This is a genomic window from Craterilacuibacter sinensis (assembly GCF_009831765.1).
Lineage (GTDB): Bacteria > Pseudomonadota > Gammaproteobacteria > Burkholderiales > Chromobacteriaceae > Craterilacuibacter > Craterilacuibacter sinensis.
Map to the genome: position 1 here is coordinate 114,907 of NZ_WSSB01000009.1, position 57,671 is coordinate 172,577.

The window sequence follows — 57,671 nt, forward strand, 5'->3', positions numbered from 1 at the left end:
ATAGCTGCCAAAGGCAAACAGCGGCCCGCCCTTGACCCCCCATACGCCCAACAGCGGTTCGGACACCTTGGCATCAAAGCGCACGGTGCGCCAGTGACGGCCACCGTCATCCGTTTTCAGTATCCAGTTGTCGCCACCAACGGCGACACCCTGCTTGTCATCCAGAAAATGCACCGAGGTCAGCGCCGAGCTTTGCGCCTTGTCCAGCGTCTGTGCCTGCCAGCTGGCACCGCCATCGGTGCTGGCGAAAATGGCACCGCGCTCGCCCACGGCAAGCAGCCTGCTGCCAAGCTGCGCCATATCATTGAAACGCATGCGATCGACGCGTACCATCGTCGCCGCCTGTTCCGGCATCGGGCGTGGCGAAAAGGCATAAACCGAAGCGGCGGCCACCACGGCGGATACGGCCAGACCCATTAATGTGCGCATGGCTGTCTCCCGTCATTGTTGTGCTGCATGGCGTGTATCCTCTGTTCTCTTTGTATGCTGATCATTAGCCAAGCAAGGTGCAGCAACATCGTCCAAACAGGGTAACCCCTCTCCGGCATACGAGAAACGCCACAAAGTGGCGTCTGTTTACTGGATATACCCGGGGCGACCCGTCATCATTCAGCTGCCGACCTCGAACAGCGCCGCCGCCCCCATGCCGCCACCTATACACATGGATACCACCACGAAGCGCTCGCCACGGCGGCGCGCTTCCAGAAGTGCAGTGCCGACCAGGCGCGCACCCGACATCCCGAACGGGTGGCCGATGGCAATCGCCCCGCCGTTGACATTGAGGCGCGAATCCGCGATGCCCAGCGTGTCACGACAGTGGATCACCTGACAGGCGAAGGCCTCATTGATCTCCCACAAGCCGATATCGGACACCTTGAGGTTGTGGCGCGCCAATAGTTTGGGGATGGCGTAGACCGGGCCGATGCCCATCTCGTCGGCACGGCAGCCGGCAACCGCCAGGCCACGGTAGATGCCCAGCGCCTCCAGGCCGCGCTCGCGCGCAAGATTCGCCGACATCAGCACCGAAGCGGATGCGCCATCCGACAATTGCGAGGCATTGCCGGCAGTGATGAAGCGGCCCTCGCTCACCCAGCGCCCGTCCTTGAATACCGGCTTGAGCGCCGCCAGGCTCTCGGCACTGGTGTCCGCGCGCGCACCCTCGTCGCGTGCAAGCGTCACCTGCTGCTTGTCGGTCGGATTGCCGTCGCGGTCAAACAGCTGCTTGTCTACCGTGAGCGGCACGATCTCGGCGTCAAGCAGCCCGGCTTCCTGAGCAGCAGCGATGCGCTGCTGGCTTTCGAGCGCGTACTCATCCTGCGCCGCACGGCTGATGCCGTAACGCGCCGCCACCAGTTCGGCGGTCTCTATCATCGGGATATACGCGCTCGGGTAGGCGGCGAGCACCGCCTGCGACTGGGCGCGGTACGCGTTCTTGTATTTGTTCTGCACCAGCGAGATCGACTCGACGCCGCCGGCAACCAGGATCTCGCGCTCGCCGACCATGATGTCCTTGGCGGCGTTGGCAATCGCAATCAACCCGGAGGCGCACATGCGGTCCAGCGCCATGCCCGGCACGGAATCCGGCAGGCCGGCCACATAGCCGGACAGGCGACCGATGGTGTAGCCCTGCGTACCCTGCTGTGCAGCACAGCCCATGATCACGTCGTCGACTTCAGCAGGCGCGACACCGGCGCGCTCGATCGCGGCGCGGATCACATGACCACCGAGCACCGGCGCTTCGGTGTCGTTGAATGCGCCGCGATACGCCTTGCCGATCGCGGTTCTGGCAGTAGAAACGATAACGGCTTCTTGCATATGGCTGTCCTTGCTAGAAAGAATATGGAACGGCTGGGTAGGCGAAAATGGCTACCGAATCCCGGATTCCGTGTTCTAAAAGAAATAACGGCTGATCTTGTCAACCACGCAGGCGGGCTTGTCCGCGCCTTCGATCTCGATGGTGATGCGCACCGTGGCCTGCACCCCGCCACCGGCCTCTTCCACCTTCAGCACCTCGCCGCGCCCGCGCAGGCGCGAGTTCACCGGCACCGGCGCCGGAAAGCGCACGCGGTCGCAGCCGACATTCACTCCCAGCTTCATGTTGCGGATCTCGATCAGCTGCGGCAAAAACAGGCTGGCCAGCGACAGCGTCAGATAGCCGTGCGCGATGGTGCTGCCAAATGGCCCGGTTTTAGCGCGCTCGGGGTCGACGTGTATCCACTGATGGTCGCCAGTGGCCTCGGCAAACAGGTCGATGCGCGTCTGGGTGATCTCGGTCCAGCCGGTGACGCCCAGGTCGGTGCCGCCGGCACAAAGCAGCGCGTCTTTGCCATCAATGGTGATATTGGCCATGTCACGCCCTTTGCGCGCTGACCGATACCACTTCGCCGGTCATATAGGTCGAATAGTCGCTGGCGAGGAACATCATCACATTGGCGACCTCCCACGGCTCGGCGCCGCGACCAAAGGCCTCCTGCGACGCGAGGCTTGCCAGCAGTTCTTCCGAGGCGGATTTTTTCAGGAAGGCATGGATGGCAATCGACGGCGCCACCGCATTGATGCGCACCCCGTATTCGGCCGCTTCCAGCGCCGAACAGCGCGTGAGCGCCATTACGCCGGCCTTGGCCGCTGCGTAGTGCGCCTGCTCCTTCTGCGCGCGCCAGCCCAGCACCGAGGCGTTATTGATGATCACGCCGCAGCCTCTGGGCTGCATCGCCCGCAGCATCGCGCGCGTCATGCGAAAAGTCCCGGTCAGGGTAACAGCCAGTACCTTGTCCCACTCACTGTCTTCCATATCGACCACGCGGCAACTGGTGCCCAGGCCTGCGTTATTGATCAGCACGTCGACGCCACCGAGTTTCTGTTCGGCGGCGGCAACCAGCGCCTGCACCTGGGTCTCGTCGCTGACGTCGCACAGCATGCCGTAAACGGCGGCAAGGCCGGTGTCGCTTTTCAGCGTCTCGACCGCGTCCTGCAGGCGCTTTTCGTGCACATCGGAAATCATCAGCGCGCGGCAGCCTTCCTCGGCGGCGCGGCGTGCGGCGGCAAAGCCGATGCCGGCGCCGGCAGCGGCAGTCACCAGCACCGACTTGCCCTTAAGCAGGCCGCAGGCGGCCGGATAAGCGGGGGCAGCTTTCATGTCACACTCCTTGTTGAGACCTGCCCCTATCGTGACGCTGCTGCAGTACGCCGCCATCGTGCAAACGGACCATAAGCTCACATGAAAAAACCCGCCGGCCGCGATGGCAGGCGGGTTTGCGATGCGTAACGTGTCAGAACGGCCACACCGTCGACTCGGCACCACCGTCGACCTCGATCACCTTGCCGGTGATCCAGCGGCTGGCGGGGCTGGCCAGAAACAACGCGACAGCAGCGATATCTTCAGCCTCACCCAGACAGGCCAGCGGAGTGGCATCTATCATCTTCTGACGGGCGCTGTCGTTCAGGAACTTCTCCAGCGCATCGGTGCGGATAGGCCCGGGGGCAATCGCGTTGACCCGGATGGCCGGGGCGAAATCCTGCGCCAGCAGGCGATTAAGCTGGGTCAGCGCCGCCTTGGCAGCACCATAGACTGTGAAATTTTTCTGCGCATAGCGCGCCGCAGCCGAGGTGATATTGATGATGACGCCGTGGCCTGCTGCCTGCATATGTGGTGCCACCAGCGCCGAGAGGCGAAACGCGGTAGTGACATTGAAGTGCATCGCGTCGTCAAACGCCTTGGCCGTAGTCTTGAGCGCATGATTGGGGCCGGCACCGCCGGCGTTGTTCACCAGCAAGGTGAGCTTGCCCATCGCTTCGCGCGCATCCTCCACCAAGCGCTGCAAGGCCGCGTCGTCGTTGACGTCGCAACTGAGCGCCAGCGCCCGTACGCCAAACGCGCGCGCGGCCTTGGCGGTGTCGTCGATCTCGCTCTGGTTCCTGGCCACACACACCACGTCGGCGCCGGCTTCGGCAAACGCCAGCGCAATGGCGCGGCCTATGCCGCGCCCGGCACCGGTAATGATGGCGACTTCACCCCGCAGGGAAAAGCGTTCTAGAATACGGCTCATCGTACTGTCCTCAATAAAAAATGGGCGCAAAAAACCCGATGCCTGGGCATCGGGTTGCGGCTAGTTAGTGCGGCTTACTTGCCGGCGCGGCGGATCGCGTCCGGAGTAAAATCTTCGGGTTTGAGACCAGCTGCGTTGATCACGTCAGACTTGGGCTGCTCGTTGCTCATGCCATACGCGACGTAAGCACCCGAGTTCAGGTCGTGATAGAAGGTCGTCGAGTTGAACTGGCCACTGAAGTCCGGCGAATAGTAATGATGCGCAATACCGGCACGCCACAGCTTGTTCTGCCCGTCGTACTGATCGGCATACACACCATGCCAGCTATCCTCATCCAGATAGATCACGCGGCGCGGATACAGATGGCGCATGCCCGGCTTGAGCTTGGCCTCCACCACCCACACGCGGTGCAACTCGTAGCGCATCGGTTCGGCGTTCGGATGGTTAGGAGTCAGCAAGTCCTTGTACTTGAGCTTGGGACTGGCAACACGATAGGCGTTGTACGGAATGTACATTTCCTTCTTGCCCAGCAGCTTCCAGTCATAGCGCTCGGGCGAGCCGTTGAAGAAGCGATCCTCGTCAATGGTCATGCCGCCACCGACCCCGCCCACCGGCTGGTCAAAACCGAAGCCCGGCACCTGGCGTACACGACGGGTACCCGGGTCATAGCGCCAGGCCAGACGCGCGGTGGTCGCGAAGTTGTACGGCTCTTGCGATACGGTGATCGCCCCCTTGTCGCGCTCGGGCAGCATGGGTGCGGTAATGTAGTAGGAGTAGATGCCGGATGTGGTTTTGGCACGCACCTTGGGGTCATGCCCCGGCGTCAGGCCGGTCGAGCGCAAGCGCCCCCAGATAATGCCGTTCGAGGTGACCGTCGCATTATCGCGTACCGTCTGCACCGTATACGGGCGGTGCGGCTGCAACATATTCCACAAAGCTTCCTGCCCGGTCTTGGGCACCGGGAACGGAATGGCACCGGCAGTGGCATCCACCCCCATGCCGCCATCTACCACCTTGGCCGACTTGGCATTGTCCAGCGCGGTGTCGCACACCCAGTCCGGGTAGCGGAAGTCGCGGTGGCTGGCGTAAACAGGCATCTTGTAGCTGTTCGGATATTTTTTCAGCAAGGCCTTCTGGCCATCGTTCAGCTTGTCGGCGTACTGCGCCATATTGGCGGCAGTAATCACGAACAGCGGCTTTTCATTGGCATAAACGTCGCTGGCGTGCGAGCCGGCATTCATCTTCCAGCCCGGATTGGCCTGCGCCCCCAGCCATTTGCCGGAGAAAGCCGGAATCGAACCGTCGGCATTGCCGGCCTTCTCGGCACCGACACAGGTCAGATCCTTGCCCAGACGGGCCACTTCGGCAGCAGAAGCCGCGGCTTGCGCACCGTGCGCGGCAAACAGAGCGGAGGCTGCCAGCAGTGCTGCTGCTATCTTTTTCATCTTCATAATAAGGACTCCTCAATCGGGTGATGGGGCTCAGAAGGTGTACTTGGCGTAGGCCGAGACATAATCGCGGTCACCCAGCTTGCGATAGACCGGATCCGGACGGGTAAAACCGACGTAAGTCAGCCCCAGTTCCAGATTGCCCAGATACTTCCACTCGGTCCCTACCGAGTACTGGAAATTGCCGCCGGCATCCGCCAGCGTCGAAATCGGCGTCATGCCCTGAATCCACACACCACGGATAGGTACTTTCAGATCCCAGCCCGGAACAATGCCGGGGTAGGACAGGTCCATGCCCAACGTCAGGCCGTAGGCATTTTTGTCGCGTTCGCCGGTGACTTCACCGTTCTTGCTGGTCGTATAGACGAACTGGTCGCTACTGCCGTACAAGGGGAGGTTATTGGGCGCCTTTAGGCCGGCCAGGTTGGCAGCCCCATACACGTCGTCGACGCTGATGCCGTGTGTCCACACCAATTCGCCCATCAAGGTCGTTGCCGGAGCCCATGGTCTATCACCCAATACCTGAATGAACGATACCTGCGCCTGTGTCGCCTTGCCGCGCGCGGCAGTCACCCCCAGCGGGGTATTCACCAGCATCGGCACGCCATCGCGATAAGTCAGCTCGCCACCAACCTGCATATCGCCAAGGCGGGTCGAAATAGAGGCACCGACAAGCTTGATCTTGTCGAAATAGATCTCGTCGTAGCTTTGCGGGTTAGGCAGCCAAGTTCCGTTGTAAGCGTTAAACAGCGGACTGCCCGGTGCTGCGCTGCATGCGGCCTTAGCACCCCCGAATTTATCCGGATTAGAATAACAACCCGGCATCTTGCCGTAATTGATACGCACATTCGGATTCTTGTCGTGGTATTGCAGGTAATAAGCCGACAACTCGGTGGCATCGGTTACGCCCCAGCGCGCGCCGATACCGAACTGGCCGTCATTGCTTGGCTTTTCCTTTTCGCCAAACGGGATGTAATTGGCACCCAGCTTGCCCTGCACACGCGGGTCAGGCACTGCTACACCGCCAAACGGATCACCGAAACCGTTACGGATAAACTCCGCCCCCGGCCCCAGCAGATCAGTGTTCGACAGATAGGAACCCACCGGCGGCAGTTCGGTACCCTTCCACTGGAACTGGTAGTAGCCCATCAGGCTGAAGTTGGGTGCCAGCTCAAGCAGGCCGGACACTTGCGGTACCGGCAGCAGCATTTCCTTGACCTCGGTGCCGGGCGACAGGCCCTTCACCGCATCAAACGGCACTTGTGCAGCCGAGGCGTTGCCGTAGAACAGGCTCTCGCCCCAGGCCACCACCTGATTGCCCAGTTTGACGGTCAGGCGCTTGTCGCCCCCCACATCCCAGGTGTTGTAGACATAGGCATCCAGAAACTTGGCGCGGCCACCGGAATAGAACTGGGTTCCATCGGTGAACTGGTCGTTGGCGCCGAACTTGTTGACAGTTTTTGGCGAATTATTGGCATTGCTCTTGTGGTAGACATCATCGTAGAACGCAGTACCTCGCAGCATCAGCCCCATATCCCCGCGGCTGAGGTTCATCTCGGCATTCAGCCCGAGACGATTGGAGGTCAGATCCCCTTTGCCGAAGTTGTGGTTGCCGTCGTCCAGATTGATCGCCAGCGGATTGCGACCTACTGTAGTCGAGCCTACCTTGGGGCCGTCAGTCAGCTTGTCCGATGGATCCTTGACCCGCACGCCTACGCCGTAGGATACGGTCGCCTGATAATCGAGCTTGACGCCATTTTCAAACTCAATCGCCTCCGCGGCATACGCCTGGCTGCCAATCAGCGCCAGCGACAGCGGCAGCACCCTGGGCAGGGCTATCCATCCCGTTTTACTTCTGTTTTTTTGTTTCATGCGATTGCCTCACCTCCATTGTCCGGGTCTTTTTAAAGAGCGCCCTGTTCTGCAGCAGGCTTTGCTCCTTGTGCTGCAATGTGGACGCCAGAACCATGTCCTACATCGTCCAAAAAGACTAAACAGAGCGAATGCTCTATGCGGCAAGCAGTGATAGTCTGTTCGCATGATGTGGGGCAAAGGGTGTGCCGGATAATGGCTCGCAATAGCTTGAGCATGATCCTGCAACAGGAGAGCAAACGTGACTAAGAGCAGCACATTCAGACTATCGGCACGGGAATGGCTGGAAGCCAACTGCCCGCCGGCCATGCGCACCCCGCCACCGGAAGGCGGCATCGTCTGGGCCGGCAGCCGCGTGCATTTCGATAGCACCGAGCAGCAGCAGTGGTTCGAGCGCATGCGAGACAAGGGCTGGTTTGCCCCCGATTGGCCCGTCGAATACGGTGGCGGCGGACTCGATGCCAGTGACACCCGCATCCTGGAAGAAGAACTGTCGCGCCTGCGCTGCCGCGCACCGATGATCAATCTCGGCGTGTGGATGATAGGGCCGGTACTGCTCGCCTCCGGCAGCGCCGAACAAAAAGCGCGCCACCTGCCAGGCATGGCGCGTGGGGAAGTGGCGTGGTGTCAGGGTTTTTCCGAACCGGGTGCCGGCTCGGATCTGGCCAGCCTCAGCTGCCGCGCCGAGCGAGATGGCGACAGCTATGTCGTCAACGGCTCCAAGATCTGGACTTCCTACGCCGACCGTAGCGACTGGATGTATGCGCTGGTGCGCACCGACCCCGCCGCCGGCAAGCATGCCGGCATCAGCATGCTGCTGATCGACATGACCACCCCCGGGGTGACGGTCAAGCCGATCGACCTGATCAGCGGCAAGTCGCACTTCTGCCAGGTGTTTTTCGACAATGTGCGCGTACCGGCTGAAAACCGCGTCGGTGCCGAGGGCGAGGGCTGGCAACTGGCACGCGACCTGCTCGGCCACGAACGCCGCGCCATGAGCAAGTTCGGCGACAACAATGTCCCCGGCGTCGATTTTCTGGCACTGGCGCGCCAGCTGTTGCCACTGGCCGATACGGCCAGCCGGCCACTACTGGCCGAACGCGTCGCGCGCGCTGCGATGGATGAACACGCCTACAAGCTGACCCTGCAACGCGCACACGAAGCCGGCCGCGCCGGGCAGGATGTTTCCGGCCTTGTCGCCAGCTTCAAGTACCTGCATAGCGAGCAAAACCGCGAACGCCACGAACTATTGATGGCGCTTGCCGGCAACGAGGCGCTGGGCTGGGAGGGTGATCCTTTCGACGAGACCCTGCTCAAGCTGACGCGGCAATGGCTCAACTCCTACACCTACACCATCGCCGGCGGCACGTCGGAGATCCAGCTCAATATCCTGGCCCGCCGCGTGCTGGGCCTGGCAGCAAGCGGAGGCTGATATGACCCTGATTCTTGGCGAAGAGCAGCGCATGCTGCAGGACAGTGCCGCCGATTTTTTTGCCTCGCGCCTGCCGCTAGCCGCCAACCGTGCGCTACGCGACCTCGGGCTGACGCATGACACCCAGGCCTGGCACGAGATGGACGAACTGGGCTGGAGCGGCATCGCCCTGCCCGAAGAGCTGGGCGGCCTGGCTTTTCCGCTCTCCGGCATCGCGCTGATCCAGGCGCAGGCCGGACGCACGCTGGCCGCCACGCCGCTGTTGTCATCCAATATCCTGTGCGCCGGCACGCTGGCGCTGTGTGCCAGCGATGCGCAACAGCGCGACTGGCTGCCGGGCCTGGCTAGCGGCAAGCTGCGCGCAGCACTGGCGCTGGACGAAGGCCCGCGCCACGACCCGGTGCGCATCACCCTCGCCGCCCACCGTGTGGGCGACAACTGGCTGCTGGATGGTGCCAAGGCCATGGTAATGGATGGCACGTTGGCCGACACCCTGCTCGTTGCCGCTACGCTGGATGGCGAGACAGCGCTCTTCATACTGCCGGCCGACAGCGCAGGCATCACGCGTACGCCGCTGGCGCTGATCGACAGCCGCGATGCCGCCCGCTTCGCGTTTGAGCAGGTAGCCGTTGCGGCAGACGGACTGTTGGCACGTGGCAATGCGGCCGAGCAGGTACTCGCGACCGTACTTAACCGGGCGCGCATCTGCCTGGCGGCAGAAATGCAGGCCATCAGCCGCGTGCTGTTCGATACCACGCTTGACTACCTGAAACAGCGCCAGCAATACGGCGTCTTGCTGGGCAGCTTCCAGGCGCTGCAACACCGTATGGCGCGACTGTTTACCGAGCTGGAACTCGCCGAAAGCTGCGTCGCGGCGGCACTGTCTGCACTCGATGGCGATGGTGATCTGGCGCTGTTGGCCGCACTGGCCAAGGGCAAGACGGGCGAAGTCGCACTCAAAATCGCCAACGAGGCGGTGCAACTGCACGGCGGCATCGGCGTCACCGACGAGCTGGATATCGGCCTTTACCTCAAGCGCATCCGCGTCGCCGAAGCGCAGTGCGGCGACCATATCTTCCAGCGCACCCGCTACGCACACCTGATCCAGCTGGCGGAGGCGCTATGAGTGCACTCGCTTCCTGGCACCAGCAGATGGCGACGCTCACCGCTGCCGGCGCACCGTTTGCCATCACCGAACTGAATGGCCAGCCCGCCTTTGCCCATGCTCCGGCCACGCTGAACACGGCGCTGGAACAGGGCCGCGTTCATGGCGCGCAGGACTTTATCGTCTGCCACGATCAGCGCCTGTCGTTTGACACCTACTACGCCGAAGTCGAACGCGTGGCCGCAGCCCTGCTCTCCCGTGGTCTGGCACAGGGCGAGCGCGTCGCCATCGCCATGCGCAACCGTCCCGAGTGGCTGATCGCCTTTCACGCCATCATCAAGGCTGGCGGCGTCGCCTGCGCACTTAATAGCTGGTGGCAGGGCGACGAACTCGCTGCTGCGCTGGCGGACTGTGGAGCCAGCTGGCTGATCGCCGACGCCGAGCGTCTGGCACGGCTCGATGGCCGGCTGGAGCATCTTGCCGTGATCGGCGTCGACGGCGCCGCCGCTAACGATTTTGCCGCACTCTCAGGCCCCACACCGGCACGCTGGCCACTGCCCGCGCCTGAGGATGCGGCCGCCATCCTGTTTACTTCCGGCACCGGGGCACGCGCCAAGGCGGCCTTGCTGTCGCAGCGCGCGCTGGCGCAAGCCGTATTCTCGCTCGACTTTTTTGCCGCTGTCGGTGCCATGGTGCAGCCGGAGCTGATCGCCCGCACCAGGGGCGTGCGGATGAAAAGCCTGCTGGCCGTGCCGCTGTTTCATGTCAGCGGCCTGATCGCGCAATTCTTTTCTGCGCTGCGCGGCGGGCGCTGCCTGATCATGATGAAAAAATGGGATGCAGCCGAGGCGCTGCGCCTGATCGAGACCGAAGCCATCACCCAGTTCAACGGCTCGCCGGCGATGCAGGTCGACCTGATCAACCACCCGGGCTTTTCGTCCGAGAAGCTATCCAGCCTGATCGGCCTGGGTTATGGCGGCGCCGGCGTGCCGCGCACCCTGTCCGGCGACATCGCGGCCCAGTTGCCGCAGGTGATTCAGGGTAGCGGCTACGGCATGACCGAAAGCAGCGGCATAGGCTGCGTCAGCAGCGGCGTGCTGTTTGCCGAACACCCCGACGCGACGGGCCTGCCCTCGCCGGTGGTGCGCCTGCGCGTGGTTGATGCCGCAGGCAACACCCTGCCGGCAGGAGAGGAAGGCGAAATCCAGCTATCGGGCCCGGTGCTGATGGACGGCTACTGGCTGCACGGCCAGCTTGAACGCAGCACTTTTGATGGCGGATGGTTCGCCAGCGGCGACATCGGCCGCATCGACGAGACCGGCCTCGTCTATCTCACCGGACGCAACAAGGAAGTAATCAACCGCGGCGGCGAGAAGATCGCGCTGGTCGAGGTGGAAAACTGCCTGATTGCCCACCCCGACGTGCTGGAAGTCGCCGCCTTTGCGGTGCCTGACACGCGCCTGGGCGAACGACTGGAAGCGCAGGTGGTGATGAAACCGGGCAAGATTTTCGACGCCGGGGCCATCCGCGGCTTCGCCCTGGCGCGCCTGGCCGCCTACAAGGTACCCACTACCATCCATCTGCGCATGGATGCCTTGCCGCGCAATGCCTCGGGCAAGCTGCTGCGCCGCCAACTGGGCAACGCGGTAAGGAACTAGACGATCTCGTCCGCATGGGGGATGGCGCAAGGGACGCCACAGGACAAGATGAAAACAACAACAGGAGAGACGCGCATGGGTCTGCAAGGACAAGCCGCCATCGTCGGCGTGGCGCAATACCAGCCGGAAAAATATTCGACCGCACCCAGGATGTTCCATCTGGAACAGGTGGCTGACCTGGCGCGCCAGGCACTGGCCGATGCCGGGCTTGCGGCATCCGACATCGACGGGCTGTGCGTCAACGGCCCGCATTTTCACGAGGCAAGCAGTTTCGTGCCGGCCATGGTCGGCGAGTATCTGGGCGCCCAGCTTAATTTCGGCGAAGTGGTCGATCTGGGCGGCGCCTCAGCGGTAGCCATGGCATGGCGCGCGGCAGCGGCGATCGAGCTTGGACTGTGCCAGGCCGTGCTGTGCGTGATTCCGCAGCGCATGGCGCCGATGGGGCCGGACGAAGACCCGATGGCGATGGCGCGGGCGATGCGCTACGGCGGGCACAGCACCGCCTTTGGTGCCCCCGAGGCTGAATTCGACCTGCCCTACGGCCATATGGCGCAAAACACCGGCTACGCGATGATCGCCCAGCGCTACAAGGCGCGTTACGGCTACGACGAGGCGGCAATGGCCAAGATCGTCGTCGACCAGCGCAGCAATGCCTGCGCCAACCCCAAAGCCATGTTCTACGGCAAGCCGCTCTCCATCGACGATGTCCTCGCCAGCCGCATGGTGGCCGACCCCCTGCATGTACTGGAAATCGTGATGCCGGTCGCCGGCGGTGCCGCCTTTATCGTGACCAATGCCGCGCTGGCCGCGCGCAGCCGCCACCGCCCGGCATGGATCAAGGGCTTTGGCGAACACATCATCAGCAAGTCGCCGACCTACGCGCCCGAAATGCTGGACACACCAATCGGCCCGGCCGCCAAACGTGCCTTCGCCATGGCCGGCATCACGCCGGCCGACATTGATGTCGCCCAAATCTACGACTGCTACACCATCACCGTGCTGCTGACGCTGGAAGACGCCGGCTTCGCCAAAAAGGGCGAAGGCATGGCCTTCGTGCGCGAGCATGATCTGACCTACAAGGGCGACTTCCCGCTCAACACCCACGGCGGCCAGCTTGGCTTCGGCCAGGCCGGCTCCGCCGGCGGCATGAGCCAGCTGATCGAGGCGGTGGAACAGATCCGCGGCACTTGCGGCGAACGCCAGGTCGCACACTGCGACAAGGCCTTTGTCTCCGGCACAGGTGGCGTGATGAGCGAACAGACCGCGCTGATTTTGATGGGGGAATGAAGATGAGCAATAAACCGCAACCGGCCATCACCGATATTTCGCGCCCCTACTGGGACGCACTTAAGCAGCACCAGATCAAGCTGCAGCAATGCAACGCCTGTGCTCTCTGGGTATTTTTCCCGCGCAGCCACTGCCCGCACTGCCTGTCCGATGCGCTGCAATGGCGCGAGGTATCAGGCCAGGGCAAGCTTTTGACCTATACCGTCGCCCGCATCCCCACCCTGCCCGACTTCGCCGACGAGGCGCCACAGAAGCTGGCTGTGGTGGAACTGGCCGAAGGCGTGCACCTGAACACCACCCTGATCGGCCTTGATGAAGACGAAATTTGCATCGGCATGGCGGTGAAACCGGTGTTCGACGCGCGCGGCGAGACCACCTTGCTACGCTTCACCGGGATAGACAAGACGCTGTCAGTCATCGAAGGCCAGACGGACGAAGCGGCAGCAGAAACCGGACAGATGCAGGCGAAGCGGCAGATCCACTTCAAGGATTTCGCCTCGCTCAAGGCGCTGATCAGCGACGAATTCTCGCCGTGGAGCAACCGTTACTCGGTGACACAGGACATCATCAACCAGTTTGCCGCGCTCTCCGGTGACGACTACTGGATCCATACCGATCCGGAGCGGGCGAAAAAGCACAGCCCGTTTGGCGGCACCATCGCTCACGGCATGCTGATCCAGGTACTGCTGTCGCGCCTCACCATACCGCTAGGCTGGGAGCTGACCGGCTTTGGCAATATGGCCAACTACGGCAGCAACAAGCTGCGCTTCCCCTCGCCGGTGCCTGCCGGCAGCCAGATCCACGGCCGCGCGCGCATCAAGGCGGTGGACGAAGTCAAGGCCGGCACCCAGCTGACGCTGGAGATGTGCGTACATGTGGTCGGTCAGGAACGCCCCGCGCTGATCAACGAGCTGATCGTGTTGTATATGCCCTGAATGTGTGTACCCTCGATGTGGTGCTTGGCCCCGTTAATCGACGGGGCCTTTTTTGCGCCCTTCCCAAACATGGCATAGCAAAACCTGCCAAACCGGCAAGCGGCCAGGCAAACAGCCACATAAGCTGAAGCAACAGGCATTTAGAGTTCCTATCGGGTGAAATGCCCATGCAAAACGGCAAGTGCCAGATACTGGCCACTTGCCGTTTTTTACCGCGCAGCCGGTTTAACGGCTCTGGCTGTGCTCCAGCGAGCTGGCGGGTTTTGCTGCCTTTCTCGCCACCAGCGCCTGTGCCGCGAAAATGAAGGCTGACCAGAATACGATACCGACGGCCAAGGCGACATAATGCGCGGCAAAAGCCTGCGCGCCAACGATCATCGGGATGCAGCCCACGGTCAGAAAGAGAAAGGTCGCGCCGTTAATCAGCGTAGTCAGCCGCCCCATCACCTGCAGCAACACCAGCACGAAGATCAGCGCCATAAACAGGCCAAAACCCATGCTTTGCCCCAGCAGAGCCGGCAGCCAGGCCAAGAGGCCCGAGATGCCGAAGCCTAACAATGCACCACAGGCGGCGGGCAGACATTCGGCCGGCGCCGCTTGCTTGACCGAGGCGTAGTACCACAAGAATAAAAAGGTAATCCAGCTATCCTTGACCCCAACGGCAAACAGGAACAGCAGATAAAGCGAGATCACCACCACGATAACGCAATTGATCAACAGCGCCTTGCCCAGGCCGGGTTTTTCCTGTTGTTGCATATCAGCTTCCTTGCAAGAGAGAGACAGGCTGCGTTGCCGCCTGCCAGTAGATGATGCCGTCAGCACCCGGATAGCAGGCAGCCTGACGGCAAAGCTGCAGATGGCGCAAGTGCGCGAGGGTTTCCGAGACAGCCATCAATTCGGCCACCGGATTTGAAAGGCGCGTAAACAAGGACTGTGACAAGCCATATGCGCTTGCCGGTGCCACCGTCAATGCCCGGGCAAGGCTGGCCAGTTGCCGGTGATGATAGGCCGCAATGCGTGCGGCGCGCTGTCTGGCGCCGATAAAGGGCAACTGGTGCGAAGGCAACACCAGCGTGGCTGCAGGCAGATTTTGCAATACCTGCATCGCCGCCATCCAGCAAGCCAGGGGGTCGCCCAGACGGTTGGACAGATTGAGTCCGACGCTGGGGGTAATACGCGGCAGCAGTTGATCGCCGGCAATCAGCACGCCCAACTCGGCGCAATACAATAGCGCATGCTCGGGCGAGTGGCCCCCACTGGTCATGACCCGCCAGCGATGGCAGCCTATGGCCAGCTCGTCGCCATCCGACAATGGGGTAAACGTGGCAGGTGGCGGGCTGACAAAATTGCCGTCGCGAAAGCTGGCCACGGCCAGGGAGAGCGTGGCGGGCGGCAGCCCGGCCGCGGTAAAGAAGTCGCGCTCGTCGTTGCGATGGATGCCCGCCAGGGTGCGCGCCCAAGTGTCCTGCAGCGCGTGATACTCGGCTTCGGGCATAGCCAACCCCACCCCCTGTCCCGCACACAGCCAGCCGGCCAGACCGGCGTGATCATGGTGAAAATGGGTACAGATCAGGCGGGTCAGCCGGTAACGGCGCAGCAGTGACTGCCACAGCTCGCGCGTGACATCGGTCGCGAGGCCGGTATCGACCAGCGCCCAGCCTTCGCCATCAGCGATCAGCCACAGATTGATGTGGCCGGGCGGAAACGGCATTGGCATCCGCAGCCACAATACGCCGGGGGCAACTTCAATTGTGCTAGCTGCAGCGGGTGGATCGGCAAACGGGTAATGCAATTCGGTGTCGGACATAAAACCCTCGTTAGCCGGCTATCCGGGAGCCGCGACAGGATGGGAAACTGAAAAAGTGGGGCGGCCTCCGCCCCACTCGCGCTACCTAGCCGGCAAATGGCGGCAGGCCGGCCCTCTCTAGCGCCGCTGGCGAATATGGCACATAGGCCTGCGCCGCCTCATCACACACATACAGCGGGTCATCAAAGCGCGCCGGATCGTAGCCTGCGCGCATCAGCTCGGTCTTTTTCAGCTTGAAGGTGGTGGTCATGTCGGCTTGCGGTGCGACGCGCACGAACTGCGGGATGGCGTAGCGCGGCAGTCTGGCCTGCACCAGCCGGTAGAACGCAACAGGGTCGAAACTGTGACCTGTCTGCATCACCACCGCCGCCATGCCGCAGCGCCCCTCGAAACCCGGCACCTGAACGCCGTAGATCGCCACCGACTCCAGAGCCGCAAAATCCGACAAGGCCTCGGCCACCTCGGTGGTCGACACGTTTTCACTCTTCCAGCGGAAAGTGTCGCCGATACGGTCGACAAACCAGCAGTAGCCGTCCTCGTCGTAGCGCAGCAAATCACCCGAACGCCACCAGGCATCCCCCGGCGCGAACACGTCGCGCAAGATCTTCTGCGCCGTCGCCTCGGCCGAGGTATAGCCCTCGAAGCGCCCGCCACCGCTCTCGTCGCTGTTGATGATGTAGCCGATCACCTCGCCGGCTTCGCCGGGGCCTACCTGCCGGCAAAAGCCGCTGTCTTCGTCGCGCACATGGCTGTCGCTCTCGACGTCGTAGGCAATCATGCGCACATTGGTCTTGTCCCAGTACGGGATGCGCCCGCAACTGCCCGGAACATTGTCGACATTGATGATGTTGCAGTTGGACTCGGTCGCCCCCCAGCCCTCGTAGATATCCATAGGCCCGAAGCGCGCGGTGAAACGCGTCCACACATCGGCAGACAGACCTGCGCCCATCATCTTGTTCAGCGAGTGCGAGCGCTCATCGTCACGTTCGGGCTGATTGAGCAGGTAACGGCAGATCTCGCCTATGTACTGGCAGACAGTGATGCGGTAGCGCCGGATATCGACCCAGAACTCGCGTACCGAAAACTTGCGCCGCACCACAATGGCACCACCGCAGCGCAGCGCGGTCGAACCCAGCGACATCGCCGCCGCGCCGTGGTACAGCGGCAAGAAGCAATAGAACACATCGTCAGCCGTGGCCGACAGCGTCACCTGCATGATGTCGCCGACGTTGAGCCAGCGCATATGGCTGGTTCTGGCCGCCTTGGGCAGGCCGGTGGTGCCCGAGGTACAGATGTAAAGCGCCGTATCATCGCCGGTCAGCCCCTCGCGCAAAACCGGGTCCGGATTGCTGTCCGGGCTCTGGCGCGCCAGACGCGACAGATCCAGTGCCGACAGCGCCAGCACCTCGCTATCCGGCGTATGCGCAGGATCGCTTACCCGCCATAACGGCACATGGCCGGTGTCTATCCCGCCAAAATTGGCCAGACACTCGTCACCGGCGATCACCGCCCGCGCCTCGGTCGCCGCCAGCGCATGACGTAGCGGCGTGCCGGTCAGATGGGTATTGATGAAGCCGCACACGGCACCGAGCTTGTTCAGCGCAAACCAGACGATAAAGTATTCGGGCCGGTTTTCCATCACCAGCGCCACCGCATCGCCCTTGCGTATTCCCAGCGTATAGAGCGCATGCGCATACTGGTTGACCCAGGCGTTGACGCGCGCGTAGCTCAGGGTCTCGTCGCCATACAGCAAGAAGGGCCGTGTAGCGTGTACCTGCGCCTGCTGCTCCAGCCGGTCACCCAGGGTATACGCGTCCTTGGGGCGCACGGCATTGGCTACCGCGCTTCTGGCATCCAGCTTCGCCTGTGTTGCCTCGCGCGAAACGGCAGGACTGATGGCATCGCGTTTCATCTGATCACCCTCGGCAGGCCCAGGCCGAACTGGGCGATGATTTCGCGCTGGATCTCGTTGGTGCCGCCACCGAAGCTGGTAATGGTGACATGGCGCACCGTCTCCTCGATCAGGCCGTTCAATACCGCTGCCTTGCTGCCGGCACGGATCAGGCCGGCCGAACCGACCACTTCGGCCAGCTTGCGCGCTACCGTCTGCTCGGCCTCGGTGCCGTAGACCTTGGCGGCGGATGCCAGCGCCGGTGACAGTCTGTCCTCGGCCAGATCCGCCGCCAGCCGGTAGTTGAGCACCTTCATCGCTTCCAGCTCGCACCAGGCTTCGGCCAGCCGCGTCGCCACCCACGGGGTGTCGACCGGGCGCATACCCGAGCCATCCTGCGTCTGCGCCCAGTCATAGACCTCGCGGTAGATGCCGACCATCTTCATTGAGTGCGCACCCAGGCCGATGCGCTCGTGATTAAGCTGCGAGGTAATCAGCTTCCAGCCGCCATTGACCTCGCCCACCACCATGGATGCCGGGACCCGCACATTGTCGTAGTAGGTGGCGTTGGTGCGATGTCCCACCGTATAAATAGGGGCTACCGAGACGCCCGGCGCTTTCGCGTCGACGATCAGGATGGTGATGCCCTTGTGCTTGGGCGCTGCCGGATCGGTGCGCACAGCCAGCCAGATGTAGTCGGCGTACTGCGCGTGACTGGTCCAGATCTTGCTGCCATTGACGATAAAATCATCGCCGTCGCGCACCGCGCTGCACTTGAGCGCGGCCAGATCGGTGCCAGCATCCGGCTCGGAGTAGCCAATGGCAAAATGGATGTCGCCGCGGGCAATGCCCGGCAAAAACTTCGCCTTGTGTTCGCTGCTGCCATGCGCCATCAGCGCCGGGCCCACGGTATTGACCGTCACAAACGGGAACGGCGCACCGGATTGCACCACGGTCTCGAAATAGACCAGCTGTTCGATAGGCCCCATGCCGGCGCCGCCGTATTCCTTGGGCCAGCCCAGCGCCAGATAACCATCGCGCCCGGCCTGTGCGATCAGTTCGCGGTAGATGGCGTCGGTTTCTTCGGGTTCGGCTAGGCGCGCGCGCGCCTCGGGCGTCATCAGCCGGGCGAAATAACCTGCCAGCTCTTTTTTCAGCGCCTGCTGCGCTGCTGTCAGCTCTACATGCATGGCAGCTCTCCTAGTCCTGGCCCACGATCAGGCCGCTGGTCGGCACGCCGGTACCGGCCGTGACCAATGCGTTTTTCACGCCCTTGACCTGATTGACCGCATCGCCGCGCACCTGCCGCACCGCCTCGGCCACGCCGTTCATGCCGTGAATGTAGGCTTCGCCCAGCTGACCGCCATGGGTATTGATAGGCAGATCGCCGCCGCGCGCATGCCGGCCTTCGCGGATGAAGTACTTGGCCTCGCCGCGACCGGCAAAGCCGTACTCCTCCAGCTGCGGCAAGACAAAAGGCGTGAAATGGTCGTAAATCACCGCCGTCTGCACATCCTTGGGCGAGAGGCCGCTCATCTGCCACAGCTGGCGCGCCACCAGTCCGGCTTCGGGCAGGCCGGTGATGCTGCCCCGGTAGTAGCTGGTCATCATCTGCTGGTCTTCATAGGTGCCCTGTGCCGCCGCCTTGAGGAACACCGGTGTCTGCTTGAGTTTTTTGGCGTATTCGCGCGATACCAGCACCATGGCCACCGCGCCGTCGCTCTCCTGACAGCAATCCAGAAGGCGCAAGGGCTCGGCAATCCAGCGCGAATTCTGGTGGTCTTCCAGCGTAATCGGCTTGCCGTAGAAGAAGGCCTTGGGATTGGTCGCGGCAAAATCGCGTGCTGCCACTGCAATACGGCCCAAATCCTCGCTGGTGGCGCCGAATTCATGCATATAGCGCTGCGCGCTCATCGCCACCCAGCTGGCCGGGCTGACCAAACCATGCGGAATGTAGTAACCGAAATTGGTGGTCTCGAAAAACGGGTCCGCTTCCTTGCCCTGCATGCCGGCACCGAAGCGATACCACGAGCGCTCGTTCATCGCCCGATACACCACCACCACATTGGCCACGCCGGTCGCGATGGCCATCATGCCGTGCAGGAAAGGCGCGCACGCGGCGCCGCCGCCTTCGGGGGTGCGGGCAAAGAACTTCAGCTCCTTGCCGCCGATCTGGCGGAATACCTCGCGCTCGGGGTTGTTGTCGACGCTATAGGTGCACAGGCCGTCGACTTCGGCAGGATCGATGCCGGCGTCCGCCAGCGCCGCCAGTACCGCTTCGGTGGCAAGACGGATTTCGGTACGTCCTGAATCCTTGGAAAACTCGGTAGCGCCAAGGCCTACGATGGCGACCTGACTGGATAAGCTGTTCATGCCAATGCCCCCTGTGCAAACAGCAGCTTGACCGTGCCGCTGACGTGATCGCCCATGCTGTTGACGCCGCGCATCGCCACGCTCAGCGTCTGCGCTGCCTCATCCTTCTCGCTGACTTCGCCGTGCATGGTCATGGTGTCGCCCGGATAGTTGGGCGCGCCCAGACGGATCTTGACGCTGCCTATCAGCGCCTCGGGACCGGCCCAGGCACCGACATAGCGCTCGACCAGGCCATTGGTGGTGAGGATGTTCATGAAAATGTGCTGCGAGCCCAGCTTCTGCGCTGCGGCCAGGTCATGGTGACCGGGAAAGAAGTCACGGGTGGCGATGGCACCCGCCACCACCAGCTCTACCGTCACCGGAATCACCAGCGGCGGCAGCGCATCGCCGACCTTCACTTCATCAAAACGGATGCCCTGTACGCTCATGCTGCGTCTCCCCACAATGTGTTGTCGCTGACTCTTGCGGCCAGTGCTTCGATCTGCGCCGCCGCGCCGCCCAGTTCGATCTCGAGCACGCGCGCGGCCAGATAGAAACGGTGTACCGGATAGCTGGTATCCGAGCCGGTGCCGCCATGCAGATGCTGCGCGCTGTGCGCGATACGGTTACCCGCCTCGCACGCCCAGTACTTGGTCACCGCCACCGCCGAGCCGGCATCGATGCCGGCGTCCAGCCGCCACACAAGTTGCAGCAGCACCGAGCGCAGCGCCTCCAGTGCGATAAAACCGTCAGCCATGCGTTGCGCCACCGCCTGAAAACTGCCCAGCTTGCGACCGAACTGCTCGCGCTCGGACAGGTGGCTGACAGTAATGGCCTGAGCACCCTCGGCCACCCCCAGTTGCAGGGCTGCGATGCACGCGACCGCGCGCGGAGTGAGCCAGTCGTGCGCCTCCGCCGGCAACAGCTGCGCCAGCGGCACGGCAAAGCCATCCGCAGTGAGCACCAGTGCACGCTCGCCCTGCATCAGGGTGCCGGCCTCTTTTTCAAACAAGGCAAGTTCCGCCAGCACCAGTGCCGCGTGTCCGTCAACTTGCAGCGCCAATAGCGCATGTGTTGACTTTGGCGTGACGGCCAGTACCGGCACCGAACCGGACAGCCATAGCTGCTGCCCCTCGATGCGCCCCTTCAGGCGGGTTTCGAGGCTCAGTGCCAGCGGCGCGCTGCTATCGAGGGCATCCAGCTGTGCCGGCGCGTAGCGCGCTAGCGCCGCTGCAGCCAGCGCATGGCGCCACAAGGGGGCTGCAGCCAGAAAACGGCCTTGTTCTTGCAGCACCAGCGCAAGCTCGGTGACGCCAAGTTCGGCGCCGCCGACTTCAGCCGGCAGCATCAAGGCCGTCAGGCCGGTTTCCTGCAGCTGCGCCCATAGCGCACCATCCCAGCCATGGGCAGCCAGCTCGGCTGCGCGCGTCTCGTGCGAGAAGTCGGCGAACAGGCCGGCGGCAAGCTCGCGTATCTGCAACTGTTCATCGGACAGGGTGAAATTCATGCTGCGCCCCCCAGCGGACGGAACACCGGCAACACCAGATCGTTTGCGCAGTCGAGAAACTCGAGCGCGACCGGCGCGCCGATCCTGATATTGTCGGTAGCAACGCCAACCAGCCCCGCCACCAGACGTACGCCCTCTTCCAGCTCGATCAGGCCGACCGGATTGGGTTGCGGCAAGCCCGGCAAGGCCGGGTGGTGCACCACGGAATAGGAGTAGATCGTGCCCTTGCCCGAGGCCTCGACATGGTCGGAGGCCATGGAATGGCAGGACGGGCATGCCGGTCCCGGCGGGTTGCGCAAGGTACCGCAGGCGCTGCAGCGCTGGATCAGCAGCTTCTTCGCCTTGAGACCATCCCAGAAGAAGCGGTTTTCATCGCTGATGCCAGGCTGCGGGCGCGCCGGCAGTGCCGGCTTTTCCCTGACCGCAGCCGGGCGAAACTTGAACAGGCGAAAGCGCATCTGGCCGACCTTGTTGTCGTCCTGATCGAAGAAATTCAACAGCTGGGTAACGAAAAACCCGGTACCCAGACCGGTGGTTTTCTCTTCGCTGACCGATTCGATCTGCGAGGTAAAACTCAGGCGGTCGCCTTCACGCAGATAGCGGAAGTATTCCTGCTCGGAATTGACCGCCACCACCGAGGCGTAACCGTTGCGCTCGATAATCTGCAGCACCTGATACGGGTTGTCGGTGGCTGAACCTGCCGGAAACTCGCCTTTGATGCCGGCAAGCACCCAGGCTTGCAGCATGGTCGGCGGCGCCACATGGGCACCGAAGCGCGCACGGGCACGCTCGCCATCCAGATACAGCGGATTGCTCACGCCCAGCGCCTCGCACCACTGGCGGATCATCGGCTGGTTGACCGCGTCCCACGCATAAATGCGTCCGTATTCGTGACCAATCAGCGCACGCGCTTCGGCCATCCAGTCAGAGTGTTGTTCGCTCACTGTCGTCCTCCTTGTTATTGCGCTGCAGCAGCCATAAACGCCGGCGCTTCGCCGCCGCCGTGCAGCAAGAGATGGGTACCGCTGGCATAGCTCGCCAGATCGGATGCCAGAAACAGGCAGGCATTGCCGATATCGGCAGGCACGGCCATGCGTCCGGCCGGAATGGTGGCTTCCACGCGCGCAATGCCGGCTTCGTCGCCGTAGTGCAGATGCGATTGTTCGGTCTTGACCAGGCCCGGGCTGAGGGCCATCACCCGCACCTTCGGCGCCCACTCGATGGCAAGCGAAGACACCAGACTCAGCACGCCGGCCTTGGCCGCGCCATAGGCGGCGGTACCGGGGCTGGGCCTATGCGCGCCGACGCTGGCGATAAAGAGCTGCACAGCGCCGCCATCTTGTTGCTGCATCAGGCGGTTGGCCCCCTGCGCGACAATCAGCGGAGCGATCAGGTTGAGGCGGATGATGCCTTCCGAGAAACGTGGCGATGCGGTAGCGGCATCGGCGTTCGGACTGCCGCCAGCGTTATTGACCAGCACGTCGAGGCGGCCAAAACGCGTAGCAATGCCGTCCATCAGTGCGGCGACCGAATCGGGGTCGCACACATCGCAGGCCATAAAATGGCAGCGTTCGGGCAACAATTCGGGCGCATTGCGCCCGCACACCACCACGGTCGCGCCGGCATCAAGAAAACGCGCTGCGATGCCGCGCCCGATGCCGCGGGTACCGCCGGTGACCAGCACCACCTTGCCGCTGTAGTCGATTGCCACAGACATGAAAGCCTCCTGAGCCTTGTTCACGCTTTGCAATTTACGGCGGCAGGGCAAGGCCATCGTCGTCTGTTCGGACGATGAATGGGGTTGGGGTGGCAGGGAGAATCGGCGCTAATGAGAAACGGAGCCTTGATGATGAGCGAACACGACATCCTGCTGATCAGCCGCCCAAGCCAAGGCGTGGCACTGCTGACACTGAACCGGCCGCAAGCGACCAATGCGCTAAGCCTGGAATTACAGACGCGGCTGGCACAGGCATTTGCCGAACTGGCCTGCGACGACAGCGTGCGCGCCATCGTGCTTACCGGAGGAGAAACCGTATTTGCCGCCGGCGGCGATATCAAATCCATGGCCGGCTGCGGGCCGGTCGATATTCTCAAGCGTCACACCGAGCGGCTGTGGGCGCCGATCCAGCACTGCCCCAAGCCGGTGATCGCCGCCATCTGCGGCTATGCCTACGGCGGCGGCTGCGAGCTGGCCATGCACTGCGACATCCTGATTGCAGGCGAGAATGCCAGCTTTTCGCAACCCGAAATCCGCATCGGCATCATGCCCGGCATCGGCGGCACCCAGCGCCTTACGCGTGCGGTGGGCAAGAGCAACGCAATGAAAATACTGCTGACCGGCAAGCCGGTCAGCGCGCACGAAGCACAGCGCATGGGTCTGGTGTCCGATGTCGTCGCCGACGGCGAAGTGATCCCTTACGCGCTGGCAATGGCCGCCACCATCGCGGCCATGCCTCCCCTGGCAGCGACCGAGATCAAGGAGTGTGTGCTTCTTGGACTGGATGCGCCGCTGGAAACCGCGCTGGCGCTGGAGCGCAAGGCCAACCACACCCTGTTTGCCTCGCTCGATCAAAAAGAAGGCATGCAGGCTTTTATCGACAAGCGCCGGCCAGAGTTCGGCGGCCACTAGGCAAACCGGAAGGACACACCATGCCCGACATCAATCCGCAGGAATTCCGCCGCGCGCTGGGCGCCTTCACCACCGGCGTCACCATCGTCACCAGTTGCGACGCTGACGGTACACCGGTCGGCGTCACCGCCAACAGTTTCAACTCGGTGTCGCTGGACCCGCCCCTGGTGCTATGGAGCCTGGCCAAGAGCGCCAAGAGCCTCGCTGCGTTTTCGGACAGCGGCCACTGGACGGTCCATGTGCTGTCGGCCGAACAGGAGGCGCTGTCCGACCGTTTCGCCCGCCGCGGCGAAGACAAGTTTTCCGGGCTTGAAACCGAAGCCGGCATCAACGGCTGCCCGCTATTAACCGGCTGCGCCGCGCGCTTTCAGTGCCGTACCAGCTTCCAGTACGACGGCGGAGACCACCTGATCCTGGTCGGCGAAGTCGTCGGTTTTGACAGCGCCGACAAGGCGCCCTTGGTGTTTCATGGCGGGCGTTATGCGCTGGCGACCAAAAAGACCGGTGCGCTGAATCTGGAAGCGGCCGACGAGCCGCACAGCTTTTCCGAGGATTTTCTGGGCTATCTGGTCGGACGCGCGCACTACCAGTTCCTCGATGGCATCCGCGCCGAGCTGGCTGCGCAGGGTCTGTCCGACCCCGAGTTCTACACCCTGTCCACCTTGCTGCAGCGCGGCGCACAAAGCCGGGCGGCGCTGGACCAGATGCTGCAGCACAGCGGCTTTGCCGGACTGATGTTGCCACTGGAGCGGCTGCTGGCCCGCGAAATGGTGCGCGAAACGCAGCAGGGCGATGCTACCCGCTACGGCCTGTCCGCCAGCGGCCGGCGCGCGGTGCTGTTCGTGATCGCGGCGGCCAAGGCGCGCGAAGCGGACCTGCTGGAAAAGCTGGGCGACTGGGACGCACGCGTACTGAAAAACCTGCTCAAGCAGATGATCGCGCTGACCGACGCAGGTTCGGTCGAAGTGTGGCGTGCCGCGCAAGGCAGCACTGCCTGAACACCAGCACTGCCCGGCGACAACAAAAAATGAATTAAAAAAACCAGCGCATCACGCCTGCAACAAACAAGGGGACAGCATGCAACAGCATATGAAAACCATCGCCGGCCTGCTGGCCAGTGCACTGGCTGCCACACCGGCTGTGGCCGCACAGAAAGCACAGCCCAATATCCTGGTGATCATGGCCGATGATGTCGGCGTCAGCAATATCGGCGCCTACAGCCACGGCATGATGGTGCCGACACCGAATATCGACCGCCTCGCGCGCGAAGGCATGCTGTTTACCGACCACTACGCCGAGCCTTCGAGTACCCCCGGGCGGGCGGCCTTTATTACCGGCCAGTTGCCGATACGCACCGGCCTGACCACCGTTGGCCTGCCTGGCGCCAAACAGGGGCTGGATGCGCGTGACCCGACCCTGGCCGAGGTGTTGAAGACGCAGGGCTACCGCACTGGCCAGTTCGGCAAAAACCATCTGGGCGACCGCAACGAGCACCTGCCCACCGTGCACGGTTTCGACGAGTTTTACGGCAACCTCTACCACCTCAATACCGAGGAAGATCCGTTCCGCCCCGACTGGCCGCAGGACCCGGGCTATGATGCGCGCTACAAGCCGCGCGGCGTGCTCGACTGCAAGGCAACGAGCGTCGACGACACGACCGAGGACGGGCGCTTCGGCAAGGTGGGCAAGCAGGCCTGCCGCGACACCGGCGCGCTGAACCCGAAGCGGATGGAGACGGTGGACGATGAATTTGAGGCGCGTGCCGTCAACTTCATGCAGCGCGCGGTCAAGGCGGACACTCCGTTTTTTGTCTGGCACAACCCGACGCGCATGCACATCTACACCCATGTGCGTGACGAGCACAAGGCACTGGCCAAGCCCTACTCGTCGGAAATGGATATTTACGGCAGCGGGCTGATCGAACTGGACCGCTCGGTCGGACGCATGCTGAAGAAGCTTGACGATATGGGCGTCGCCGACAACACCATCGTGGTGTTCACTTCCGACAACGGCCCGATGTCGCAGTGGTGGCCGGACGGCGGCACCAGCCCTTTTCGCGGAGAAAAGGCCACCACATGGGAAGGCGGCGTGCGCGTACCGATGCTGATCCGCTGGCCGGCGAAAATCGCCGCGCAATCGGTGAGCAACGGCATCCAGGACAATACCGACCTCTTCACCACGCTCGCTGCGGCCGCCGGCAAACCCGACGTCGCCGCCGAACTCAAACAAAGCCACAAGGTGTATATCGACGGGGTCAACAACCTCGCGCACTGGCAGGGCAAGGCCGCATCGGCGCGCAACTTCCATCTCTATTACAACGAGCGCGAACTCTCTGCGGTACGCATCGGCAACTGGAAAAGCCACATGAAGACGCGCGAGGGCTTCTTTGACGAAAACAAGCCGGCGGCGCTGATCTTCAACCTCAGGATGGACCCGTACGAGCGCCAGGGCGGCTGGAAATCGCAAGAGATCGCGATGAAGCTGGGCATGGCCTGGGGTGGTCAGGTGCGCGACATCATCGGCGCGCATCGTGCCTCGCTTGCCCAGTTCCCGCCGCGCCAGACAGGCGGCAGCCTGCGCGTGGAGTAAGGCCGATGCCCACCCTGCCCCCGCTGCCCGTTAACGGCCGCCGCCGCTTCCATATGATGGTCAAGCCGGCAGGCGCCTTGTGCAATCTTGATTGCAGCTACTGCTTTTACCTGCACAAGGAAACCCTGCTGGATCAACCCCAAAAGCCGCAGATGAGCGACGCGCTACTGGAAGAACACATCCGCCAGTACATCGAAGGCCAGAGCGGCGACACGGTGGTGTTTTCCTGGCAAGGCGGCGAGCCCACCGTGCTGGGCCTGCCCTATTTCGAAAAGATCGTCGCGCTGCAGGCCAAGTACAAGAAACCCGGCCAGGCAATAGAGAACGATTTGCAGACCAACGGCGTGCTGCTGGACGAGAACTGGGTGCACTTTCTCAAGCGCCACCGCTTTTTAGTCGGGCTGTCGGTCGACGGCCCGGCACAGTTGCACGACAAGCACCGCCCAAGCAAGGGCGGCAAGCCTACCCACGCGGCGGTGCTGCGCGCGGCACGGCTGCTGAATGCATATGAAGTGCCGTTTGCCGCGCTGTGCGTCGTCAACCGCGACAACGCGCGCGCGCCGCGCGAGGTGTACCGCTTTCTGGCCGACGAGCTGGGTACCTACCGGGTGCAGTTCACCCCCTGCGTCGAGGCGCGAGCCTTTCGCGACACCGCGCCGGGTATGTGGCCGGACAGCGCGCGCGTGACGCCTGACTCGGAACGCGCCCGCCCCGGCCACCCGCTGTCCATCGTCACCGACTGGAGCGTGGATGCAGACGACTGGGGGCGCTTCCTGATCGCGGTATGGGACGAGTGGCTGGCGCGCGACTTCGGCCGCGTGCACGTCAATTTGTTCGAAACGGCCGTGGCGCAAAGCCTGGGCCTGCCGGCGCAGACCTGCACCCAGTCCGAATTTTGCGGCAAAGGCCTTGCGCTCGAACACGACGGCAGCGTCTACAGCTGCGACCACTTTGTCTACCCCGAATACCGGCTGGGCAATATCGCCAGCAGCCATCAGGCCGCGCTGGCACTGTCGCCGCGCCAGCAAGCCTTCGGCTTTGCCAAGCGCGACACGTTGCCGTCCGATTGCAGAAGCTGCCCGCACCTGAAACTGTGCTGGGGCGAGTGTCCGAAAAACCGCCTGCTCAAGACCGCGTCCGGCGAGGCCGGCCTCAACTACCTGTGCCGGGGATGGCAGGCCTTTTACGGCCATATCGCGCGCGACATGCCGGGTATTGTGGCCGGACTGCCACGTCACTGAACACCGTAATGCCACGCGGAAAATAATAAAGGAGACAAGGATGCTTACGCTGGGACTGAAGGGAAAGATCATACTGTCGCTGATCGTAGTCAATATGCTGACCGCGGCCAGTTTTGTTGCATTTAGCCACTGGCACGAGCGACAGAATGCGCTGGCCGGGATAGATGCCCGGCTGCAGGCAATGACAAAAGCCTACAAAGAACTGGTGCCAACTGTTGCCAGCGGCCGGCTGATGGATTCGATCACCCAGCCGACAGGACATCAGGACTATGCGCTGGCTCTGGACGAGTTTGCCCGCAACAATGGCGTGCACAGCATGTTTTCCCTGTTCGAGCAAGACGGACGCTGGATCTATCTGCTCTCGGCTGCCGACGAGAAGGCGCTGCAATCGGGCAACTACCTGCGCCCCGGCACGCCTTACCCGGGCGCTGTTGCGCCGCTGCAGCAAGCGCTGCAACGGGGGCAACTCACGCAGGAGAGCGCCGGTATGCGCATATCCCTGACCAAGGCGACCCTGCCATCGGGCAAGGCCTATCTGGTCGGCGTCAGCACCCCGCTGGCTCCGGTCGAGACGGGCATCAGGCACGCCCTCATCCAGTCGCTGGTGATGGCGGCCGCCATGGTCACGCTCGGGGTATTGACAGCCTGGCTGCTGGGCACACGCCTGAGCCGGCAGTTGATCCGCATGCAGATGCAACTTGAAAGCATCGCCACGGCGCGGGATCTGAGCCAGCCCCTTCCCGAAGGACAGGACGAGCTGGGTGCCATTGGCCGCTCCATCAACAGCCTGCTTGATGCCTTGAAGTCCTCGCTGGGCAGTGCCGGCACGACTGCCCGCGATGCCGTCGAGCGCAGCATGCGTTTTCATGCGGATGCGACACGCACCAGTACAGCGCTGCGCGCCTCGGGAGAACAGCTGGACGCCATCAGTCAGGAGACGGAAGCGATACGCCGCTCGGCTCAGGCTGCCGCCAGCCAGTCAGCGACCGCTCATGATGCCATCGAAAACACCCACCGCCAGCTCAGCGATAGCGCAGGCCAGCTCAAAAGGCTGTCACAAAGCATGCACGACAGCCGTACGAATACACTGCGGCTGTCACAGAAGCTGGCTGCAGTTGACGATCAGGTCAGCGGCATTCGCGAAATACTGTCTGCCATTCAGGCCATCGCCAACCAGACCAACCTGCTGGCACTCAACGCAGCCATCGAAGCGGCCCGTGCCGGCGAGGCCGGCCGCGGCTTTGCCGTAGTTGCCGACGAGGTGCGCAAACTATCGCACCAGACCGAACAGGCACTGGACAGCAATCGCAGCCGGATCGATGCCATCCTTGCGCAGATTGCCGAACTGGACGAAGTCATGCAGTACACACTGGCAGAAAGCCTGCGCATGACCGATGAAACAGCCCAGGTGGCGGGCAGCATTGAACAGAATACAGCCGTGCTGGGCATCTCGACGGCTGATGTCGCGTATGCGCGCACTTATGCGCACGAGATCGAAACCGCCATCTCGATGACAGCCTCAACCCTCGCCTCGGTCAGCCGCGAGCTCTCGGGCTCGGTCAGTCTGGCCGGCGAAATCGCCAACGACAGCAACGCGTTGAAGACTGCATCACAAGCACTGGCCGCTCAGGTCGGACAATTCCGCGTCTGAGAGCGTGTTCACGATCTCGCGAGCGAGGGCGAGACAAGGCGCAAACGGCTGAGAAAGCGGAATGTACAGGCGGTACATGAGCATTTCGAAACCGTTTTCAACGCCGTATCGCTGATGCGCAGCAGATCGTGAACAGGTTCTGAGCGCCATCCGCCGGGCAGTGCCATACGTACAACTACGAGCAACAATCGCAAGCAAAGGAACCACGGCCATGACTGAAACCCTCCGCCCCGGCTGGCGCAGCCACTATGCGCTGGCACTGGTCGCACTGGCCTATGTGTTCAATTACGTCGACCGGCTGTTGATGTCCATCCTGATCGAACCGGTCAAGCTCGAGTTCGGCGTCTCCGACACCGAGATCGGCCTGCTCTCCGGCCTGGTGTTCGGCCTGTGCTACTCGGTCGCCGGCCTGCCGCTGGGACGGCTGGCCGACCGCATCGGCGCGGTGCCGGTCATCGCCTGCTGCGCGATTGCGTTCAGCGTCTTCACCATGTTGTGCGGCCTCGCCGGCAGCTTTGCGGTCCTGCTGCTGTGCCGCATCGGCGTCGCCTTTGCCGAGGCCGGCGGCATGGCGCCCTCGGTGGCGCTGGTGTCGCAGCTTTACCCACCGCGACAGCGCTCGCGTGCACTGGCGGCTTTCATGATGGGGCCTAGCCTCGGCACCCTCGTCGGCCTCGCTGCCGGCGGCTGGATTGCACACCACTATGGCTGGCGCATGGCCTTTATCGCCATCGGCCTGCCCGGCGCGCTGATCGGCATACTGATCTGGCTGACGGTGCGCAATGTGCGTGTACCACGGGACACCGCCGCAAGTGCCGGCTCGGGCTGGTGGCCCTCGACGCAGGCCATTCTCGCGACCCCCGGTTATATCTGGCTACTGGCCAGCGCCTCGCTTGCCGCCATCTGCGGCTATGCGGTCGGCACCTGGAACCCGAGTTTCCTGATCCGCTCGCACAATCTGACCATGCAGCAAGCCGGCCTGCTCGCCGGCGTCGGCGGCGGCGTGATGTCTTTTGCCGGCACGCTCGCCTGCGGCTGGGCCACCGACCGTCTGGTGCAAAAAGACGCCGGCTGGCAGGTCGGCACCGCGCTGGCTGGAACCCTGCTGAGCATCCCGTTTGCGCTGGGCTACTATCTGTGGCCAGCAGGCAGCGCGCTGGTGCTTATGGGCATCGCCATCCCCGAGGCCTTCCTGCTCTATCTGGGCTTCGCCTTTTTCGGCGTCTGGTGGTCGATACCGTGCCTGGGCGCAATCAGCCACCTGTTTCCCGCCGGGCGCATCGCACAGGCAACCAGTGTCTTTGTCGCAGCCATGACGCTGTTTGGCATCGGCGCAGGGCCGCTGGTGGCCGGTACCCTGTCCGATCTGTTCACCCCAAGCTACGGCGATGAGGCGCTACGTTACGCGCTGGCCGCATCGGTGTCCCTGCTGGCACTGGCCTCGGTCACGCTGGCTCTGGCGCTACCCAGCTACCGCCGCGCCCGGCAAATACCCGCGCTTGCCATCGCCCATGGAGGCTGACATGCATTTTTCCCTGAGCGATGAACAAAAAATGATACGCGACAGCGTAAACGCGCTCCTGGCCGCGCAATCGGACAGCGCCGCCGTGCGCGGCGCCATGGCAAGCGACAGCGGCATCGATCACGCACTGTGGTCGGCGCTCTCGCAAGAGATGTGCTGCTGCGCCATCGCCATACCCGAGGCTTACGGCGGCCTGGGACTGGGACAGGTCGAGCTGGCCATCGTCGAGGAAGAGATCGGCCGCCACGTAGCCTGCGTGCCGTTTCACGCTACCGCGTCGCTCGCGGTCAACGCCTTGCTGCTGGCCGGCTCCGACACGCAAAAGCAGCGCTGGCTGCCCGGCATTGCCGGCGGCGACACTATCGCCACGCTGGCCGGCGCGCACTTTGCCAGGCAGCACGGCACGGGCAGTGCCCGCTGGCAGCGAGATGGCGACGGCTACCGGCTGGATGGCCACTTCCCGCTGGTCAGCCATGCCCACATTGCCGATCTGATCATCGTCGCGGCTGGCAGCGAAACCGGCACTGCGCTTTTCGCAGTACCGGCGGGAACCGCTGGGCTCTCTGCACAAAAACGCGCAACGATGGACCAGACCCGCGCGCAAGGCGCGCTGACGCTTAACGCAGTGTGGCTGCCCGAGTCCGCGAGGCTAGCGCAAGGCACGGCGGATGTGCTGGAGAACATCCTGTCGCGCGCGGTGATTGCCCTGGCCGCCGAAGAGCTGGGCGTAGCCGAAGCGGCGCTGCAGATGGCCGTCGCCTACACCGGCGAGCGGCGCCAGTTCGGGCGCGAGATCGCCAGCTTCCAAGCGATCAAGCACCGCGCCGCCGACATGATGCTCAAGTGCGAGCTGGCCCGCTCCGCCGTCTATTACGCCGCCTGCGTGGCCGACGCATCAAACGTGGATGATAGAAACAGCGCCGGCGCACTGCATGACGCCGCCAGCCTGGCCAAGGCCTATGTCTCGGAGGCGGCATTTTTCAATGCAGGCTCGGCGATACAGCTCATGGGCGGCGTCGGTTTCACCTGGGAATACGACGCCCACCTTTATTTCAAACGCGCCCAAAGCGGCAGCGCCCTATTGGGCAGCCCGGCACTGCACCGCGCACGCATCGCGAACAGCCTGCTGGGCGCCGAGGAGTTTGCCGCATGAACATCCACTTCAGCCCCGAAGACGAAGCCTTCCGCCGCGAAGCGGCACAGTGGCTAACCGACAACCTGGGCGGGCGCTTTGCCGCGCTCAGGTTCCGTGGCGGGCCGGGCGACGAACACCGATTTATCGACGAGCGCAAGGCGTGGGAGTGCCATCTCGCCAGCGGCGGCTGGACCTGCATAGGCTGGGCGCCCGAGCACGGCGGGCGCGGCGCCAGCATCGCGCAGCAGGTGATCTTCGCCGAGGAATACGCGCGCGCCGGTGGACCCGGGCGCATCGGCCATATCGGCGAGGGGCTGGCCGGGCCGACCATCGCCGCCTTCGGCAGCCCCGCGCAAAAGGCGCGCTACCTGCCGGGCATCGTCAGCGGGAAGGAGCTGTGGTGCCAGGGTTACTCCGAACCGGGAGCCGGCTCGGATCTGGCAGCGGTCAAGACCCGCGCCACGCAGGATGCGGACGGACACTGGCGCATTAGCGGCCAGAAGGTATGGACCTCGCTTGCGCATATCGCCAACTGGTGTTTCGTGCTGGCACGCACCGACCCGACAAGCCATGGCCACCACGGTCTGGGCTTTTTCCTGGTACCGATGGCGCAAGATAGCGTCACTGTGCGCCCTATCCGCCAGATTACCGGCAGCAGCGAATTCAACGAGGTGTTTTTCGATGACGCGCGCGCCAGCGACCTGCTGGGTGCCCCCGGCGACGGCTGGAAGATCGCGCTGGCGCTGCTGGGCTTCGAGCGCGGCGTCTCCACCCTGGGCCAGCAGATGCTGTTTCGCACCGAGCTTGACGAAATCATCCGCATCGCCCGCGACAATGGCGCGGCGCGGCAAGCGGACATCCGCAGCCGTATCGCCGAGGCGTGGATGGGGCTGACCGTGATGCGCGCCAATGCGCTCAGGATGCTGAGCGAAGACGCCGGCGCCGACGAACAAAGGGCTGCGCTGGTTTACAAGCTGCACTGGGCCAGCTGGCACCGCAATCTGGGCAAGCTGGCGATGGATGTGCTGGGCGAAGCGGCCGAGCTGTGCCCAGGCGAAGAAAACGCACCCTATGCGCTGACGCGCCTGCAATCGCTGTTTTTGTTCAGCCGCGCCGACACCATTTATGGTGGCAGCAACCAGATCCAGCGCAACCTGATCGCCGAGCGCGGCCTGGGGATGCCAAAGGAAGCGCGCGGGCGCTGACTATCTGCCTGCAGCAGAAACGGCCTTGGCCGCGAGCTTGATAGTGCTCGCGGCCAAGGCCGCTCCTACAAAACCCGCCCTCTAAGCCCCCGCTATGTCAGCTCAGGGTCGGGTAGTCGTTATACCCCTTGCTGCCAGCGGTATAGAGCGTATTGCGGTCGAAGCGCGCCAGTGGCAGGCCAAGCTGCAGGCGGCGCACCAGATCCGGGTTGGCGACATAGTGGCGTGCGAACGACACCGCGTCGCCAATGCCGGCATCAATCGCCATATCGGCATCCGAACCGGCAAAACCGTCGTTGAGGATGATGCCGCCACCCTTGAAGTTGTCACGTGCCAGCGCGAATGCGTCGATATCGGCAAGCGGCGCGCGCATCACATGCAGATAGGCGAGATTCAACGGCGAGACGGCGCGCAGCAGTGCGATATGTGTTGCCGCCGGGTCGGCATCGGAGGTGTCGTTGTAGCTGTTGCCGGGGTTGACGCGCAGCCCGACCCGGCCGGCACCGATGGCATCGGCCATCGCGCCGAGACACTCGGCGGCAAAGCGCACGCGGTTTTCCACCGCGCCGCCGTATTCGTCGCTGCGGGTGTTGGTGCCTGAACACATAAAGCTCATCGGCAGATAGCCGCTGGTGCAATGCAGCTCGACACCATCAAAACCGGCTTCGCGTGCCAGACGCGCGGCGCGTGCATGCTCGGCCACCACTTCGCGCACTTCATCCGTACTGAGCGCCTCGGGGGTGTCAAACGGCTGCATGCCGGCGGCGTCGGTATAGATCTCGCCGCGTGCGGCAATGGCCGACGGCGCGACGGTACGCACGCCCTCGTCCTTGATATGGCGGCTGCCGATGCGCCCGCCGTGCATGATCTGCAGCACGATAGTACCGCCGGCCTCGTGCACCGCATCGGTGATGCCGCGCCAGGCGCGCACCTGTTCCGCCGTGGCGATGCCGGGCTGGCGACAATAGGCCTGGCCCTCGGGCGATGGCCATGTCCCTTCGGCCACGATCAGGCCGGCGCTGGCGCGCTGCGCATAATAGTCGAGCATTTCCGGGGTCGGCACACCGTGTGCGTCGGCGCGGTTGCGCGTCATCGGCGCCATCACGACGCGATTTTTCAGTTTGAGCTCACCCAGGGTGAGCGGGTCAAATAGCGTGGGCATGGTGGGTCCTGTGTGTGAAATGGCGGGGGTGGGCGCGGGGTGCAATCGGGCAGACGCAGAGGCAGCTTGTGCGGTGTGAGGATAGCGTTACGTGAGTTGCGGATGGTGGGTTACGCAGCTTGCGCTGCTAACCCACCCTACACACCATGCCCGGCCAGATCAGCCGCCCCGCACCTGCCGCGACTTAGCGCACCCGTATCTTCGGTGGCTGCGCATCGCGGCGCATCGCCTTGAGAAAGCCTTCCAGCGGCGCCGGTGCCGCCACCTCGGGCAGGCTGTCCTTGTCCGGACGCTGTGCCCAGAACGCCTGCCACGACGGAAAAATCTCGTGGAAGGTGCCGTGATAGGGCTCGCGCCCCGGCCAGCGCATTTTCATGTCGCCGACCGGCTGCTGGTTCAGGTCGCTGGCGTACCAGTAGCACGGCAGGCGGCGGCGGAAAAACCAGCGCCCGTCTATACGCTCATAGTCATCCCAGTACAGCATCTGCATCAGCACCCATTCGCGCCCGCACTCGTGCTCGTTCTTCGAGTACACCACGCCGATGGCGTGGTCTGGATCGGCAAACTCGATGATGTGCTGGCCCAGATGGTGCGAGGTGCCGGTAAACTGGTGGCGCAGGGTGTCGTCCACCCAGGCCTTCAGGTGCGCGCGCCCCACCTTGTCGCGGCCGACGCGGATGTCGGGCGCAAACAAGTTCACATGCGCATCCAGGTCGCGCATGTCCAGCGACAGCGAATATTTGCCGGCCAGCTGGCGGATGTCCTCGATGGACTCCAGCCGGTCTATGCGTTCATCCAGCGTTTCCCTTGGCATGGTTTACTCCAGCGCGGTGATCAGATCGGCCGCACGGCCGCCATCCACCGACAGGCAGGCGCCGGTGATGTAGCTGGCTTCGTCCGAAGCCAGGAACAGGATGGCGTTGGCCAGCTCTTCGGGCGTGCCGACGCGGCGCATCGGGATCAGCTTCTCGGTGCCGGCGCGGGTCTTGTCATCGGACAGCATGCCGGCGGTGGCCGGGGTTTCCACCACCCCGGGGATCACCACATTGGCGCGTATCCCCGCGGCCGCTCCTTCGCTGGCGGTAGCGCGGGTAAAGTTGATCACCGCGGCCTTGGCTGCCGAATAGCCGGCCATCCACGCGGTGCCGAACAGGCCGCAAATGGAGGCGAGATTGACGATGGCACCGCCACTGCCCTGCGCTGAAAAAATCTGCAGCGCGGTGCGCGTCCCCCAGAAAGTGCCGTCAACGGTGGTAGAAAAATTGCTGCGCCATGCCTCGGTATCGGTGTCGGCGATACTGCCCCATGAATAGGCCATCGCATTGTTGACCAGAATATCGAGCCGGCCGCCGCGCCGCGCCGCCTCGCGGATCGCGCCGCTGAAAGCCGCCTCGTCGCTGACATCGGCCACCACATAGCCGGCCTTGCCGCCATGCGCGCGTATCGCCTCCACCACCGCCGCCAGCGGCTCTTCGCGCCGGCCGCAGATAAACACCTCGGCGCCCTCTTCGGCAAAGCGCAGCGCGGTCGCCGCACCGATGCCGGAGCCGCCGCCGCTGATAAAAGCCACCTTGTCTTGCAGTCTGTTGCCCATGATCGCCCCCTTACTTGAAGTAGCTGCCGCCATTGGCGACGATATCGGCACCGGTGACCATGGCCGCATCGTCGGAAGCGACAAAGGCGACCGTGCGGGCGATGTCTTCCGGCTCGGCCATGCGCCCCAGCGGAATGGCGGCGATCATGCTGTTGATCCAGTCCTGGCCGACCGACTGCATCATCGGGGTGTTGGTCGGGCCCGGCACCACGTTGTTGACGCGGATGCCGCGCGGCCCCAGTTCGCGGGCCAGCGCGCGGGTCATGCCGTGCAGCGCGGCCTTGGAGGCCACATAGTGCAAGCCGCCTTCGCCGGATAGGGCCGCCGTTGACGAAATATTGACGATGCTGCCCTTGATGCCGTGCCTGACCATCAGGCGCACCGCTTCACGCGTGCAGTAGAAGCTGCCATTGAGGTTGACGTTCATCACCCCCTGCCAGCCTTCGTCTTCCATATCGACAATCAGATCGGGGTAGACGGTGACGGTCTCGCCACGGGCCTGCTGCTCGCCACGCAAGGCAAGACGGGTCATCAGCTTGTCAAAACCATCGTTCTTGCTGCTGCCGATGCCGGCATTATTGATAAGCACATCGAAGCGGCCATAGCGGCTGTCCACCTCGGCAAACAGGGCGGCGACCGCCGCGCTGTCGGCGATATTGACGCTACGCGCGATGCTGTTTTCCAGACCGGCTACCGTTTCTTCGACGGCAGCCAGATTGATGTCGACCGCGACCACGGCCGCGCCTTCGCTTGCCAGTTGCCGCGCAATGGCGCGTCCCATGCCCTGCCCTGCGCCGGTGACCAGCGCTACCTTGCCTGCAAACCGCATCGCTCTTCTCCTGAAGACGGACACCCTGTCCGGTATGGCGCCATGGTCGGCCGGCGCACACGAAGGGTCATCGTCCGCGAAGACTAGGGCACATGCTGTATGGCAGCAATGCAACACCCCGCCACACGCCCATCAATGACATTTGAAAGGGTCGCCAGCAGACCTTACGCTGGGCCTGAACACGACTCGTCCGATCAGACGATGAGCGAAGTGCCGCCGCGCCTTAGCGTGAGCGCAGCACAATAAGAGGAAGAGACAGATGAATGCACATGTCGGCCAGTTGGCCAGCCTTGCCGCCGCCGAAGTGCTGGATCGCCAGCGCCAGGCTTTTATCGCCGAAGGCCATGTATCGGCCGCCGTGCGCCAGGACAGACTCGCGCGGCTGGAGGCGATGCTGAAAAAGCACGCCGAAGCACTGGCATTGGCACAGGACGCCGATTTCGGTGGGCGCCATCCCGGTTTTTCCATGATGAACGACGTGCTGGCGCCGCTGGCCTCGGTCAAGCACTGCCACAAAATGGCCGGCAAGTGGATGAAAACCGAGCGCCGTGCCGGCCTGATTCCGTTTTCGCTATTCGGCCAGAAAACCGAGTTGCGCTACCAGCCCAAGGGCGTGGTCGGCATCATCGGCACCTGGAACGCGCCGGTCTTCACCCTGATCAGCCCGCTGGCCTATGTGCTGGCTGCCGGCAACCGCGCCATCCTCAAGCCGTCGGAAATCGTGCCGGCCACCGCGCATGCGCTGGCCGTGGGCATCGCCGAATTTTTCAAGCCCGAAGAAATCACCGTGGTCGAAGGCGGCCCGGAAGTGGCCGACGCCATCACCCGCCTGCCGCTTGATCACCTGGTGTTCACCGGCTCGACCGCCATCGGCAAGAAAGTGATGCAGAACGCCAGCGCCAACCTCACGCCGGTGACACTGGAGCTGGGCGGCAAATCGCCGGTGATTATCGGCAAGAGTGCCGACCTTGAGCGCGCAGCGCGCCATATCGCGCTGGGCAAGGGCAATAATTCGGGCCAGATCTGCGTGTCGCCCGACACCCTGTATGTGCATGAAAGCCGGCTCGATAGCCTGGTAGCCGCGCTCAAGGCCGAATTTATCGCCCAGTTTCCAAAAATCAGCCACAACGCCGATGTGACCGCGGTGGTCAACGAACGTCACTACCAGCGCGTCAAAGGCTATGTCGACGAGGCGCGCGCCGCCGGCACCCGTATCGAAACCGCAGGCGAGTTACCCGGCGACGGCAGCCGCCGCCTGCCGATGGCTATCGTGGTCAATCCGGCAGACAGCTTGCACATTTCACAGGAAGAAATCTTCGGACCGGCACTGATCGTGCGCAGCTACCGCGATGTCGAATCGGTGGTGGCCTCGATCAATGCCGGTGCCCACCCGCTAGCGCTGTATTACTTCGGCAAGGATGCCACCGAGGAGCGCTATATTCTCGACCATACGCTATCGGGCGGCGTCGCCATCAACGAAGTGATGATGCACGCCGCGCTGCAGGACGCGCCGTTCGGCGGGGTCGGTGCTTCGGGCATGGGCAGCTACCACGGCCGCGAGGGCTTCCAGCAGTTTTCGCATTTGCGCAGCGTCTACCGTGCCGGCTGGTATGACCCGAGAAAGGCCATGGGCGTATTGCCGCCCTACAACGACAAATTTATGGCCACCATCAAAAAATGGGTGGGCGCATGAATACGGCCAAGCCCGTGGTGCTGATTACCGGCGCCAGCCGCGGCATCGGCAAGGCCACCGCGCTCAAGTTCGCACGCGAAGGCTGGCATGTCGCCATCACCGCCCGCACCCAGACCGAAGGCCAGCAGCACGACTATCAGGTGCCAACCCGCGACGGCAAGACCCTGCCCGGCAGTCTGGCCAGCACGCTGGCCGAACTGCAGCGCTGGGACAGCGAGGCGCTGGCCATCCCCATGGACCTGTTGGACCCCGCTTCGGTTGACGCGGCGCTGGACGCGGTACTGGCGCGCTTCGGCCGCATCGATGCGCTGGTCAACAACGCCGTCTACCAGAGCAGGCAACTGAATGCGCCGTTTATGGAACTGGATAGCCAGGAGTGGGCGCGCGTGTTGCAAGCCTATGTGGTCGCACCACACCAGCTGACGCGGCGCGCACTCAGGGTGATGCTGGAGCAAGGCAGCGGCGCCATCATCAATGTCAGCTCCGGCGCAGGCGAAGCCGATCCGCCACTGCCTGCAGCCGAGGGCGGCTGGGGTGTGGCCTATGGTGCCGGCAAGGCAGCGTTTTCGCGCATGGCCGGCGTGATCGCGACCGAGCTTGGCGACGCAGGCATTCGCGCCTACTCCGTCAACCCCGGCGTGGTTGCCACCGAAGCCCTGAAAGCGACGATCGGCGACGATGGCGAGCTGGCACGGCGCCTGGGCGCCAACGCCCCCGAGCTGCCGGCTGCCGTCATCTACTGGCTGGCCAGCAGCACCGACACCCAATCATGGCAAAAATGCACCGTCCAGGTGCCGGAATTTGCACTGGACGGCGACACGCTACGCACACCGACAAAGGACGCATCATGAATACACCCCGTACCCTGCTGGCACTGGCTGTCAGCCTGGCACTGCCGGCAATGGCGGCACCAAGTCCGCGCCCTCCGGCCAACCCCTATTTGTCGGCACCGGTCTATGGCGTCACCCATATGGACCCCAGCCAGAGCGACGCGATTCCGTATCCGGTCAAGCGCGGCACTTTCAAGGTCAATCTCGCCACCATGCCCCAGGTCGAGGCCGGCGTATTCAACAACTTCAACCTGCAGGCCGCGGTGCCGGGCTTTATGTGGGCGATCAGTACCGACCGCGTCAGCTACGTCGATGCACGCAATGGCGGCTGGAAACGGCTCGCCTACTTTAGCTACCCGGGGCTGGAGCCAATCAAGCCGGAGCAGCACCGCACCTTGCTGACCGGCAACTACAAGAGCGTCGCCGAAGTCGATGCCGCCACACGCAAGGCTTATGGTGCCGTGCCGGCCGCGTGGATGCGTAACGGCATCTACAGCGTGGCCGACAAGGACAACACCGTGTATGTCAGCGCCGGTTACACCATCATGGCACTGGGGCTGAAAAATCCGGACAAGCCCGAAGAAGGTATCGAACTCAAGCGCAGCATCAATATCAAGGAACATGTGCGCAAGGGCACCACCCTGGTCGGGCTGGGCATCGACTGGAACGGGCGCCTGGTATTCGCCTCGGAAAGCCTGATGGGTACGCTGGATCGCGAGTTCAAGGAAAAGCCGCAGGTTTTCGAATACGGCGATGGCGAGATCAACTCCAACTCTTTTGCGCTGGATGAAAACAACGCCGTCTATATCGCAACCGACCATTACCTGCGCAAGATCGTGTTCAACGGCAAGGAATTGTCGGACAAGGAAGAAGACGGCGGCTGGCGCAGCCGCTACGACACCGGCGACGTTCCCCCCACCATCAAATGGGGCACCGGCACCGGCTCGACCCCGACGCTGATGGGCTTTGGCCAGGACCCGGACAAGCTGGTGGTAATCACCGACGGCAGCAACAACATGAATCTGGTGGCATTCTGGCGCGACCAGATCCCGGCCGGCTTCCAGCAAAAGCCAGGCACCAAAAGCCGGCGCATTGCCGACCAGATCAAGATCACGGCCGGCTACAAGCAGCCACCAGCCTTCCTGCAAAGCGAACAGTCGGTCAGCGTCAACGGCTACGGCGCTTTTGTCGTCAACAATATCGCCGAAGTCCCGATCAAGGACAAAATCATCGATGTGGTCGCCATCGGCCCGGTAACCCCGACCCCCAAAGGGGCGGAGCGCCTGCAATGGGATACGGAAAATGACCGCTGGCAGCGCGTCTGGAGCCGTCCGGACCTGGTGTCGACCAGCATGGTGCCGGCCGTCAGCACCCCGTCCGGCATCGTCTTCGTCAACGGCTACACCGCCAAGGATGGCTGGGAAGTGACCGGGCTGGACTGGAACAGCGGCAAGACCGTCCACCGCACCCTGTTCGGCCACGATAACTATGGTAACGGTGCCTACTCCATCTTCCAGTTCCACGCCAATGGCGACCTGATGTTCAACTCCATCGCCGGGCCTTTCCGCGTCAAGCTTTGAGCATGCAACCAGTCAGCAAAACGCCGGCATGAAGCCGGCGTTTTGTTTGGTAAGGTCCAAATGGAGTCTGCTAAGCAGACCTTTTTAGCTTGCCGCTTCCGCGCGGCTAACGGGCAAGAAACTTGTAGCGACAAGCCCCTTGCGACCCAAGCGTCCCCGAATTCTCGCGAAACCCCTGTGCAAAATGGTCTGCCGAGGCGCTGGCCAACTCGCGATTCGCTACCGTCGTATCGCTCGAACAAAGGCTAGCTTAAGACCTCGCCAGCCCCTTTTTTACCGGCACGAGCCTGACGGGGATGGGCTGATGGCGTATAGAATGGCGACATGGGTAACACTTTGCGCACCAGAAAATTAGGAGTATGGCGAGTAATTTACCCATACGCAGCAAATTATTATCTGCCACTATTTTAGTGGCTGTGTAAATTGGTTTAGAATAAACGGCTCTAGCTTTTCCATCAAAAGGCCGGCGAGCTTATTTACATGCTCAGGCGTTAGCATCTCACCTTCTTTCGCACCACATTTTTCAAATGCATTCATTACAGCTTCATTTAGAACGCGATCTTTTTCTTTTTCAAACGAAACATTCATACCTACAGAAATTACCTTTCCAAATGCGGACTCAATAGAGCCATCCGGAATTTTTTTGTAAGCATAAGCATCTCGCACCTCCTCGACTGAAAGGTTTAGCTCTACCACAAGACTTAACTCTTCACCAGTAATTGGATTTATAGCGTAAGTATTTGATATGTTTTCACCTTCGTAGGAGTCGGCCAAACAAAGAACGATTCGTTGAACACCAAAATATTCCACATACCCAATTATTTGATTAGTCTTACTGCATCCTTTAATTGACACACAATGAAGAGGAATACCTTCAGGGCGATTTTTTATTAAATCATACTCATAAAAATAACCAAAACATGCTTCGGCTTCTTCATTAATTAGATAATTTTTTGCTCTAATGCATGCTTCTACTGGAATACCAGAAGATACCGCCAATGCTAATGCAGACTTTACAATGGAACGACCTGCCTCATGACCACCAAATGAAAAATTGAATTCAAACATATCTGGGCAATAATATGACTCTGATTTTGCGTTACTCAAGAGTTCATTAAGGTCAATTTGTGGATATTTTCTTTTTACGCCTTGAAGCATTCTCTTTACTTCAGGTATAGAGCGAGCTCGGATCTGGATTCTTACACCAACCCCAGACTCTAATGGCCTTTCTAAATACAAGGGCTTTTCTATCTCCATACTTCCATCCACATGAAGCTTTAGCTTATCTCCACCAGTTGTTTCAAACAGTTGAGATGGTGCCTCTCCACGTTCACGACTAATCCCAAAGAATAGACTTAAGGGGTTGAGTTGTTTCGCTAGCTCTGATTCCCAACCATCTCCAGCCGTATTGTTACAACTTTCACAAATAAAACCTTTTACCTTCTTTCTTCCACCAATTGCATTAGGAATAATGTGTTCTTTGGTGTCATTTTCTTCAGTTATCTCCACGTCACACATTGCACATTTTTTCAAGATATTTTCCTAACTATAGAATGAAACATCTTAACAACTTATAACTTACAGCAGACATAGAATAGGCATGACAATCTGGTGTAAAATGCCGCCTTATCTTGATATGTAACTCAAGTTATTGGATGTCACTGGACGTGCTATTCATGGTCACTCCATCCATGCAACTATAAAAGGCACACTCCAATTTTTCAAAAAATCTCGACCAATGTTATTGCAATATATGTTCGTATATTTAAACAGTAAATGCAACATTGAATAGCTAATTTGGCTAAATAACTTATCGTTTTTGAAGACAGCTTCCGGCTTTTGCCAGCCCACTCATTTACGTGACCGAGTTTTTAATTTGCGCTTCATTTCATCCATCAGCCTTCTGACTTACTTGAATGAATCCTGTTTTTCCCTGCGGGGAGTGTTGCCACACCAGACGATTCAAACTTCCGTTACAAGCACGCTGCCACCAGCTATATGAATCGACAAAATAGCAATCCGCCTTTCAAATAACTGTGTATGCATGCGCCTGACAGCAAACCGGGCGGGACTGCACCGCTGCACGCAAGACACTACAAGCTAATTGACGAATGGTAACATGCAAAATGGTTGCCGGTTTGCCGCACCCACCCTCTGCACCAGATCAGGCGGCTGGGTTTACCGCGTTCCTCCCCGTCTGGTCGCCTTCCATGCACAACAAAACGCCGGCACTAGGCCGGCGTCTTTTTCTGGAAAATCAGCCCCTCAATCAGGAAAAGCCACCACCACCGATGCGCTCATGGGCACGGCCTGGCAGGCCAGCGTCCAGCCGTCGGCTAAGTCCGCCTCGTCCAGTGCCGTATTGGCCAGCAACTTCACCTCGCCCTCGGTCACGCGGCACATGCACGAGGCGCAGCCGCCGACGCGGCACGAATGCGGCGCGCGCATGCCGGCCTTGTCCATGGCATCGAGCAGGGTTTCGCCGCCGTGGGTCGCCATGCGCCAGGTTTCGCCATCCAGCGTCACGCTCAGGCTCACTTCGGCCGGGCCGCTCCCCGCCTCTATCACCGCCGCCTCGTTTTCACCCGGCAGCGACACAAAGCGCTCTATATGCACACGCCCTCTGGCCAAACCCAGCCCCGCCAGTGCGGCCTCAGCCGCATCCATAAACGGCGCGGGGCCGCAAATAAAGGCTTCGGCCTCGGGCAGGTGGCGCGCCAGCGCACCCAGCTGTTCGGCCGATGGCACGCCCTGCACGCTATCGAGCCAGTGGATCACGCTCAGGCGCGCCGGATAGTCGCCGGAGAGCCGGCGCAATTCGTCGTGAAAAATCACCGAACGCTCGTCGCGGTTGGCGTACACCAGCAGCACCCGCCCCTTGCCATGCAAGAGCGCGCTTTTGGCAATGGAAAACACCGGCGTGATGCCGCTGCCGCCGGCAAACAGCAACAGGTCCTGCTGCGGGTGCTTGCAGGTAAACACCCCGGCCGGCGCCATCACCTGCAGCGTGTCGCCGGCCTTGATCTCATCGCACAGCCAGTTGGAAGCCCGCCCGTCACGCACGCGTTTGACAGTCACCTTGAGCGCGTCGTCTATGCCCGGGCAGCTGGACAGCGAATAGCAGCGCGGCAAGACACCATCGGGGTGCGGAATGCGCAGGGTCAGGAACTGGCCGCTGGCATAGCGAAAAGTTTCGCCAAGTGCCGGCGGCACCTTGAACACGATGGACTTGCTGTCGTGCGTCTCGTCAATCACGCGCTCGACGCTCAGGGTGTGGTAATGCGACATGGTGCGTCCTTTATTGTTATCGGCCGTGCTTACAAGCTCATCACCAGTTGGCCGCTATCAACGCGCATTTCGCTGCCGTTGACCGCGCGCGATTCGTCCGAAGCCAGAAACAGCACCATATTGGCAACATCGCGCGGCAGGCACATGCGCGCCATCGGGTCGTAATCGATGGTGAGTTTGCTGACATCCATGCCCTTCGGGTACATGCCCGCCGTGAGCGGCGTCAGGATACCGTCCGGATGAACCGAGTTGCAGCGGATGCGGTAGCGCTGCTTGCGGCAATGTACGGCGACCGAGCGCGTCAGCGCCGTCACCGCCCCTTTGCTGGCGCCATAGGCGGCAAAGGACTCCATCCCGCCCAGCGCCGTGACCGACGACATATTGATGATGCTGCCGCCGCGTTCCTTCATCGCGGCGACACCGGCCTTGCAGCCGAGAAAATAGCCGTCGCCATTGATCCGCATCACCTGCTGCCACGCTTCCAGCGTGCAGTCTTCGATGCTGGCCATCGGGCAGATGGCGGCATTGTTGACCAGCACGTCAAGCTGGCCGAAATGCGACAGCGTCGTCGCCAACACCGCATCCCAGCTGCTGGCATCGGCAATGTCGTGGCGGACAAAGATGGCGGCATCGCCGATCTCGCGGGCCAGCTCAAAGCCGGCGTCGGCATTCACATCGCTAATCACGACCCGCGCGCCTTCGGCGGCAAACAACAGTGCGTCTTCGCGCCCGACGCCGCTGGCGGCACCGGTAATCAGGGCGACCTTGCCGGCCAGACGGCCAGCCTTGCTTGTTGCATTCATGGCGTCAACTCCTTGCTTGCGACTTTGTCGGAAATTTCAAGCGCGGCGTGGCGGGCGGCACGGCGGCCCGAGAACACGCAATCAGCCAGCGACAGGCCCGAAATATACATATTGGACGGAATGCCGGTCGCACAGCGACCGACAGCATACAGCCCGCGTATGGCCTGGCCATTCCCCAAAAGTACCTCGCCCGTCTCCTCGCTGACAACGAGGCCGCCCAGGGTAATGGACGACAAGGGGAAAAACTTGAATGCAGGCGACAGATCCAGCGCATACCAGGGGCCGCGTGTGAGTTCGCGCCGCATGGCAGGCGATTTGCCGACCACATCATCACACTCGCCACGCGCGGCACGATTATTGGCGGTGATGGCGGCACGCAGCGCAGCCGGCTCCATGCCCAGCTTGCGGGCCAGACGCTCGGGGGTGAAGGCACGGGTCACGCCCAGCAGCATGCCGGCCAGCGCCGGCCACTTCTGGAAGCCCCACAGCTCCTTGCCGAAACACTCGCGTATCGCCTGCCAGCGCAGGCGCGCATCCAGAATCAGCCAGGCACGGCCATTCTGGTGTTCGATAATCTCGTTGCCCAGCGTCGAGCCGTATACCTCTTCGTTGCAAAAACGCTCGCCACGGGCATTGACCGCAATGCCCTTGGGCCAGGCATAGGGCGGCGAAATAAAGCGCCATGCCGACACCCTGTTCATATGCGCACCGCGCCCGCCCGCCGACAGCCCGAGGCAGATACCCGAGCCGTCACAGCCGGTGCTACCGTTACGCCAGTTGGACAGGTAACGCGGCGCATGGGCCTGCAGCATCTCGCGGTTGAACATGAAGCCGCCGCTGGCCAGCACCACGCCATGGTGCGCCCGCACCAGTATCGGCCTGGCGTGCGCAAGCTCAATCTCCAGCGTCTCGCGCCTGAGGCTTTCGGCGCGGTTGGGGTTGAACGGATAGCAGGCGTTGGCTTCGCGGTGTGCCGCCTTGTGGCGCACGGCCGCCTGTGAGCCTGGCGGAATCTGCCACACTTCGGCGCCGATCACGCGCCCGCTTGCATCCACCACCAGGCGCCGCACCACGCTTTGCATTTGCACCGTCGCGCCGCTGGCGCGGGTCGCCTTTTTCAGCGCGCCATACAGGGTAGCGCCGGACTGACCTGCCGACACGGTGCGGTGGCCACGCATCGCAGGCGGGTGCTGGCCGGCCATCGCCGGCACCGTCTCGTTGCCCGAGTAATAGAGGAACACCCCGTCCGGCGGATACGAGGTTTTCTGTTTGGGCGTGGTGCTGGCAAAGCGCGCGCCATGCTTTTCCAGCCATTCGAGATTGGCGACGCTGTCGCGGCAGAAGCGCAATAGCGTGGCATCGGATACCACACCAGCCGTTTCCTGCTTAAGGTATTCGAACATCGCCTCAGGCGAATCGCTAATGCCGGCCTCGCGCTGCTGGCGGGTACCGCCACCGGCGTACACCACCCCGCCCGAGAGCTGGCTGGCGCCGCCGCCTTCGAAGCGGTCGACCACCAGCACCTCGCGCCCGGATTCGCGCGCCTGCAAGGCAGCCGCAGCACCGGCCGCACCAAAGCCCACCACCAGCACATCCGTCTGTTGCACCCATGCAATTTCGGTCGCGTCACCCACCCGTAGCGGCGGCAGCACTTCGCTGCTGCTGACTTGCGGTTTGACTGTCCAGCGCGCGCTTAACATATTGCATACTCCTGAGAGGGGGTGACTGATGGCAGCGGCGCGCGCGCAATATGCAGTGCGGCGCGATAGCCGAAGGTCAGCGCCGGGCCCAGCGTCGAGCCGGCACCGGGGTAGGATGGCCCCATCACCGAGGCCGAGGTATTGCCGATCGCATACAGCCCGGCAATCGGCGCGCCACTCTGGTGCAGGACCTGCGCGTCTTCATTGGTCAGCAGTCCGCCCTTGGTGCCGATATCACCGGCATCCAGCTTCATCGCGTAGAACGGCCCCTTGGCAACAGGTGCCAGGCACGGATTGGGTTTCACATTCACATCGCCGTAATAGCGGTCGAACACATTGCTGCCCTTGCCGTAGTCACGATCCACGCCGCTGGCTGCGTCTTCGTTGACCTGGGCAACGGTTGCGGTCAGTCCCTTGGCGTCGACACCGATCTGCGCCGCCAGGCTCTCCAGCGTGTCGGCCTTCCAGTACACGATATTCAGCCAGCTCTTGCGCAAGCGGCTATCCGGCGCGACCTGGCCCGGCATTAAGGGACCCATCGGGTATTTGTGACGGAAATCGGCGTCGAAAATCAGCCATGCCGGCACGCAGCGCCCGTTTTCACGGTGGCGCGCATACATGGCGGTGACAAATTCAAGATAGGGCTTGGCTTCATCGACAAAGCGCTGTCCTGTGCCATCGACAGCGATGCAGCCGGGCAAGGAGCGCTCGGCAAACAGGCCGCGCTGGCTGTCTTCCTTGGGCACAGCCACCGTCGGCACCCACCATGCCCAGCCCATCAGGTCGGTCTGCGCACCCAGCGCCTGCGCCGCCACGAGCGTGTCGCCGGTGTTGTTGGGCGGGGTCACGCCCCACTGGGCGCTGTTGGGTTGCGGCAGATATTGGTCGCGCAGCGCTTGGTTGCGCTCGAAGCCGCCGGCGGCTAATACCACGGCGCGGCGCGCAGCAAACTCAACCAGCTTGCCGTCCTGCCCGGCGACGACACCCGTCACACGCTGACCGTCATAAACCAGCGACTGCAATGCCGTATTCAGGCACAGCGGAATATTGCGCGTCATCAGCCCGTGCCTGAGGCCGGCCACCAGCGCGTTGCCCAGCGCCAGACGGCGGTCGGTGCGGCGGCCGGTTTTCTTGCGCCAGCGCCAGTCGAGCATGAAGCGCAGCATCAGCTTGGCGAAAATCAGCTTCCAGCCCTTTTCCTTGGCCAGCATCTTGTGCGCGTCGCGCGCAGTCATGCTGACCTTGCCCATCAATAGCGTGGCCGGCGACGGCGTGCGCAAACGCGCAAGCTCGTCTCCCAGCAGCGCGCCATCAAACAGCTCCGGATCCATGGTGCGCCCGCCGTCGCGCGCGCCGGGCAGCGCCGGATAATAGTCGGGATAGCGGTGACAGGCGGCGTAGCGCACGCGGGTGGCGCTCGTCATGTAGCGCACCATCTCGGCTGCAGTATCGACATAGGCGACCAGACGCTTGTCGTCGACCTGACCCTGTGCTGCCGCGCGCATATAAGTGAGTGCTGCTTCGCGATCATCGTTGACCTGGTCGTTGAGCGGAATCCAGATGCCGCCACCCGAAATGGCCGAAGTGCCGCCGTACTGTTCGCTTTTTTCCAGCACCACGACACTCAGACCTTCGTCGTGCGCCTTGATCGCAGTGAGCATCGCGCCGGCGCCGGAGCCCACCACCACCACATCAAATTCCTGTTTCATCAGTCCATTCCTTTGCTAGGCATCCGCCGCCCGCAGCGAATGCCGCGGGCACTTGAGTCAGGCTTACAGGAAGGGGTCCAGCGTCTGTTCATTCTTGAGCAAGGTGGCCGCCAGGCCGCGGCCGAACATATCGGTGTTGTTGGCGATATGCGCGCGCCCGGTCATCAGGTCGAGGAAGATGCGGGTCAGCGGATTCTTGCGGTAAGTGCCGGCGCCACCGCAGCAGCGCAACAACTGGTTGACCAGCTCGCCGCTCTGGTAGGCAACGCGGGTGAGCTGATAGCGCCAGGCCATGCGCGTATTCGGGTCGACGGCTTCGCCACTTTCGGCCGCCGCGTAAACGCGCCGGTAGTGTTCCAGACGCAGCGTCCTCATTTCTTCGTAAGCGGCAATCGCCTGCGCATAGGCCAGCTGCGCATTGGGGTCTTCGATGGCGCGGTTGCCCATGTTCTTGCCGACCAGCGGCGTGGCGAAGTCACGGAAGGCTTCGGTCGCGCCCTTGAGTGCGCCGATGCAGGAATTGGATACCGCCGGGATAAACATCTGGGCAAACGGGATGCGATATAGCGCCGAGGTATTGAGTTCGCGCCCCGGGTGCGCCGCTTCCACATGCTGGTTGGTCGCGTGGGTGCGGTGCACCGGCACGAAAGCATCTTCGACCACGATATCGTGGCTGCCGGTGCCCCTGAGGCCGATCACATCCCAGTTACGCTCGATACGGTAGTCGGACTTGGGTAACAGGAAGGTGCGGTAGGTGTCGCCGCCCTTGCCTTCTGTGGGCTTGAGGTTGCCGCCGAGGAAGACCCAGTCGCAACGCTCGCAACCGGTGGAAAAACTCCAGCGCCCGCTGATACGGTAGCCGCCGTCCACTTCGGTGACCTTGGCCACCGGCATATAGGTCGACGCGATCAGCGTGCTGTTATCCTCGCCCCACACCTCCTGCTGCGCCTGATCGGGAAACAGCCCCAGTTGCCATGGATGCACACCGACCACCCCATACATCCACGCGGTGGACATGCAGCCTTCAGCCAGCGCGAACTGCACCTCGGCAAATACCGCCGGATGCATCTCGTAACCGCCAAAGCGCTTGGGCTGCAAGATGCGGAACAGACCGGCCTCCTGCATGTCGGCAATGGTTTCGGCCGGAATGGTCTGTTCGCGCTCGGCGCGCTCGGCACGTTCTTTCAGTGCCGGTATCAGTGCGCGGGCGCGGGCAATCAGTTGTTCGGCGGTGGCTTGGGTCATGGCATCTCTCCTGGCTTGTCTAAGCCCTGTAGGCTGATGCAGATACTTCCACCTTGACGCCAGTACGGAATCGTCTGATTGGATTAGGGGCTTTGCTGCACAAGAAACTGCAGCCCACAAAACCCATATCTCCACGCTAAATTAGGCCAAAGCCACCGTCTCGGGCCCTCCGGCGCGTGAAATTCTGCTGGAACTAAGGCAGCGCGGCATGGTTGGCGGGCAGGAAGACAACCCTACTCAATATGGCGCGGCAACAAATGACTGCCGCGTTGGTCGCTTCTTGATTGGCGACGTCCAAACCATGAGTACCCGGTAAAGATCGCTAAAACCGGACACGATTTTTAAACCGCCCAGCAAGGCCCGGCACATGACCGGGCTTTTTATATTGATAAAACGCGGTTTTTATAAAAATACCGGCGAATAACCTTACTCATAATAATGTAATTAAATTTCTATGGCATAATTGATGCAATGCAAAATTCACTCTAGGAGATCTCATGATGATGATGCATAGCAACCCCTTTGCGCGTGTACTGATCCTGATTGGTGCGCTATCGGCACTGCTGCTGGCCTGTTTCATAGGCTTGATGAAAGCCAACAACAACCTTGAACAGGCCTACCAGGCGCAATATCACTCCTACCTGCTCGCGGATGAGTTTCGCCAGTCTTCGGATGATTTAACCCGCACCGCGCGTACCTTTGTTGTGACCGGTGATCCACGCTTTCAGCGCGAATACCAGACTATTGCCGACATACTTGACGGCAAAGCCGCACGCCCGCAGGAAGCCGAACGCATTTACTGGCCTTTCATTGAAGCTGGCGGCAGCAAGCCGCGTCCGGATGGCGAAAAGGTCGCCCTGCTTGAATTGATGAAGCAAGCCGGCTTCACCCCGGCGGAGCTAGCCAAGCTGGATGAGGCAAAGCAGGCATCCGATGCGCTGATCAAACTGGAAGAAGATGCGATGAAACTGGCAAGCGGCACAGCGGAAGATCAGGCGCGTGCACGCGAATTGGTACACGGCCCGCGCTATCACGCCCAAATCGCCCAGATCATGCAGCCAGTCGATACCTTCTTTGGCTTGCTAAAAACCCGTTCGGCACAGGCCGTTTCCCAGGCAGAGCAGATCAAAACCGGCATTTCAATTTTACTGGCATGTCTGATGGTCGCCATATTTACCGCGCTGTGGCTGGCTAACCGCACCTTGCGCACCCAGCTTGGCGGCTCGGTCGACAGCGCCCATCGCAGTATTACCACCTTTGCCGCTGGCGATTTTTCGCAAGCAGTGAGCTACACCGGCCGTGAAAGCATACTCGGCCAGCTTGAAACCATGCGCCAGTCGCTGCAAGGTACGCTGGCCAGCGTGCGCGAACAAAGCCGTGAGGTCGCGATTTCGGCAGGAGAAATGGACCATGCCGCCAGCGAGGTTTCCAAAAGCTCCAGCCATCAAGCAGAGGCCGCCAGCGGCATGGAAGCCGGAATGCAGCAAGTGTCGGCCAGCATGGATGGGGTGGCACACTCCGCCAGCCGGGTCGATGCACAAAGCCGGGATACCCGCGAAGTAGCCGAGCGCGGCGCAGGCATTATCACCGCCACAGTGCGCGAGATCGAGGGCATTGCTACAGCCGTTGAAGCCGCCGCCGGCTCGGTAAGCGAACTTGGCCGCAAGGGAAGCGAAATTGGCAGCATCGTACAAGTGATCAAGGATGTCGCCGACCAGACCAACCTGCTGGCACTGAATGCAGCCATCGAGGCCGCGCGGGCCGGCGAGCAGGGGCGTGGTTTCGCGGTGGTGGCAGACGAGGTCAGAAAGCTGGCCGAGCGCAGCGCACGGGCCGCTGCCGATATTTCGGAGCGCATAGGCGACATCGGTCACGGCACCGCACAGTCGGTCGAGCGCATGCAGGTCGTCAGCGACAAAGTCGAGTCCGGCGTCAAACTGGCGCAGGATGCAGGCTGCGCCATGCAAGCCATCCATAAACGGACGATGGAACTGGAGCGCGAGACCGCCGAGATTGCGCGTGCGATCGAAGAACATGTCAGTGCCAACAGCCACATCAATGCCCATGTCGAGAATATCGGTGTGATCGCCGAGCAGAATCAGCGTGTCGCTGACAATGCAGCCTCTGCCGCGCAGCAAATGACGGCACTAAGCGAAGCGATGCAGGCTCAGGTCGAGCACTTCCGCGTCTGAGTAAAGCGGGGTGCCATTGTCTGGATACTGAATAGAAAAAACAAAAGCCCGACACCACAAGGTGTCGGGCTTTCAAGCTGTGATGACGGAGTTACTGCTGTACTGCCATTCCCTTCACGCGAATGATGACACGGCGGTCAGGCTGCAAGCACTTGATCAGTTCGGCGCGTGGTTTCACATTGTCGCACTTGTTGCCGGTCACAGGATCAGCCTTGCCAAAGCCTTCGGCGGTGATGATGCCGGCCGGAATGCCCTGTTGAACAAGGAAGTCCGCAACCGTCGCAGCACGCTCCTTGGAGAGCTTCATATTGTAGGCATCCGAACCGATGCGGTCGGTGTAACCGGCAATATTAATGGCGGCTTCTTGTGGGCGTGCCTGCTTGATCTGCTGGACGATGGTAGACAGTTCAGCCACGCCGGCATCATTGAGGTTCGCCTTATTGAAGGCAAACAGGGTGTCACCCTTCAGGGCAAACTCCATCAATTGCACCGGAGCAGGTGCCGGTGGTGGTGTCACCACGGCAACCGGCACAGGGGCAGGCGCACCGCCGAAGTGGTAGGCTACGCCGAGTGACAATAAGCCGTTGTCGGCACGAATACTGGTTTTGTCGACTTTACCCAGATGGTGGGTGTATTGATACTCGAAGCGAGTCGACCAGTTCTTGTCGATGGCGTAATCCAGACCCAGTGCAGCCAGCGGGGCTGCGCCATTATGGTGATCGCCATCGCCGCTGACGCGATAGCCCATTACCCCGAGTCGGGCATAAGCATCCAGCGCCTCGGTCAATGGCGCGCTGAATTTACCCGACAACTGCACCCCCTGGAATCGAGCTTTACCCATTTCAAGTCCAGACGCATTATCTACCTTCAACTTGCCAAGGTAGTCATAGCCCCCTTCCAGCGCAAACCAGTCGTTGAACTGGTAGCCGCCATACACGCCACCGCCAACCTTGTCGTTATTGCTGTTGTGTCCATCCTGCAGGCCACTCGCAAATTCTTTGTTGTAAAAATCAGACCAACCCACCTTGGCCCCAAAATAGCCGGGCTCATCAACATTGGCGGCATGCGCCAGAGGCAGTGTGGCCAGGCCGGCAAGTGACAACAAAACGCGCAAAGATTTTTTCATGAACCGCTCCTAATCCGGATGATGGCAACACAAGCTGTGCGCAACGCCCATTACGCCCAACTCACGATTCCAGTATGGGTAGACGAAAACGCAAAATGCCATGTTTTGTTGCGTTAAAACCCAGAGATAAGTGCGTAGCGCGTAGCTGAAATACAACACAAAGCACTGTTCCATGCTCAAGCCAGACCGCAGATACGTCCATCCTCCACATCGATGTGGTAAGCCTGCGGAGAGCGCGGCAGGCCGGGCATGCGCAGCACCTTGCCCGCTAGCGCCACGATAAAACCGGCACCGGTATTGGGCAGCAATCTGACAACCGGCAACACGAAGCCATCCGGCGCACCACGCAGCGCAGGATCATGGCTAAACGAGTACGGCGTTTTAGCCACACACACCGGCAAGCGATCCAGACCCCATACCTGCAAGTGCGCCAGATCATCCTCCGCCTCGGGCGACAGGGCGACGCCCGCGCCGCCATAAAGCTGACGGCTTAGCGTATCCAGTTTTTCACTTAATGTCGCATCCGCCGGATAGCTAAAGCGCACCGCCGGCGCCGGCTCCTGCCCTGCCGCCATCACGGCGCGAGCCAGATCCAGCGCGCCTTCACCGCCTCTGGCAAAACCGTCACAGATGGCAAAGCCCGCAGCACCGGCCTCGCGACTCGCTTGCGCGACCACGGCAATTTCATCATCGCTATCGCCAGCAAAACGGTTGAGCGCGACCACCACGCGCTGGCCAAAGCCAGCCAGATTGGCCAGATGGCGGCGCAAATTGGGCAGACCGGTCGTGAGTGCGGCCAGGCTGGCTTGCGAACAGGCCGCCAGCTCTACCCCGCCATGCCACTTCAGCGCCTTGAGCGAGGTCACCAGCACGGTCACGGCCGGTGCCAGCCCGCTTTGCCGGCATTTGATATTGAAGAATTTTTCCGCGCCAAGGTCGGCACCAAAACCGGCTTCGGTAATCGCCCAATCCGCACAGGACAGGGCGGCACGGGTCGCGCGCACCGAGTTGCAGCCATGGGCAATATTGGCAAACGGTCCACCATGAACAAAAGCCGCATTACCTTCCAGTGACTGCACCAGATTCGGTTTGAATGCGTCCAGCAGCAAAGCCATCAGGGCACCCGTGATACCCAGTTCGCGCGCATAAAATGGGGTACCGTCACTACGCAGCCCCAGCAACAAACCATCCAGTCGCCGGCGCAAATCAGCTTCGTCTTCGGCCAGACACAGCACCGCCATGATTTCCGAGGCCGCGGTAATATCGAAACCGGTATCGGCCGGAATGCCGTGCGTCGGTCCGCCAAGGCCGGTCACCATATGGCGCAGCGAGCGGTCATTGACATCCAGCACCCGGCGCCAGTAAACGGCTTCAAGATCAGCCAGTGCATGGTGGCGCACATTGTCCAGCATGGCGGCGATCAGATTATTGGCGCTGGTGATGGCGTGAAAATCGCCGGTGAAATGCAGATTGATCGCTTCCATAGGCAATAGCTGCGCATAACCACCGCCAGCCGCCCCACCCTTCATGCCAAAGCAGGGACCAAGCGAAGGCTCGCGCAAGGCTAAAGCGGCCGACTCGCCCAGACGCTTCAGGCCTTGTGCCAGCGCAACCGACACCGTGGTCTTGCCGCTGCCAGCCGGCGTACCGCTGGTAGCCGTAACCAGTACCAGCTTGCCCGCAGGCGCCCTGCCTGGTGCAAGGGTAACTTTGGCCTTGTCGCGGCCATAGGGTTCGTATTCGCCCGGAGAAAAACCCAGCGTGCCGGCTAACGCATCAATGGGGATAAGCGTAGCAGACTGGGCAATTTCGATATCGGATAGCATCGGCAGACTCGGTAGGAGGAAATGAGCCGATAGAGTAAAGAAAGCGGAAGCTTTCAACCATGAGCCAGATCAGATGATTGCGTCGCTAAGGTCGAGATTGAAATGAAACGCGAGGGCGGCTCATGCATACGCGAAGCGCAATATAAGCTGTCTGTCAGGCTTGCGCTTGCTGCACATAAGCGCAATCTTTGACGCAGTCAGGCGCTGCCATCCCCTCGGAAGGATCTGGCCGATACAGAACAATACGGTTTCTGCCACCGCGTTTGGCCTGATACATCGCAAGATCGGCATCATGCAGCACGCATTCGGCATCCGTATAGCCACGATGCCCCAGCAATACGCCTATGCTGGCCCCCACCTGAGCCAGATCTGCGCCCAGTACGACGGGGTGGCGTAGTTCAGCCAGCAAACGCTTGGCCAGATGCAGCACGGCCATGGGCTGTGCGCTACCGGTCAGTAGCAAGGCAAACTCATCACCGGACAAACGCGCCAGCGTGTCGTGGCTACGCACACATGCGCTCATGCGCAAAGACAAGGCCTGTAGCAAAGCGTCGCCCGCCGCATGACCAAAGCGGTCATTCACGGCTTTAAAGCCATCAAGATCGATAAATAGCACGGCAAACTGCAAACCATCACGCTGCTGCTGACGCAATGCCTGTTCCAGGCGATCATGAAACAGATTGCGGTTCACCAGTCCGGTCAGTGTGTCATGAAAAGCCATATGACGGATCTGATGCAAAATTGTCTTGCGCTCGGTGATGTCATCCAAATGCAAATGCAATAATTTGCACCCATTTTGCAGCAGCACCGTAGCGGTGGCATCACAATCAAACACCGAACCATCAGCCCGACGGAAACGGCATTCGCAACGTTTGGTATCGCCTGCATTCACCCCGCCATCCAGCATCGCCAGTAACTGCACAGCACGCATATCGGTCGGGTCCAGCATCTCGGCCAAAGAACGGCCAAGCAGTTGCTGAGGCGAAGATTCATGAAACAGCAGCGCCGCACTGGCATTTATTTCGCAGGCCTGACCATCGCGCAGCAGCAGCATACCGTCAATGGAGCTGGCAAAAACAGAGGCAAAACGCTGCTCGCTCTCATCACGTTCATGCAGCATCCTGTTTTTGTCGTCAATCAGCTCATTGATGGCACCCGCAAGATCGGTCACCTCGTCGCGACCATCGAGCATCAGCCGCTCGACCTGCCCCTCCCCCCGGATGCGCCGGATAGCCATCAGCAGATGATGCAAACGCCGGCCCACCCTGAATTGCAAGAGATACAAGGCAAGCAGCCCGATCAGCAAAATACCGGCTATCGAGACTAAGGCCATGATATTGATGTTGGAGACACCCAGCGCCGACACCTCGCGCTTGGCACTGCGCCCCAGCAATAAAGCCGGCTTATTGTCCAGATTGCGTACTGCAATCCAGCTCTCGATACGATGATCGCCCGGCAGCACCAAGACATCCCCGCCGGGCATTTTTTGTGCCACCCATGCAGTCACCTCATCGGGCAAGTCGCGCGAAGTCACAGACAGAATCCGCGTATCACTGGAGAAAAAAGTCGCCTTGTTACGTAAAAGTATCTTATCCGCGCGCACCCCCCACGCCATATAACCGGATGGTGCCCCCTTCGCAGCCGTCGGCCTCACCGGCGTCAAGATGATGTAATACGCCCCGATAGGCAAACGCACCACACCGGACAGCACAGCACGATTAGAGGTCGTAACCAGCTGGAACAGATGACGGCCAAACTCGCTGTCGGCAACCAAGCCTTTCACAAGCCAGGGCGGGTTGTACACCATAGCCTTGGAGGTGTTTTCAACCGAAAGCAGCATTAAGCCTTCGGCATTGAAAAATGCCATGAAATCGATGCCGATATCGCCAAAGCGCTTGGGCGAGAACATTCCGCGCAGAATCTTGGCGTCTCCGGTCCGGATAAAATGATCGGTTTCATCCCAGTTGGCCCAGTCTGAGGCTGAACGACTCAAACCATAGGCGCTTTCCAGAAAGACATCTCGCGTATGGGTGGCGGCATCCTCAGCCAGACGGCGTTCCGCTGCGTCAAACGAAGGGATAAGCAGGCCACGACCCAGCAGCCCGATCAGAAGGGCAAGCACCATACACGATGAGGTCAGGATCAGCGCCGTCCTTCGGGCAAGCGGACCTGGCAGCCATGAGCGTTTCCAGCGCATTTACATCCCTCAGAATATGGTTAATCTTGCCATTACTTCCATGACGTGGCTCTGCCTTCTCTAAAGACAAAACGACTCTACACCAATGCCTTCGTCATTGTCGATTGGCTACAAGGAATAAATACCCACATCAACTACAAGATGTCTTATGAAAGATACCTGTCAATAAACAGCCTTCCCGGCACTTAGCCGGGCATCAAGCACAGTTAAGGCTGCTTCTACGGTCTGCCGGCGCACTGCAGCGCGGTCGCCAGCAAAGTGGCACACAAAGGCCTCGATCCCCTCAGGCCCGGCAAGTGCCAACCATACTGTACCGACCGGCTTGCCGGGCGAACCGCCGCCGGGGCCGGCAATACCGGACACCGCGATGGCCCAGTCTGCCCCCGCCACCCGACAGGCGCCTGCCGCCATCTCGCGCACGGTCTCCTCGCTGACTGCACCATAGTCATCCAGCGTCTGCGGCTTAACGCCTAACAGTCCGACCTTTGCCGCATTGGCATAGCTGACCATGCCCCAGCCAAACCAGGCGGAGCTGCCGGCGATATCGGTAAGCGCAGCGGCGATCAGGCCACCGGTACAAGACTC

At 61.8% G+C, this 57,671-nt stretch carries 47 protein-coding genes (2 of these 47 only partly in view); 17 read left to right on the top strand and 30 right to left on the bottom strand.

Annotated features, from left to right (window positions below; genetic code table 11):
* The 7 genes from GQF02_RS10945 to GQF02_RS10975 form a co-directional block, all read right to left on the bottom strand.
* Positions 1 to 429, bottom strand: partial view of a WD40/YVTN/BNR-like repeat-containing protein gene (locus tag GQF02_RS10945; protein ID WP_160797105.1) — the start only. Its footprint begins 528 nt before the window's first position; only the first 429 of its 957 coding nucleotides appear in the window; its start codon is at positions 427 to 429; its stop codon lies beyond the left edge, outside the window.
* Positions 430 to 609: 180 nt separating this feature from the next.
* A complete protein-coding gene (locus GQF02_RS10950) occupies positions 610 to 1,815 on the bottom strand; it encodes an acetyl-CoA C-acyltransferase (protein WP_160797107.1) in 1,206 nt (401 codons plus the stop codon).
* A 75-nt stretch (positions 1,816 to 1,890) separates the two neighbouring features.
* Complete coding sequence (locus tag GQF02_RS10955; protein ID WP_160797109.1) at positions 1,891 to 2,349, bottom strand: MaoC family dehydratase; 459 nt, start codon at positions 2,347 to 2,349, stop codon at positions 1,891 to 1,893.
* A 1-nt stretch (position 2,350) separates the two neighbouring features.
* Complete coding sequence (locus GQF02_RS10960) at positions 2,351 to 3,136, bottom strand: SDR family oxidoreductase (protein WP_160797111.1); 786 nt, start codon at positions 3,134 to 3,136, stop codon at positions 2,351 to 2,353.
* Positions 3,137 to 3,269: 133 nt separating this feature from the next.
* Complete coding sequence (locus GQF02_RS10965; protein WP_160797113.1) at positions 3,270 to 4,046, bottom strand: glucose 1-dehydrogenase; 777 nt, start codon at positions 4,044 to 4,046, stop codon at positions 3,270 to 3,272.
* Between the two features lie 74 nt (positions 4,047 to 4,120).
* The gene (locus GQF02_RS10970) at positions 4,121 to 5,491 is read right to left on the bottom strand and encodes a DUF1329 domain-containing protein (protein WP_220789437.1); all 1,371 of its coding nucleotides are present in this window, start codon (positions 5,489 to 5,491) and stop codon (positions 4,121 to 4,123) included.
* A gap of 36 nt (positions 5,492 to 5,527) precedes the next feature.
* On the bottom strand, positions 5,528 to 7,366 hold the full coding sequence (locus GQF02_RS10975) for a DUF1302 domain-containing protein (protein WP_160797115.1): 1,839 nt from the start codon (positions 7,364 to 7,366) through the stop codon (positions 5,528 to 5,530).
* A 241-nt stretch (positions 7,367 to 7,607) separates the two neighbouring features.
* Between GQF02_RS10975 and GQF02_RS10980 the strand changes: the two genes are divergently transcribed.
* Genes GQF02_RS10980 through GQF02_RS11000 form a run of 5 tightly spaced genes read left to right on the top strand, consistent with a single transcriptional unit; the run spans position 7,608 to position 13,783 of the window.
* Positions 7,608 to 8,798 carry an acyl-CoA dehydrogenase family protein gene (locus GQF02_RS10980; protein ID WP_160797117.1) on the top strand — a complete coding sequence of 397 codons (1,191 nt, stop codon included), beginning with the start codon at positions 7,608 to 7,610 and terminating at the stop codon, positions 8,796 to 8,798.
* Position 8,799: 1 nt separating this feature from the next.
* Positions 8,800 to 9,924: an acyl-CoA dehydrogenase family protein gene (locus GQF02_RS10985; RefSeq protein WP_160797119.1), complete on the top strand. Its 1,125-nt coding sequence runs from the start codon at positions 8,800 to 8,802 to the stop codon at positions 9,922 to 9,924.
* Positions 9,921 to 11,561, top strand: coding sequence for a class I adenylate-forming enzyme family protein (locus GQF02_RS10990; protein ID WP_160797121.1), 1,641 nt, complete (start codon positions 9,921 to 9,923; stop codon positions 11,559 to 11,561). The genes GQF02_RS10985 and GQF02_RS10990 overlap by 4 nt, the downstream gene beginning before the upstream one ends.
* Before the next feature lie 48 nt (positions 11,562 to 11,609).
* The gene (locus GQF02_RS10995) at positions 11,610 to 12,848 is read left to right on the top strand and encodes a thiolase family protein (RefSeq protein WP_220789438.1); all 1,239 of its coding nucleotides are present in this window, start codon (positions 11,610 to 11,612) and stop codon (positions 12,846 to 12,848) included.
* Between the two features lie 2 nt (positions 12,849 to 12,850).
* The gene (locus GQF02_RS11000; RefSeq protein ID WP_160797123.1) at positions 12,851 to 13,783 is read left to right on the top strand and encodes a bifunctional OB-fold nucleic acid binding domain-containing protein/MaoC family dehydratase; all 933 of its coding nucleotides are present in this window, start codon (positions 12,851 to 12,853) and stop codon (positions 13,781 to 13,783) included.
* A gap of 225 nt (positions 13,784 to 14,008) precedes the next feature.
* Here the strand turns inward: GQF02_RS11000 and GQF02_RS11005 are convergent, their stop codons facing one another.
* From GQF02_RS11005 to GQF02_RS11045, 9 genes are all read right to left on the bottom strand, one after another.
* The gene (locus GQF02_RS11005; RefSeq protein WP_160797125.1) at positions 14,009 to 14,539 is read right to left on the bottom strand and encodes a hypothetical protein; all 531 of its coding nucleotides are present in this window, start codon (positions 14,537 to 14,539) and stop codon (positions 14,009 to 14,011) included.
* A 1-nt stretch (position 14,540) separates the two neighbouring features.
* A complete protein-coding gene (locus GQF02_RS11010; protein WP_160797127.1) occupies positions 14,541 to 15,590 on the bottom strand; it encodes an MBL fold metallo-hydrolase in 1,050 nt (349 codons plus the stop codon).
* 85 nt (positions 15,591 to 15,675) lie between these two features.
* Positions 15,676 to 17,502 carry a long-chain-acyl-CoA synthetase gene (locus tag GQF02_RS11015; protein WP_160797129.1) on the bottom strand — a complete coding sequence of 609 codons (1,827 nt, stop codon included), beginning with the start codon at positions 17,500 to 17,502 and terminating at the stop codon, positions 15,676 to 15,678.
* Positions 17,499 to 18,671: an acyl-CoA dehydrogenase family protein gene (locus GQF02_RS11020; RefSeq protein WP_124733898.1), complete on the bottom strand. Its 1,173-nt coding sequence runs from the start codon at positions 18,669 to 18,671 to the stop codon at positions 17,499 to 17,501. The genes GQF02_RS11015 and GQF02_RS11020 overlap by 4 nt, the downstream gene beginning before the upstream one ends.
* 10 nt (positions 18,672 to 18,681) lie before the next feature.
* Complete coding sequence (locus GQF02_RS11025; RefSeq protein ID WP_220789439.1) at positions 18,682 to 19,854, bottom strand: lipid-transfer protein; 1,173 nt, start codon at positions 19,852 to 19,854, stop codon at positions 18,682 to 18,684.
* Positions 19,851 to 20,282, bottom strand: coding sequence for a MaoC family dehydratase (locus GQF02_RS11030; RefSeq protein ID WP_124733896.1), 432 nt, complete (start codon positions 20,280 to 20,282; stop codon positions 19,851 to 19,853). Before GQF02_RS11030 ends, GQF02_RS11025 begins: the two co-directional genes overlap by 4 nt.
* Positions 20,279 to 21,340, bottom strand: a complete 1,062-nt coding sequence (locus GQF02_RS11035; RefSeq protein ID WP_160797131.1) for an acyl-CoA dehydrogenase family protein — start codon at positions 21,338 to 21,340, stop codon at positions 20,279 to 20,281. The genes GQF02_RS11030 and GQF02_RS11035 overlap by 4 nt, the downstream gene beginning before the upstream one ends.
* Complete coding sequence (locus GQF02_RS11040) at positions 21,337 to 22,284, bottom strand: bifunctional MaoC family dehydratase N-terminal/OB-fold nucleic acid binding domain-containing protein (protein WP_160797133.1); 948 nt, start codon at positions 22,282 to 22,284, stop codon at positions 21,337 to 21,339. The genes GQF02_RS11035 and GQF02_RS11040 overlap by 4 nt, the downstream gene beginning before the upstream one ends.
* Before the next feature lie 14 nt (positions 22,285 to 22,298).
* Positions 22,299 to 23,057, bottom strand: coding sequence for an SDR family oxidoreductase (locus GQF02_RS11045; protein ID WP_160797135.1), 759 nt, complete (start codon positions 23,055 to 23,057; stop codon positions 22,299 to 22,301).
* A gap of 129 nt (positions 23,058 to 23,186) precedes the next feature.
* On the opposite strand from GQF02_RS11045, the gene GQF02_RS11050 reads away from it, so the two are divergent.
* From GQF02_RS11050 to GQF02_RS11085, 8 genes are all read left to right on the top strand, one after another.
* On the top strand, positions 23,187 to 23,969 hold the full coding sequence (locus GQF02_RS11050) for an enoyl-CoA hydratase (RefSeq protein ID WP_220789440.1): 783 nt from the start codon (positions 23,187 to 23,189) through the stop codon (positions 23,967 to 23,969).
* A 20-nt stretch (positions 23,970 to 23,989) separates the two neighbouring features.
* Complete coding sequence (locus tag GQF02_RS11055) at positions 23,990 to 24,967, top strand: flavin reductase (protein ID WP_160797137.1); 978 nt, start codon at positions 23,990 to 23,992, stop codon at positions 24,965 to 24,967.
* A 79-nt stretch (positions 24,968 to 25,046) separates the two neighbouring features.
* Positions 25,047 to 26,558, top strand: a complete 1,512-nt coding sequence (locus GQF02_RS11060; protein WP_160797139.1) for an arylsulfatase — start codon at positions 25,047 to 25,049, stop codon at positions 26,556 to 26,558.
* A gap of 5 nt (positions 26,559 to 26,563) precedes the next feature.
* Positions 26,564 to 27,799 (top strand): anaerobic sulfatase maturase, encoded by a 1,236-nt coding sequence (locus tag GQF02_RS11065; protein ID WP_160797141.1) that lies wholly within the window; start codon positions 26,564 to 26,566, stop codon positions 27,797 to 27,799.
* Between the two features lie 40 nt (positions 27,800 to 27,839).
* Positions 27,840 to 29,450 (top strand): methyl-accepting chemotaxis protein, encoded by a 1,611-nt coding sequence (locus tag GQF02_RS11070; RefSeq protein WP_160797143.1) that lies wholly within the window; start codon positions 27,840 to 27,842, stop codon positions 29,448 to 29,450.
* 211 nt (positions 29,451 to 29,661) lie between these two features.
* A complete protein-coding gene (locus GQF02_RS11075; RefSeq protein WP_160797145.1) occupies positions 29,662 to 30,972 on the top strand; it encodes a spinster family MFS transporter in 1,311 nt (436 codons plus the stop codon).
* A gap of 1 nt (position 30,973) precedes the next feature.
* Entirely contained in the window at positions 30,974 to 32,125 is a 1,152-nt protein-coding gene (locus GQF02_RS11080; protein ID WP_160797148.1) for an acyl-CoA dehydrogenase family protein, read from the top strand.
* Entirely contained in the window at positions 32,122 to 33,312 is a 1,191-nt protein-coding gene (locus tag GQF02_RS11085) for an acyl-CoA dehydrogenase family protein (protein WP_160797150.1), read from the top strand. The genes GQF02_RS11080 and GQF02_RS11085 overlap by 4 nt, the downstream gene beginning before the upstream one ends.
* A 97-nt stretch (positions 33,313 to 33,409) precedes the next feature.
* Here GQF02_RS11085 and GQF02_RS11090 read toward each other — a convergent pair whose 3' ends face one another.
* The 4 genes from GQF02_RS11090 to GQF02_RS11105 form a co-directional block, all read right to left on the bottom strand.
* Entirely contained in the window at positions 33,410 to 34,474 is a 1,065-nt protein-coding gene (locus tag GQF02_RS11090) for an alkene reductase (protein ID WP_160797152.1), read from the bottom strand.
* 184 nt (positions 34,475 to 34,658) lie between these two features.
* Positions 34,659 to 35,288 carry a nuclear transport factor 2 family protein gene (locus GQF02_RS11095; RefSeq protein ID WP_160797154.1) on the bottom strand — a complete coding sequence of 210 codons (630 nt, stop codon included), beginning with the start codon at positions 35,286 to 35,288 and terminating at the stop codon, positions 34,659 to 34,661.
* A gap of 3 nt (positions 35,289 to 35,291) precedes the next feature.
* Positions 35,292 to 36,068 carry an SDR family NAD(P)-dependent oxidoreductase gene (locus tag GQF02_RS11100; protein WP_160797156.1) on the bottom strand — a complete coding sequence of 259 codons (777 nt, stop codon included), beginning with the start codon at positions 36,066 to 36,068 and terminating at the stop codon, positions 35,292 to 35,294.
* A gap of 10 nt (positions 36,069 to 36,078) precedes the next feature.
* Positions 36,079 to 36,897, bottom strand: a complete 819-nt coding sequence (locus GQF02_RS11105) for an SDR family NAD(P)-dependent oxidoreductase (protein ID WP_160797158.1) — start codon at positions 36,895 to 36,897, stop codon at positions 36,079 to 36,081.
* Positions 36,898 to 37,156: 259 nt separating this feature from the next.
* On the opposite strand from GQF02_RS11105, the gene GQF02_RS11110 reads away from it, so the two are divergent.
* Genes GQF02_RS11110 through GQF02_RS11120 form a run of 3 tightly spaced genes read left to right on the top strand, consistent with a single transcriptional unit; the run spans position 37,157 to position 41,000 of the window.
* Positions 37,157 to 38,590 carry a coniferyl aldehyde dehydrogenase gene (locus tag GQF02_RS11110; RefSeq protein WP_160797160.1) on the top strand — a complete coding sequence of 478 codons (1,434 nt, stop codon included), beginning with the start codon at positions 37,157 to 37,159 and terminating at the stop codon, positions 38,588 to 38,590.
* Positions 38,587 to 39,441 (top strand): SDR family NAD(P)-dependent oxidoreductase, encoded by an 855-nt coding sequence (locus tag GQF02_RS11115; RefSeq protein WP_160797162.1) that lies wholly within the window; start codon positions 38,587 to 38,589, stop codon positions 39,439 to 39,441. The genes GQF02_RS11110 and GQF02_RS11115 overlap by 4 nt, the downstream gene beginning before the upstream one ends.
* Positions 39,438 to 41,000 (top strand): hypothetical protein, encoded by a 1,563-nt coding sequence (locus tag GQF02_RS11120; RefSeq protein WP_124733879.1) that lies wholly within the window; start codon positions 39,438 to 39,440, stop codon positions 40,998 to 41,000. The genes GQF02_RS11115 and GQF02_RS11120 overlap by 4 nt, the downstream gene beginning before the upstream one ends.
* Before the next feature lie 402 nt (positions 41,001 to 41,402).
* Here GQF02_RS11120 and GQF02_RS11125 read toward each other — a convergent pair whose 3' ends face one another.
* From GQF02_RS11125 to GQF02_RS11150, 6 genes are all read right to left on the bottom strand, one after another.
* The gene (locus tag GQF02_RS11125) at positions 41,403 to 42,533 is read right to left on the bottom strand and encodes an HNH endonuclease (protein ID WP_220789441.1); all 1,131 of its coding nucleotides are present in this window, start codon (positions 42,531 to 42,533) and stop codon (positions 41,403 to 41,405) included.
* 732 nt (positions 42,534 to 43,265) lie between these two features.
* Positions 43,266 to 44,288, bottom strand: coding sequence for a ferredoxin--NADP reductase (locus tag GQF02_RS11130; RefSeq protein ID WP_160797164.1), 1,023 nt, complete (start codon positions 44,286 to 44,288; stop codon positions 43,266 to 43,268).
* A 29-nt stretch (positions 44,289 to 44,317) separates the two neighbouring features.
* Positions 44,318 to 45,091 carry an SDR family oxidoreductase gene (locus tag GQF02_RS11135; protein ID WP_160797166.1) on the bottom strand — a complete coding sequence of 258 codons (774 nt, stop codon included), beginning with the start codon at positions 45,089 to 45,091 and terminating at the stop codon, positions 44,318 to 44,320.
* Positions 45,088 to 46,791 carry an FAD-binding protein gene (locus GQF02_RS11140; protein WP_160797168.1) on the bottom strand — a complete coding sequence of 568 codons (1,704 nt, stop codon included), beginning with the start codon at positions 46,789 to 46,791 and terminating at the stop codon, positions 45,088 to 45,090. Before GQF02_RS11140 ends, GQF02_RS11135 begins: the two co-directional genes overlap by 4 nt.
* Positions 46,785 to 48,500, bottom strand: a complete 1,716-nt coding sequence (locus GQF02_RS11145; RefSeq protein ID WP_160797170.1) for an FAD-binding protein — start codon at positions 48,498 to 48,500, stop codon at positions 46,785 to 46,787. The genes GQF02_RS11140 and GQF02_RS11145 overlap by 7 nt, the downstream gene beginning before the upstream one ends.
* Positions 48,501 to 48,563: 63 nt before the next feature.
* On the bottom strand, positions 48,564 to 49,745 hold the full coding sequence (locus tag GQF02_RS11150) for an acyl-CoA dehydrogenase family protein (RefSeq protein ID WP_160797172.1): 1,182 nt from the start codon (positions 49,743 to 49,745) through the stop codon (positions 48,564 to 48,566).
* A 497-nt stretch (positions 49,746 to 50,242) separates the two neighbouring features.
* Between GQF02_RS11150 and GQF02_RS11160 the strand changes: the two genes are divergently transcribed.
* Positions 50,243 to 51,937: a methyl-accepting chemotaxis protein gene (locus GQF02_RS11160; RefSeq protein ID WP_160797174.1), complete on the top strand. Its 1,695-nt coding sequence runs from the start codon at positions 50,243 to 50,245 to the stop codon at positions 51,935 to 51,937.
* Positions 51,938 to 52,028: 91 nt separating this feature from the next.
* On the opposite strand, the gene ompA is transcribed toward GQF02_RS11160, so the two are convergent.
* The 4 genes from ompA to GQF02_RS11180 form a co-directional block, all read right to left on the bottom strand.
* Complete coding sequence (ompA, locus tag GQF02_RS11165) at positions 52,029 to 53,063, bottom strand: porin OmpA (protein ID WP_160797176.1); 1,035 nt, start codon at positions 53,061 to 53,063, stop codon at positions 52,029 to 52,031.
* 176 nt (positions 53,064 to 53,239) lie between these two features.
* Positions 53,240 to 54,889: a formate--tetrahydrofolate ligase gene (locus GQF02_RS11170; RefSeq protein WP_160797178.1), complete on the bottom strand. Its 1,650-nt coding sequence runs from the start codon at positions 54,887 to 54,889 to the stop codon at positions 53,240 to 53,242.
* Positions 54,890 to 55,043: 154 nt separating this feature from the next.
* Entirely contained in the window at positions 55,044 to 57,014 is a 1,971-nt protein-coding gene (locus GQF02_RS11175) for a sensor domain-containing diguanylate cyclase (RefSeq protein ID WP_160797189.1), read from the bottom strand.
* Positions 57,015 to 57,248: 234 nt separating this feature from the next.
* Positions 57,249 to 57,671: the 3' portion of a CinA family protein gene (locus GQF02_RS11180; RefSeq protein WP_160797191.1), read on the bottom strand. The gene runs 72 nt beyond the window's last position; the window shows 423 of its 495 coding nt (coding positions 73-495); its start codon lies beyond the right edge, outside the window; the stop codon is at positions 57,249 to 57,251.

Excerpts from the sequence above, each read along its gene's own strand:
- GQF02_RS11170 (WP_160797178.1), bottom strand. The coding sequence starts at position 54,889 with ATGCTATCCGATATCGAAATTGCCCAGTCTGCTACGCTTATCCCCATT.
- GQF02_RS11035 (WP_160797131.1), bottom strand. The coding sequence starts at position 21,340 with ATGAATTTCACCCTGTCCGATGAACAGTTGCAGATACGCGAGCTTGCC.
- GQF02_RS11075 (WP_160797145.1), top strand. The coding sequence starts at position 29,662 with ATGACTGAAACCCTCCGCCCCGGCTGGCGCAGCCACTATGCGCTGGCA.
- GQF02_RS11175 (WP_160797189.1), bottom strand. The coding sequence starts at position 57,014 with ATGGTGCTTGCCCTTCTGATCGGGCTGCTGGGTCGTGGCCTGCTTATC.
- GQF02_RS11120 (WP_124733879.1), top strand. The coding sequence starts at position 39,438 with ATGAATACACCCCGTACCCTGCTGGCACTGGCTGTCAGCCTGGCACTG.
- GQF02_RS10955 (WP_160797109.1), bottom strand. The coding sequence starts at position 2,349 with ATGGCCAATATCACCATTGATGGCAAAGACGCGCTGCTTTGTGCCGGC.
- GQF02_RS11145 (WP_160797170.1), bottom strand. The coding sequence starts at position 48,500 with ATGAAACAGGAATTTGATGTGGTGGTGGTGGGCTCCGGCGCCGGCGCG.
- ompA (WP_160797176.1), bottom strand. The coding sequence starts at position 53,063 with ATGAAAAAATCTTTGCGCGTTTTGTTGTCACTTGCCGGCCTGGCCACA.
- GQF02_RS10960 (WP_160797111.1), bottom strand. The coding sequence starts at position 3,136 with ATGAAAGCTGCCCCCGCTTATCCGGCCGCCTGCGGCCTGCTTAAGGGC.
- GQF02_RS10995 (WP_220789438.1), top strand. The coding sequence starts at position 11,610 with ATGAAAACAACAACAGGAGAGACGCGCATGGGTCTGCAAGGACAAGCC.
- GQF02_RS10950 (WP_160797107.1), bottom strand. The coding sequence starts at position 1,815 with ATGCAAGAAGCCGTTATCGTTTCTACTGCCAGAACCGCGATCGGCAAG.
- GQF02_RS11150 (WP_160797172.1), bottom strand. The coding sequence starts at position 49,745 with ATGACCCAAGCCACCGCCGAACAACTGATTGCCCGCGCCCGCGCACTG.
- GQF02_RS11090 (WP_160797152.1), bottom strand. The coding sequence starts at position 34,474 with ATGCCCACGCTATTTGACCCGCTCACCCTGGGTGAGCTCAAACTGAAA.
- GQF02_RS11055 (WP_160797137.1), top strand. The coding sequence starts at position 23,990 with ATGCCCGACATCAATCCGCAGGAATTCCGCCGCGCGCTGGGCGCCTTC.
- GQF02_RS10990 (WP_160797121.1), top strand. The coding sequence starts at position 9,921 with ATGAGTGCACTCGCTTCCTGGCACCAGCAGATGGCGACGCTCACCGCT.
- GQF02_RS11080 (WP_160797148.1), top strand. The coding sequence starts at position 30,974 with ATGCATTTTTCCCTGAGCGATGAACAAAAAATGATACGCGACAGCGTA.
- GQF02_RS11015 (WP_160797129.1), bottom strand. The coding sequence starts at position 17,502 with ATGAAACGCGATGCCATCAGTCCTGCCGTTTCGCGCGAGGCAACACAG.
- GQF02_RS11130 (WP_160797164.1), bottom strand. The coding sequence starts at position 44,288 with ATGTCGCATTACCACACCCTGAGCGTCGAGCGCGTGATTGACGAGACG.
- GQF02_RS11065 (WP_160797141.1), top strand. The coding sequence starts at position 26,564 with ATGCCCACCCTGCCCCCGCTGCCCGTTAACGGCCGCCGCCGCTTCCAT.
- GQF02_RS10970 (WP_220789437.1), bottom strand. The coding sequence starts at position 5,491 with ATGAAAAAGATAGCAGCAGCACTGCTGGCAGCCTCCGCTCTGTTTGCC.
- GQF02_RS11045 (WP_160797135.1), bottom strand. The coding sequence starts at position 23,057 with ATGTCTGTGGCAATCGACTACAGCGGCAAGGTGGTGCTGGTCACCGGC.
- GQF02_RS10965 (WP_160797113.1), bottom strand. The coding sequence starts at position 4,046 with ATGAGCCGTATTCTAGAACGCTTTTCCCTGCGGGGTGAAGTCGCCATC.
- GQF02_RS11085 (WP_160797150.1), top strand. The coding sequence starts at position 32,122 with ATGAACATCCACTTCAGCCCCGAAGACGAAGCCTTCCGCCGCGAAGCG.
- GQF02_RS11160 (WP_160797174.1), top strand. The coding sequence starts at position 50,243 with ATGATGATGATGCATAGCAACCCCTTTGCGCGTGTACTGATCCTGATT.
- GQF02_RS11135 (WP_160797166.1), bottom strand. The coding sequence starts at position 45,091 with ATGAATGCAACAAGCAAGGCTGGCCGTCTGGCCGGCAAGGTCGCCCTG.
- GQF02_RS11025 (WP_220789439.1), bottom strand. The coding sequence starts at position 19,854 with ATGAACAGCTTATCCAGTCAGGTCGCCATCGTAGGCCTTGGCGCTACC.
- GQF02_RS11000 (WP_160797123.1), top strand. The coding sequence starts at position 12,851 with ATGAGCAATAAACCGCAACCGGCCATCACCGATATTTCGCGCCCCTAC.
- GQF02_RS11060 (WP_160797139.1), top strand. The coding sequence starts at position 25,047 with ATGCAACAGCATATGAAAACCATCGCCGGCCTGCTGGCCAGTGCACTG.
- GQF02_RS11020 (WP_124733898.1), bottom strand. The coding sequence starts at position 18,671 with ATGCATGTAGAGCTGACAGCAGCGCAGCAGGCGCTGAAAAAAGAGCTG.
- GQF02_RS11140 (WP_160797168.1), bottom strand. The coding sequence starts at position 46,791 with ATGTTAAGCGCGCGCTGGACAGTCAAACCGCAAGTCAGCAGCAGCGAA.
- GQF02_RS10975 (WP_160797115.1), bottom strand. The coding sequence starts at position 7,366 with ATGAAACAAAAAAACAGAAGTAAAACGGGATGGATAGCCCTGCCCAGG.
- GQF02_RS11105 (WP_160797158.1), bottom strand. The coding sequence starts at position 36,897 with ATGCGGTTTGCAGGCAAGGTAGCGCTGGTCACCGGCGCAGGGCAGGGC.
- GQF02_RS11115 (WP_160797162.1), top strand. The coding sequence starts at position 38,587 with ATGAATACGGCCAAGCCCGTGGTGCTGATTACCGGCGCCAGCCGCGGC.
- GQF02_RS11005 (WP_160797125.1), bottom strand. The coding sequence starts at position 14,539 with ATGCAACAACAGGAAAAACCCGGCCTGGGCAAGGCGCTGTTGATCAAT.
- GQF02_RS11110 (WP_160797160.1), top strand. The coding sequence starts at position 37,157 with ATGAATGCACATGTCGGCCAGTTGGCCAGCCTTGCCGCCGCCGAAGTG.
- GQF02_RS11010 (WP_160797127.1), bottom strand. The coding sequence starts at position 15,590 with ATGTCCGACACCGAATTGCATTACCCGTTTGCCGATCCACCCGCTGCA.
- GQF02_RS11100 (WP_160797156.1), bottom strand. The coding sequence starts at position 36,068 with ATGGGCAACAGACTGCAAGACAAGGTGGCTTTTATCAGCGGCGGCGGC.
- GQF02_RS11050 (WP_220789440.1), top strand. The coding sequence starts at position 23,187 with ATGATGAGCGAACACGACATCCTGCTGATCAGCCGCCCAAGCCAAGGC.
- GQF02_RS10985 (WP_160797119.1), top strand. The coding sequence starts at position 8,800 with ATGACCCTGATTCTTGGCGAAGAGCAGCGCATGCTGCAGGACAGTGCC.
- GQF02_RS11030 (WP_124733896.1), bottom strand. The coding sequence starts at position 20,282 with ATGAGCGTACAGGGCATCCGTTTTGATGAAGTGAAGGTCGGCGATGCG.
- GQF02_RS11070 (WP_160797143.1), top strand. The coding sequence starts at position 27,840 with ATGCTTACGCTGGGACTGAAGGGAAAGATCATACTGTCGCTGATCGTA.
- GQF02_RS11095 (WP_160797154.1), bottom strand. The coding sequence starts at position 35,288 with ATGCCAAGGGAAACGCTGGATGAACGCATAGACCGGCTGGAGTCCATC.